Annotated in this window: 50 protein-coding genes and 1 pseudogene (1 of these 51 only partly in view); 20 read left to right on the forward strand and 31 right to left on the reverse strand. The window is 73.1% G+C overall.

What is annotated here, in order from left to right; genetic code table 11:
- Nucleotides 1–120: 120 nt before the first annotated feature.
- The 3 genes from ACFY9S_RS18895 to ACFY9S_RS18905 form a co-directional block, all read right to left on the reverse strand.
- On the reverse strand, nt 121–912 hold the full coding sequence (locus tag ACFY9S_RS18895; RefSeq protein WP_391129643.1) for a trypsin-like serine protease: 792 nt from the start codon (nt 910–912) through the stop codon (nt 121–123).
- A gap of 205 nt (nt 913–1,117) precedes the next feature.
- On the reverse strand, nt 1,118–3,970 hold the full coding sequence (locus ACFY9S_RS18900) for an AAA family ATPase (protein ID WP_391129646.1): 2,853 nt from the start codon (nt 3,968–3,970) through the stop codon (nt 1,118–1,120).
- Nucleotides 3,971–4,183: 213 nt separating this feature from the next.
- Nucleotides 4,184–4,999 (reverse strand): LuxR C-terminal-related transcriptional regulator, encoded by an 816-nt coding sequence (locus ACFY9S_RS18905; RefSeq protein ID WP_391129649.1) that lies wholly within the window; start codon nt 4,997–4,999, stop codon nt 4,184–4,186.
- Between the two features lie 125 nt (nt 5,000–5,124).
- On the opposite strand from ACFY9S_RS18905, the gene ACFY9S_RS18910 reads away from it, so the two are divergent.
- Together ACFY9S_RS18910 and ACFY9S_RS18915 are read left to right on the forward strand one after the other, a co-directional pair.
- Nucleotides 5,125–6,804: an AMP-binding protein gene (locus ACFY9S_RS18910; RefSeq protein ID WP_391129652.1), complete on the forward strand. Its 1,680-nt coding sequence runs from the start codon at nt 5,125–5,127 to the stop codon at nt 6,802–6,804.
- Nucleotides 6,801–8,387 (forward strand): AMP-binding protein, encoded by a 1,587-nt coding sequence (locus ACFY9S_RS18915; RefSeq protein WP_391129655.1) that lies wholly within the window; start codon nt 6,801–6,803, stop codon nt 8,385–8,387. Before ACFY9S_RS18910 ends, ACFY9S_RS18915 begins: the two co-directional genes overlap by 4 nt.
- An 18-nt stretch (nt 8,388–8,405) precedes the next feature.
- On the opposite strand, the gene ACFY9S_RS18920 is transcribed toward ACFY9S_RS18915, so the two are convergent.
- Nucleotides 8,406–8,912: a GNAT family N-acetyltransferase gene (locus ACFY9S_RS18920; protein WP_391129658.1), complete on the reverse strand. Its 507-nt coding sequence runs from the start codon at nt 8,910–8,912 to the stop codon at nt 8,406–8,408.
- 33 nt (nt 8,913–8,945) lie between these two features.
- On the reverse strand, nt 8,946–9,851 hold the full coding sequence (locus ACFY9S_RS18925) for a hypothetical protein (protein WP_391130396.1): 906 nt from the start codon (nt 9,849–9,851) through the stop codon (nt 8,946–8,948).
- Between the two features lie 368 nt (nt 9,852–10,219).
- Between ACFY9S_RS18925 and gcl the strand changes: the two genes are divergently transcribed.
- A complete protein-coding gene (gcl, locus tag ACFY9S_RS18930; RefSeq protein WP_391129661.1) occupies nt 10,220–12,004 on the forward strand; it encodes a glyoxylate carboligase in 1,785 nt (594 codons plus the stop codon).
- A 342-nt stretch (nt 12,005–12,346) separates the two neighbouring features.
- Here the strand turns inward: gcl and ACFY9S_RS18935 are convergent, their stop codons facing one another.
- The 3 genes from ACFY9S_RS18935 to ACFY9S_RS18945 form a co-directional block, all read right to left on the reverse strand.
- Nucleotides 12,347–12,583, reverse strand: coding sequence for a hypothetical protein (locus ACFY9S_RS18935; protein WP_062929894.1), 237 nt, complete (start codon nt 12,581–12,583; stop codon nt 12,347–12,349).
- 583 nt (nt 12,584–13,166) lie between these two features.
- Entirely contained in the window at nt 13,167–14,057 is an 891-nt protein-coding gene (locus tag ACFY9S_RS18940; RefSeq protein WP_391129665.1) for a 2-hydroxy-3-oxopropionate reductase, read from the reverse strand.
- A gap of 25 nt (nt 14,058–14,082) precedes the next feature.
- A complete protein-coding gene (locus ACFY9S_RS18945) occupies nt 14,083–14,904 on the reverse strand; it encodes a TIM barrel protein (RefSeq protein ID WP_391130399.1) in 822 nt (273 codons plus the stop codon).
- Between the two features lie 161 nt (nt 14,905–15,065).
- Between ACFY9S_RS18945 and ACFY9S_RS18950 the strand changes: the two genes are divergently transcribed.
- From ACFY9S_RS18950 to ACFY9S_RS18980, 7 genes are all read left to right on the forward strand, one after another.
- Complete coding sequence (locus ACFY9S_RS18950) at nt 15,066–15,317, forward strand: hypothetical protein (RefSeq protein WP_391129668.1); 252 nt, start codon at nt 15,066–15,068, stop codon at nt 15,315–15,317.
- Nucleotides 15,314–15,682 (forward strand): helix-turn-helix domain-containing protein, encoded by a 369-nt coding sequence (locus tag ACFY9S_RS18955; protein WP_391129671.1) that lies wholly within the window; start codon nt 15,314–15,316, stop codon nt 15,680–15,682. The genes ACFY9S_RS18950 and ACFY9S_RS18955 overlap by 4 nt, the downstream gene beginning before the upstream one ends.
- Nucleotides 15,683–15,816: 134 nt before the next feature.
- Nucleotides 15,817–16,326, forward strand: coding sequence for a 2-oxo-4-hydroxy-4-carboxy-5-ureidoimidazoline decarboxylase (gene uraD, locus ACFY9S_RS18960; protein ID WP_391129674.1), 510 nt, complete (start codon nt 15,817–15,819; stop codon nt 16,324–16,326).
- Between the two features lie 7 nt (nt 16,327–16,333).
- Entirely contained in the window at nt 16,334–16,732 is a 399-nt protein-coding gene (gene uraH / locus ACFY9S_RS18965; protein ID WP_391129677.1) for a hydroxyisourate hydrolase, read from the forward strand.
- 7 nt (nt 16,733–16,739) lie between these two features.
- Nucleotides 16,740–17,672, forward strand: coding sequence for a factor-independent urate hydroxylase (gene pucL, locus ACFY9S_RS18970; protein ID WP_391129680.1), 933 nt, complete (start codon nt 16,740–16,742; stop codon nt 17,670–17,672).
- 117 nt (nt 17,673–17,789) lie between these two features.
- Complete coding sequence (locus ACFY9S_RS18975; protein ID WP_391129683.1) at nt 17,790–19,169, forward strand: 8-oxoguanine deaminase; 1,380 nt, start codon at nt 17,790–17,792, stop codon at nt 19,167–19,169.
- Nucleotides 19,170–19,431: 262 nt separating this feature from the next.
- Complete coding sequence (locus ACFY9S_RS18980) at nt 19,432–20,820, forward strand: solute carrier family 23 protein (RefSeq protein WP_391129686.1); 1,389 nt, start codon at nt 19,432–19,434, stop codon at nt 20,818–20,820.
- Nucleotides 20,821–20,889: 69 nt separating this feature from the next.
- On the opposite strand, the gene ACFY9S_RS18985 is transcribed toward ACFY9S_RS18980, so the two are convergent.
- Nucleotides 20,890–22,284, reverse strand: coding sequence for a hypothetical protein (locus tag ACFY9S_RS18985; protein WP_391129689.1), 1,395 nt, complete (start codon nt 22,282–22,284; stop codon nt 20,890–20,892).
- A 203-nt stretch (nt 22,285–22,487) separates the two neighbouring features.
- Between ACFY9S_RS18985 and ACFY9S_RS18990 the strand changes: the two genes are divergently transcribed.
- Nucleotides 22,488–25,472 (forward strand): BTAD domain-containing putative transcriptional regulator, encoded by a 2,985-nt coding sequence (locus tag ACFY9S_RS18990; RefSeq protein WP_391129692.1) that lies wholly within the window; start codon nt 22,488–22,490, stop codon nt 25,470–25,472.
- A gap of 118 nt (nt 25,473–25,590) precedes the next feature.
- Here the strand turns inward: ACFY9S_RS18990 and ACFY9S_RS18995 are convergent, their stop codons facing one another.
- Nucleotides 25,591–27,192 carry a glycosyl hydrolase gene (locus tag ACFY9S_RS18995; protein ID WP_391129695.1) on the reverse strand — a complete coding sequence of 534 codons (1,602 nt, stop codon included), beginning with the start codon at nt 27,190–27,192 and terminating at the stop codon, nt 25,591–25,593.
- A gap of 96 nt (nt 27,193–27,288) precedes the next feature.
- Complete coding sequence (locus ACFY9S_RS19000; protein ID WP_391129698.1) at nt 27,289–27,732, reverse strand: DUF4913 domain-containing protein; 444 nt, start codon at nt 27,730–27,732, stop codon at nt 27,289–27,291.
- Between the two features lie 168 nt (nt 27,733–27,900).
- On the opposite strand from ACFY9S_RS19000, the gene ACFY9S_RS19005 reads away from it, so the two are divergent.
- Complete coding sequence (locus tag ACFY9S_RS19005) at nt 27,901–28,767, forward strand: hypothetical protein (RefSeq protein WP_391129701.1); 867 nt, start codon at nt 27,901–27,903, stop codon at nt 28,765–28,767.
- A 54-nt stretch (nt 28,768–28,821) separates the two neighbouring features.
- Here ACFY9S_RS19005 and ACFY9S_RS19010 read toward each other — a convergent pair whose 3' ends face one another.
- The gene (locus ACFY9S_RS19010) at nt 28,822–29,856 is read right to left on the reverse strand and encodes an NlpC/P60 family protein (protein WP_391129704.1); all 1,035 of its coding nucleotides are present in this window, start codon (nt 29,854–29,856) and stop codon (nt 28,822–28,824) included.
- Between the two features lie 146 nt (nt 29,857–30,002).
- Here ACFY9S_RS19010 and ACFY9S_RS19015 point away from each other — a divergent pair, with 146 nt between their 5' ends.
- Together ACFY9S_RS19015 and ACFY9S_RS19020 are read left to right on the forward strand one after the other, a co-directional pair.
- Entirely contained in the window at nt 30,003–30,395 is a 393-nt protein-coding gene (locus ACFY9S_RS19015; protein WP_391129707.1) for a hypothetical protein, read from the forward strand.
- The gene (locus ACFY9S_RS19020; RefSeq protein WP_391129710.1) at nt 30,392–31,669 is read left to right on the forward strand and encodes a DUF418 domain-containing protein; all 1,278 of its coding nucleotides are present in this window, start codon (nt 30,392–30,394) and stop codon (nt 31,667–31,669) included. Before ACFY9S_RS19015 ends, ACFY9S_RS19020 begins: the two co-directional genes overlap by 4 nt.
- Here ACFY9S_RS19020 and ACFY9S_RS19025 read toward each other — a convergent pair.
- The 8 genes from ACFY9S_RS19025 to ACFY9S_RS19060 form a co-directional block, all read right to left on the reverse strand.
- Entirely contained in the window at nt 31,572–33,380 is a 1,809-nt protein-coding gene (locus ACFY9S_RS19025) for a TraM recognition domain-containing protein (RefSeq protein WP_391129713.1), read from the reverse strand. The genes ACFY9S_RS19020 and ACFY9S_RS19025 overlap by 98 nt on opposite strands.
- Nucleotides 33,377–35,164, reverse strand: a complete 1,788-nt coding sequence (locus ACFY9S_RS19030) for an ATP/GTP-binding protein (protein ID WP_391129716.1) — start codon at nt 35,162–35,164, stop codon at nt 33,377–33,379. The genes ACFY9S_RS19025 and ACFY9S_RS19030 overlap by 4 nt, the downstream gene beginning before the upstream one ends.
- Nucleotides 35,161–36,654, reverse strand: a complete 1,494-nt coding sequence (locus ACFY9S_RS19035) for an SCO6880 family protein (RefSeq protein WP_391129719.1) — start codon at nt 36,652–36,654, stop codon at nt 35,161–35,163. The genes ACFY9S_RS19030 and ACFY9S_RS19035 overlap by 4 nt, the downstream gene beginning before the upstream one ends.
- Before the next feature lie 160 nt (nt 36,655–36,814).
- Nucleotides 36,815–38,035, reverse strand: a complete 1,221-nt coding sequence (locus ACFY9S_RS19040) for a hypothetical protein (RefSeq protein WP_391129722.1) — start codon at nt 38,033–38,035, stop codon at nt 36,815–36,817.
- A gap of 1 nt (nt 38,036) precedes the next feature.
- Entirely contained in the window at nt 38,037–38,849 is an 813-nt protein-coding gene (locus ACFY9S_RS19045) for a hypothetical protein (protein ID WP_391129725.1), read from the reverse strand.
- Between the two features lie 21 nt (nt 38,850–38,870).
- Nucleotides 38,871–39,155 carry a hypothetical protein gene (locus tag ACFY9S_RS19050; RefSeq protein ID WP_031134229.1) on the reverse strand — a complete coding sequence of 95 codons (285 nt, stop codon included), beginning with the start codon at nt 39,153–39,155 and terminating at the stop codon, nt 38,871–38,873.
- 76 nt (nt 39,156–39,231) lie between these two features.
- A complete protein-coding gene (locus ACFY9S_RS19055) occupies nt 39,232–39,522 on the reverse strand; it encodes a hypothetical protein (protein WP_391129728.1) in 291 nt (96 codons plus the stop codon).
- A complete protein-coding gene (locus tag ACFY9S_RS19060) occupies nt 39,519–40,304 on the reverse strand; it encodes a hypothetical protein (RefSeq protein WP_391129731.1) in 786 nt (261 codons plus the stop codon). Before ACFY9S_RS19060 ends, ACFY9S_RS19055 begins: the two co-directional genes overlap by 4 nt.
- 171 nt (nt 40,305–40,475) lie before the next feature.
- Here ACFY9S_RS19060 and ACFY9S_RS19065 point away from each other — a divergent pair, with 171 nt between their 5' ends.
- The 3 genes from ACFY9S_RS19065 to ACFY9S_RS19075 all read left to right on the forward strand — a co-directional run bounded on the left by ACFY9S_RS19065 (nt 40,476) and on the right by ACFY9S_RS19075 (nt 42,920).
- Nucleotides 40,476–41,315, forward strand: coding sequence for a transglycosylase SLT domain-containing protein (locus tag ACFY9S_RS19065; protein WP_391129734.1), 840 nt, complete (start codon nt 40,476–40,478; stop codon nt 41,313–41,315).
- A gap of 21 nt (nt 41,316–41,336) precedes the next feature.
- The gene (locus ACFY9S_RS19070) at nt 41,337–42,218 is read left to right on the forward strand and encodes a hypothetical protein (protein WP_391129737.1); all 882 of its coding nucleotides are present in this window, start codon (nt 41,337–41,339) and stop codon (nt 42,216–42,218) included.
- A 156-nt stretch (nt 42,219–42,374) separates the two neighbouring features.
- Nucleotides 42,375–42,920 carry a sigma-70 family RNA polymerase sigma factor gene (locus ACFY9S_RS19075; RefSeq protein WP_391129740.1) on the forward strand — a complete coding sequence of 182 codons (546 nt, stop codon included), beginning with the start codon at nt 42,375–42,377 and terminating at the stop codon, nt 42,918–42,920.
- A 70-nt stretch (nt 42,921–42,990) separates the two neighbouring features.
- On the opposite strand, the gene ACFY9S_RS19080 is transcribed toward ACFY9S_RS19075, so the two are convergent.
- The 5 genes from ACFY9S_RS19080 to ACFY9S_RS19100 all read right to left on the reverse strand — a co-directional run bounded on the left by ACFY9S_RS19080 (nt 42,991) and on the right by ACFY9S_RS19100 (nt 46,933).
- A complete protein-coding gene (locus ACFY9S_RS19080; RefSeq protein WP_391129743.1) occupies nt 42,991–43,416 on the reverse strand; it encodes a thioesterase family protein in 426 nt (141 codons plus the stop codon).
- A 58-nt stretch (nt 43,417–43,474) separates the two neighbouring features.
- The gene (locus ACFY9S_RS19085) at nt 43,475–44,110 is read right to left on the reverse strand and encodes a hypothetical protein (protein ID WP_391129746.1); all 636 of its coding nucleotides are present in this window, start codon (nt 44,108–44,110) and stop codon (nt 43,475–43,477) included.
- A 60-nt stretch (nt 44,111–44,170) separates the two neighbouring features.
- Entirely contained in the window at nt 44,171–45,019 is an 849-nt protein-coding gene (locus ACFY9S_RS19090) for a cytochrome c oxidase assembly protein (protein ID WP_391129748.1), read from the reverse strand.
- On the reverse strand, nt 45,019–45,582 hold the full coding sequence (locus ACFY9S_RS19095; RefSeq protein WP_391129751.1) for a DUF2243 domain-containing protein: 564 nt from the start codon (nt 45,580–45,582) through the stop codon (nt 45,019–45,021). Before ACFY9S_RS19095 ends, ACFY9S_RS19090 begins: the two co-directional genes overlap by 1 nt.
- 142 nt (nt 45,583–45,724) lie before the next feature.
- Entirely contained in the window at nt 45,725–46,933 is a 1,209-nt protein-coding gene (locus ACFY9S_RS19100; RefSeq protein WP_391129754.1) for an aminotransferase class I/II-fold pyridoxal phosphate-dependent enzyme, read from the reverse strand.
- 87 nt (nt 46,934–47,020) lie between these two features.
- On the opposite strand from ACFY9S_RS19100, the gene ACFY9S_RS19105 reads away from it, so the two are divergent.
- Nucleotides 47,021–47,647 (forward strand): winged helix-turn-helix transcriptional regulator, encoded by a 627-nt coding sequence (locus tag ACFY9S_RS19105; protein ID WP_391129757.1) that lies wholly within the window; start codon nt 47,021–47,023, stop codon nt 47,645–47,647.
- Between the two features lie 160 nt (nt 47,648–47,807).
- Here ACFY9S_RS19105 and ACFY9S_RS19110 read toward each other — a convergent pair whose 3' ends face one another.
- Nucleotides 47,808–49,301, reverse strand: coding sequence for an IucA/IucC family protein (locus tag ACFY9S_RS19110; RefSeq protein WP_391129760.1), 1,494 nt, complete (start codon nt 49,299–49,301; stop codon nt 47,808–47,810).
- Between the two features lie 101 nt (nt 49,302–49,402).
- On the opposite strand from ACFY9S_RS19110, the gene ACFY9S_RS19115 reads away from it, so the two are divergent.
- A complete protein-coding gene (locus tag ACFY9S_RS19115; protein ID WP_391129763.1) occupies nt 49,403–50,968 on the forward strand; it encodes an IucA/IucC family protein in 1,566 nt (521 codons plus the stop codon).
- Nucleotides 50,969–51,000: 32 nt separating this feature from the next.
- A complete protein-coding gene (locus ACFY9S_RS19120) occupies nt 51,001–51,372 on the forward strand; it encodes a (2Fe-2S) ferredoxin domain-containing protein (RefSeq protein ID WP_391129766.1) in 372 nt (123 codons plus the stop codon).
- On the opposite strand, the gene ACFY9S_RS19125 is transcribed toward ACFY9S_RS19120, so the two are convergent.
- The 5 genes and pseudogenes from ACFY9S_RS19125 to ACFY9S_RS19145 all read right to left on the reverse strand — a co-directional run.
- Nucleotides 51,367–51,783 carry a universal stress protein gene (locus ACFY9S_RS19125; protein ID WP_062929930.1) on the reverse strand — a complete coding sequence of 139 codons (417 nt, stop codon included), beginning with the start codon at nt 51,781–51,783 and terminating at the stop codon, nt 51,367–51,369. The two genes, ACFY9S_RS19120 and ACFY9S_RS19125, sit on opposite strands and share 6 nt — an antisense overlap.
- Before the next feature lie 2 nt (nt 51,784–51,785).
- The gene (locus ACFY9S_RS19130; protein WP_391129769.1) at nt 51,786–53,285 is read right to left on the reverse strand and encodes an amino acid permease; all 1,500 of its coding nucleotides are present in this window, start codon (nt 53,283–53,285) and stop codon (nt 51,786–51,788) included.
- 80 nt (nt 53,286–53,365) lie between these two features.
- Nucleotides 53,366–55,439, reverse strand: a pseudogene (locus ACFY9S_RS19135) (iron ABC transporter permease).
- Between the two features lie 7 nt (nt 55,440–55,446).
- Nucleotides 55,447–56,430: an ABC transporter substrate-binding protein gene (locus ACFY9S_RS19140; RefSeq protein ID WP_391129772.1), complete on the reverse strand. Its 984-nt coding sequence runs from the start codon at nt 56,428–56,430 to the stop codon at nt 55,447–55,449.
- Nucleotides 56,427–56,736, reverse strand: the 3' end of a protein-coding gene (locus tag ACFY9S_RS19145; RefSeq protein WP_391129775.1) for an ATP-binding cassette domain-containing protein. 560 nt of this gene lie beyond the right edge of the window; 310 of the gene's 870 nt are visible here — the last part of the coding sequence; the start codon falls outside the window, past its right edge; it ends in the stop codon at nt 56,427–56,429. The genes ACFY9S_RS19140 and ACFY9S_RS19145 overlap by 4 nt, the downstream gene beginning before the upstream one ends.

Here is a 56,736-nt window from a genome sequence, read left to right on the forward strand (position 1 = left end):
CGCCGCGCCGCCGCCCCGCGCCGCGCCGGGGTTTGGGGGGGGGGGGGGGGGGGCGGGGGGGGCCCCCCCCCCCCGCCCCCTGGTCTTTCACCTGAGGGCTACTCAGGAGCTAGCGCGTGATCACGAGTTGACCTGAGTCGTGACCAGGTTGGAGAAGGTGGTCAGCCGGGTGTAGATGCCCGGGTAACCGGCCTGGGCGCAGCCTTGGCCCCAGGAAGTGATGCCTGCCAGGACGCCCCCGATGAGCAGGGGGCCGCCGCTGTCGCCCTGGCAGGTGTCCACGCCGCCGGAGGTCTTTCCGGCGCACACCATGTCGCTCTTCACGAAGTCGGAGCCGTAGGAGCTCGCGCAGCTGGAGTCGGACACGGTCGGTACGGTCGCGGTGCGCAGCTGGTTGGAGGCGCTGCCGTTCTCGGAGGTGTCACCCCAGCCGAGGATGCGGGCGGAGGCACCGGCCGCGTACACCGAGGTCTGGGAGGATGAGACGTACTTCGCCGGGGTGTACGGCATCGACGTCGACAGCGTCAGCACGGCCACGTCGTCGCCGTTGGAGACGGAGGTGTAGCTCGGGTGCATCCATATCTTGCTGACTCTGGCCACCGTGCCGTTGGTGCCGTTGAGGTAGGTGCGGCCACCGACGACACGCACGCTGCCGGTGGTCTCGCCGACCATGCAGTGCGCGGCGGTGACGACCTTCGTGGGCGAGACGAGCGTGCCGCCGCAGAACTGGTTCTGCGAGGCGTCAGTGATCTGCATGACGAACGGGTACGCGGACGTCGTGGTCGTGGTGCCGCCGACGATCGGCTGGGGCGCGGCGACGGCCGTGGGGGCGGCGAGCAGCGCGGTCGTGGCGGCGGCGGCGGTCGCCGCGGCGACGGCGGCGGCCTTCCTGGCAGCGTTGAGCCCGAACATGGGTCTCCTTGGGGAGTTGCCGGTGGGGGGTCGCGCGGGTGGTCGTGATGCACGGGGACCCTGACGCCGTTGTTCGGATCTCCGTGTGCCCGGCGAGCGGCACGCCCCAAAGCTAGAGCCCAGCGGACCGGGGCCCAATGAGGGAACCCCCTAAGGGAGTTGGGCAGGGATAACCCTCGGTCCGGCGCCGTAAACCCAGGTGGGGTCAGGTCGTGCGGCGGCCCGCGGCCAGCCGGACGATGTCCACCCGGGAGCGGATCCCGAGCTTGCGGTAGACCCGGGTGAGCGTCGCCTCGACGGTCTTGACGCTGATGAACAGGCGTGCCGCGATCTCCCTGTTGGTCGCTCCCTCCATCACCAGCGAGGCGACTTGACGCTCCATCGCGGCCAGGCCCGCCAGCGCGTCCAGGGCGACGGCCGGCGCGGCGGCGGGCGGTTCCACCGCCGCGGGACCGGCCGTGGCGGCGGCGTCGACCTGCCGCAGCCACGGCAGCGCGCGGCAGCGCCGGAACAGCCGGGCGGCCTCGTCGTACGACGCCGGTCCCGGCAGGGGCCTCGCGCCGCTGCGGGGGAAGCCGGCGGCCTGGGTGCGCAGGCGGGCCAGCGCGAAGGCGGCCCGGGCCTCCTCGAGCCCGTACCCGAGCCGGCCGAGCCGGTCCTGCACGGACGTCAACCGGGCGGCGGCGGCCTCGTGTTCGCCACGTGCCGCCCGCACCAGCGCCTCCGCCCGGTCGAGGACGGCCAGGACGCTCTGCCGGCCCAGCCGCAGCGCGTGCGCCCGGGTCGTGTCGATGACGTCCTGGGCCTCCCCCGGCTCGCCGATGCGGACCAGCGCCTCGGCGAGGTCGCCGTGCCAGCGGCCCCGCCCCGGGTCGTTGATGCCGAGGCCCTGCTCCAGCTCCCGTACCCGGCGCAGCGAACGGACGGTGGCGGCCGGGTCGCCGGCCACCAACTGGGCGTAGCCCAGCGCCGCGAGAGCCCGGGACAGGTACATCTGGTCGCCGTCGACCTCGGCGTGGTCCGCCGCCTCCCGGGCGAGGGCCAGGGCCCGGTCGACGTCCCCGGCGGAGGCCTCGGCGAGGGAGGCGAGCATGGCCGAGGCGCCTTCGCCGATCCCGGAGTCCCGGGCCAGCCGCAGACTCTCGCGGGCCAGGTCGAGAGCCCGGCCGCAGTGCCCGGAGCGCAGTTCCGTGTCGGCGAGGAAGCGCAGGAAGTGCACCTCGCTCTCGACCATCCCGCGCCGGCGCACCTCACGCAGCAGCGCGGTGATCGTCGCCCGCGCCTCGGGCAGCTGGTCGCTCATGATCAGCCAGCGGAACCGGGCCGACCCGGCGCCGTTGTGGTGGCAGGCCACATAGGGGTCCTGGGGTTCCTTCAACGCCCGTTTGACGGTCGCGGGGGCGTCCGGGTGGCCCATCAGGGTCTCGGTGGAGGCCTGGAAGGACAGTGCCATCAGCTCGGTGCGCCGGTCCCCGCCCCGGGCGGCCAGCTCCGCCGCGTGCGCCGCCTCCTGGCGGGCCTCGGCGAAGTCGCCCTCGACGACCAGGCCGCGCCAGGCCAGCTGGTAGTAGACCTGGGCGAGCAGGCGCGGGTCGTCGCCCGCGTCGGCCAGGACCTGCGGGAAGACGGCGTCGACCTCGCCGAGGGCCTGCCCGGCCGCCTCGATGACCACCATCCACGCCCGCACCCGCTCCGCGGGCACGCTGGCACGCGTCAGTACGTCGCGGGCGATGTCCCGGGCGAGATCGGCCTCGCCGGCGGTGATGGCGTCCTCAGCGGCCTGCAGGCGCCGCTCGTCGGGGCCGGGGGTGCTGTCCGCCGGGGTGTGCCGGGCGGACAGCAGCCCGAGCGAGGCGGCCACGGAGGGCGCGCCGCGGTCCCGGGCCAGCGCACCGGCCTCGGCGAGCCGGGCCGCCACGTCCGGGTCGGTGCCGGTGCTGGCCAGAGCCAGGTGCCGGGCCCGCTCGATCGGGTCGGAGGCCGCCGTGGACAGCGCGGCGTGCACGGCCCGCCGCTCCTGCGCCGGAGCCTCCGCGTAGAGCGCTGCCGAGATCAGCGGGTGCGCGAACCGCAGGGCCGGTGCCTCGGGGTCCGTGGCGAGCAGCCCCAGGGCCGCCGCCTGGGCCGTCTCGGCCTCGGCCTGCTCCCGGCCGGCCGCGTGCAGCAGCGCCAGTGTGGGACGGGCACCGGCGCTGGCCACCAGGAGGGTGCGGCGCGCCTCGTCCGACAGCATCTCCAGCCGGCTCAGCACCAGCGCCCGCAGCGAGGTGGGCACCGGCAGCGGCTCACCCGGCCGCGGCCGGGCCGGACTCTCGGCCAGGGCCCGGCCCAGCTCCAGCGCGAAGAGCGGGTTGCCGCCGCTGGTGCGGTGGATGTCGCGGATCGTGGAGCGGGACAGGGGCGTGTAGCCGCGGTGGTCGAGCAGCGCCGAGACCTGCGTACGGTTCAGCGGGCCCAGCCGGACGGCGAGCGTGTCGGGCGGGGAGGCGGGCAGATGCCGGTCGTACTCCTCGCCCTCGGTCCGCACCGCGCACAGCATCTGCACGGGCGTGTCACCCAGCCGGCGGGCCGCGAAGCCGAGCAGTTCCGCACTGGCGGCATCCAGCCACTGGAGGTCGTCGGCGACCACCAGCACCGGGCCCCTCGCGGCGAGGACGCGCAGCGCCGACAGCACCGCCAGACGCAGCGCGAGCCCGTCCCGCTGGAGCGTGGACTCGCCGCGGCCGGTCAGCGCCGACTCCAGGGCGGTGCGCTGGGCGCCGGGCAGCGCACCCGACACGTCCTCCAGGACCAGCCCGAACAGGTCGGCCAGTGCCAGGAAGGGCAGGTGGGATTCCGACTCGGTCGCCGAGCAGCGCAACACCGTCCGCGCCGCACCGCCGTAATCCGCGGCCAGCGCCCGCAGGGCCGTCGACTTTCCAATTCCGGCCGGACCGTGGAGCAGCACACTGCCGCCCCGGCCGAGCTGCTCACGGGCCGAGGTGAACAGTTCCTCCCGACCGATGACCAGGTCGGGGCGGCTCCTGGGAGGCTCCTGGAAGTCCCGTCGCACGGTCACCGCTCCCCTCCCTGTGTCGTGTCCTGGCCAATATTAGGCAACAGTTCTTTGAATTTCGGAGGGACGGCGTCGTGAGGGAAATAACAACGGGTGCCGGCGGGCGAATTCATCGGTCTCCCGAATGCGGCGGAACAGGGGGCCGGTGTCCCGTCGGGGACCCTCCGGCAGCCTCGGCAGCCCGAACGAGCGGGCACGACAGAAAACACCACAAAGCTATGGCAACCACCCCGCCCGGCGCGCGGCGACCACGGCCTCGCCACGGGTGCGGGCCCGCAGCTTCCGCATGGCCGACCGCAGGTACCCCTTGACGGTCTCCGGCGTCACACCCAGCCGGTCGGCGGTGACGGCGTTCGTCGCACCCGCCGCGACACACGCCAGTACGTCCACCTCGCGCGGCGCGAGCCGGACCCGGGGCGACCCGGCCGACCCGGCCGTCAGCAGAGCGCACGCGCCGAGCACCTCCGCACGCAGTCCCGGGTCCGTGATCCGCCCGGCCAGCGCCCGCAGCGCCGCGTGCGCCTCCCGCACCTGCTCCCACCCCGGTCCCGCACCGGCCCCCGCCCCGGCGACGAGCGTGCGGGCCTCGTCCCGGACGGCCAGCGCCCGCTCCACGTCCCGCGCCGCCTCGACCGCCGCGTCCAGCATCCGGCCGCCCAGCGGCAGAGCCGTCCGCAGCGCCCCGTACAGCACCCCGCGCACCCGGTGCCGCACCACCACCGGCACGGCCAGCACCGAGCGCAGCCCCTCCGCGGCCACCGGGGCGTCGTACTCGTGGCTGATCTGCCGCGAAGCCGAGTAGTCCGTCACCACGCACGGCCGGGACAGCGCCACCGTCTTGCCGCCGAGACCGGTTCCGGACGTCACCACCAGCGACCGCAGGGCGTGCGTCGCCGTGCCGCTCAGTTCGCTGATGCGCATCTGCTGCCCGGCCTCCAGCAGGCCGCCGAAGGCGACCGGAAGGCCGGTGCCCCGCCGCAGACGCAGCAGCGCGCTGCGCATCTCGACCGCGTCGGACGCGTCTGTCGTCACCTGATCGCCCCTTCGCTACGGCCCTTGCGCGGGCGCACCCCCCGTTCGGGGGTAGTGAGACCTGCATCACGGATTACACGATGGCTCGGAGCCGCCCGGCAATGGTCCGGCACCCAGGAGGACAGATGACATCGGCGACGGCACTGTTCCGCGACGCGCGGGATTTCCTGCTGGAGCACCGCGAGGACTACCCGACGGCGTACGAGGGCTTCCGCTGGCCACGCCCCGAGTACTTCAACTGGGCGCTCGACTGGTTCGACGAGATCGCCGACGGCAACGCCCGCACCGCCCTGCACCTCGTCGAGGAGGACGGCCGTGAGACCCGGCTGTCCTTCGGGGAGATGTCCGTGCGGTCGGCCCGGTTCGCCACCTGGCTGCGGGCCCGGGGCGTACGCGCCGAGGACCGGATCCTCGTCATGCTCGGCAACCAGGCCGAACTGTGGATCACCGCCCTCGCCGCGATGAAACTGCGCGCGGTGGTCATCCCGGCCACCCCGCTGCTCGGCCCCGCCGACCTGCGCGACCGCGTCGAGCGCGGCCGGGTCCGGCACGTCATCGCGCGCACCGCGGACACCGGCAAGTTCGCGGAGGTCCCGGGCGACTACACGCGCATCGCCGCGGGCGCCGCCGGTGCCGTGCCGGACGGCTGGCTGCCGCTGGACGATGCCTACGGCGCCTCCGCCGACTTCACCCCCGACGGCCCCACCCGGGCCGACGACCCGCTGATGCTCTACTTCACCTCGGGCACCACCGCCCGGCCCAAACTCGTCGAGCACACCCACACGTCGTACCCGATCGGCCATCTGTCGACCATGTACTGGATCGGCCTGCGCCCCGGCGACGTACATCTGAACATCTCCTCACCCGGCTGGGCCAAGCACGCCTGGTCCAACCTGTTCGCCCCGTGGAACGCCGAGGCGACCGTCTTCCTGCACAACTACACGCGTTTCGACGCCGTCCGTCTCATGACCGAGATGGACCGGGCGGGCGTCACCACCTTCTGCGCCCCGCCGACCGTGTGGCGCATGCTCATCCAGGCCGACCTGACACAGCTGCGCACCCCGCCCCGCGAGGTCGTCGCGGCCGGCGAGCCGCTCAACCCGGAGGTCATCGAGCAGGTCCGCCGCGCCTGGAACCTCACCGTCCGGGACGGCTTCGGCCAGACCGAGACGGCCGTGCAGGTCGCCAACAGTCCCGGCCAGCCGCTCAAGACCGGCTCGATGGGCCGGCCGAGCCCCGGCTACCGCGTCGAACTCCTCGACCCGGTGTCCGGCGCGCCGGGCGCCATGGAGGGCGAGATCGCACTCGACCTGTCGGACCGCCCCGTCGGCCTGATGACCGGCTACCACGGCGACGCGGACCGCACGGCGGAGGCGATGGCCGGCGGCTACTACCGCACGGGGGACGTCGCCGCCCGGGACGACGAGGGGTATCTGACCTACATCGGGCGCAGCGACGACGTCTTCAAGGCCTCCGACTACAAGATCAGCCCGTTCGAGCTGGAGAGCGCGCTGCTGGAGCACGACGCGGTCGCCGAGGCGGCGGTCGTCCCCGCGCCGGACGAGCTGCGGCTCGCCGTCCCCAAGGCGTACGTCGTCCTGGCCGCCGGCTGGGAGCCCGGCGCCGACACCGCGAAGGTCCTGTTCGAGCACTCCCGCGAGGTGCTGGCCCCCTACAAGCGCATCCGCCGCCTGGAGTTCGCCGACCTGCCCAAGACCGTCTCCGGCAAGATCCGCCGGATCGAGCTGCGGGAGGCCACGGCGGCCGGGTCGGACGCCGAGTACCGCGAGGAGGACTTCCGGTGAGCTCCTACAGTCATGGCACCGGAGGGACGGCGCTGCTCGGCGACACGATCGGGGCCGGCCTGGACCGGGCGGTGGCCACCTGGCCGGACCGCGAGGCGCTGGTCGACGTGCCGTCCGGCCGACGCTGGACGTACGCGCAGTTCGGCGCGGCGGTCGACGAGCTCGCCTCCGCCCTGCACGCCTCCGGGGTCGCCAAGGGCGACCGGGTGGGCATCTGGGCGGTCAACTGCCCCGAGTGGGTGCTCGTCCAGTACGCCACCGCCCGCATCGGCGCGATCCTGGTGAACATCAACCCGGCATACCGCACCCACGAGGTGGCGTACGTCCTGAAGCAGGCCGGCGTGTCCCTGCTGTTCGCCTCCCTCGCTCACAAGACGAGCGACTACCGGGCGATGGTCGAGCAAGTACGCGGCGGTGTGCCGGAGTTGAGGGAGGTGGTCTACTTCGGCGACCCGGGCTGGGAGGCGCTGCTCGGGCGGGCGACCCCCGACGCGACATACGACGAACTCTCCTGCGACGACCCGATCAACATCCAGTACACGTCGGGCACGACGGGCTTCCCGAAGGGCGCGACCCTCTCCCACCACAACATCCTCAACAACGGCTACTTCGTGGGTGAGCTGATCGCCTACTCCGAGCAGGACCGCGTCTGCATCCCGGTGCCCTTCTACCACTGCTTCGGCATGGTCATGGGCAATCTCGCCGCCACCTCGCACGGCGCCTGCATGGTCATCCCCGCCCCGTCCTTCGACCCGAAGGCCACCCTGGACGCGGTCCAGCAGGAGCGCTGTACCTCGCTCTACGGCGTCCCGACCATGTTCATCGCCGAGCTGAACCTCCCCGACTTCGCCTCCTACGACCTCTCCTCCCTGCGCACCGGCATCATGGCGGGCTCGCCCTGCCCGGTGGAGGTGATGAAGCGGGTGGTCACCGAGATGCACATGGCGGAGGTCTCCATCTGCTACGGCATGACCGAGACGTCCCCGGTGTCCCTCCAGACCCGGCGGGACGACGACCTGGAGCACCGCACCGGCACGGTCGGCCGGGTCCTGCCGCACATCGAGGTCAAGGTCGTCGACCCGGCCACGGGCGTCACCCGGCCGCGCGGCACGGCGGGCGAGTTGTGCACCCGCGGCTACAGCGTGATGCTCGGCTACTGGAACGAGCCGGAGAAGACCGCCGAGTCCGTCGACGCGGGCCGCTGGATGCACACGGGCGATCTCGCCGTGATGCGCGAGGACGGCTACGTCGAGATCGTCGGCCGCATCAAGGACATGATCATCCGGGGCGGGGAGAACATCTACCCCCGCGAGATCGAGGAGTTCCTCTACGGCCACCCGAAGATCCAGGACGTCCAGGTCGTCGGCGTCCCGCACGAGCGCTACGGCGAGGAGGTCCTGGCCTGCGTCATCGCCCGCGACCCGGACGACCCGCCGACACTGGAGGAGCTCCGGGCCTTCTGCGAGGGGCGGTTGGCGCACTACAAGGTCCCGGCCCGGGTGCGGATCCTCGACTCCTTCCCGATGACGGTGTCCGGGAAGGTTCGCAAGGTGGAGCTGCGGGAGAGGTTCGCGGACGGTTGAGGTGCGCCGGCCCGCCCGTCACAACAGGGCGCGCATGCACACCCGTGGCCAGCGGTCCAGGCCGAGTCCGGCCTCCGTCGCGCGGATCGCGCGCAGGCCGGGCGTGAGGTCCGCCTCGGGGAGCGCGCGGAAGCCGAGGCGCTCGTAGTAGGGGGCGTTCCACGGGACCTCCGTGAAGGTGGTCAGCGTCAGGGAGGTCAGCCCCTCGTCGCGAGCCCGCTCGGCGGCGTGGGCCAGGAGTGCGCGGCCCACGCCCCGGCGGGCGGCGCGCGGGTGGACCGAGACCTGCTCGATGTGCAGGGCTCCGTCGACGGGTTCGGCGAGGAGGTAGGCGACCGGCCGGTCCTGCGGGCCGCAGGCGACCCAGCAGCGGCCCGCCCGGCGGTAGTGCTCCAGCACGTCGAGGGCGGGTGGCTCGTCGTCGGCGATCTCCGGCATGCCGAGGTCGCGGAAGGGGGCGCCGGCGGCCCGCTCGATGTCCTGGAGGGCGGGGAGTTCGGCCGGGGCAGCGGGGCGGATGCGCATGTGGTGAGTATGCGGTGCGGTGCGGTGGCATGGTCAGGAGGTCCGCTGTTCGGTACCGGTCGCGGCCAGCGTCTCGGCCGGGGCGTTCACCGGCCTCGGTATGCCGGTGAGGTCCAGGACGAACAGGGGGACCCCCAGGGCGTCGGCGCGGGCCAGGGCTTCGTCCGTGTACCCGGCGAGGGAGAAGTAGAGGCAGTCGGCGGACTCGGTCATGGCCGTCAGCCACAGGCACTCCACGTCCCGCAGGCCCGCCGGGCGCACGGCCGGGTCCACCTGCGCGACGACACCGCGGGCGGCCAGTCCGATACCGGACGGGGGCCGCTGGTCCGCCCGCCGGACACCCCGGTATCCGAGCCGGCGCAGATACAGCGCGGTGGCCGTGACGGCGTCGAGGGCGGTACGGATGGTGACGGAACTGAACGGAGGCCGGGCGGAGCCGGCGTCGCGCGTGACGGTGGCATCGGTGGATGCGGCGTCCGAGGCGGCGGACGCGTCGGCGGTGGCGGCGGAGGAGTCGGGGGTGTCGCGCGGGCCGGCCGGGGGGCGCAGGCGCGGTGCGGCGTCCCGGCCGTCTGTGCCGTCCTGGCCGTCCGTGTCGTCCTGGCTGCTCGTGCCTTCCGTGCCGTCCCGGCTGCCCCTGCCGTCCTGGCCGTCCACGCGGTCCACGTTTTCCCTGCCGTCCCGGTTGCTCGTGCCGTCTCGGGCGGACGTCGTCTCCCGGGCGGACCTCCCGTCCTGGCCCGCCGTGTCCTGGCCCACCGTGTCCCGGCCGGTCATCGCACACTCGGCGGGCGACGTCCCACCGGTCGCCGGGTCCTGCTCCCCGATGCCGCCCGGGCCCTCCACCACCGCCACCCGCAGCACCACCCCGCACGGGCACCCCACCTCCGGACGCGGCCACTCGCCACGCCGCCCGCAGGAGCCGCACCGCACCGTCAGCCAGTCGTCCTGCCAGACCCGGTGGGCGACGGGCGTCGGTGAGCCGGCGCGGTCCAGTCGCGGAGCCACCGGCGCGCCGCAGGCGCAGGGGTACCCGGGAGCCGTGTACCGGTGCTCGCGGCGGCAGGCCGGGCAGCGCACCGCAACCGTCTCGGGCATGGCCACTCCAGAACCGTGTCGCGTCGGGACAGCGTGCCCATCGTGCTCCCTCGGGCCCTGCCCTGTCCGGCGCTTGGCGTCTCTTGACGCGCTTCACCCACCCCGCATACATTCATTCCAGATAGCAGAAAATAAATTCCACAATACGGAAGAGCTCACCGCGGGGCGCGACGGGAGTGCGAATCCGACAGCCGAAGCAGGAGTACTCGATGGCTCGAATGACCGCTGCCCGCGCGGCAGTTGAGATCCTCAAGCGGGAGGGCGTCGCCGACGCGTTCGGTGTCCCCGGCGCGGCGATCAACCCCTTCTACGCGGCGCTCAAAGCCTCCGGCGGCATCACCCACACCCTCGCCCGGCACGTCGAGGGCGCCTCGCACATGGCGGAGGGCTACACCCGCGCCCACCCGGGCAACATCGGCGTCTGCATCGGCACCTCGGGTCCGGCCGGCACCGACATGATCACGGGCCTGTACTCCGCGACCGGCGACTCCATCCCGATCCTGTGCATCACGGGCCAGGCCCCGACCGCCGTGATCCACAAGGAGGACTTCCAGGCCGTCGACATCGCCTCCATCGCCAAGCCGGTCACGAAGATGGCCGTCACGGTGCTGGAGGCCGCGCAGGTCCCGGGCGTCTTCCAGCAGGCCTTCCACCTGATGCGCTCCGGCCGCCCCGGCCCGGTCCTCATCGACCTGCCGATCGACGTGCAGCTGACGGAGATCGAGTTCGATCCGGAGACCTACGAGCCGCTCCGCGTCTACAAGCCCGCCGCGACCCGCGCCCAGATCGAGAAGGCGATTCGGATGCTCAACGCGTCCGAGCGGCCCCTGATCGTCGCGGGCGGCGGCATCATCAACGCCGACGCCGCCGGACTCCTCGTCGAGTTCGCCGAGCTGACCGGCACCCCGGTCGTCCCGACCCTGATGGGCTGGGGCCTGCTGCCCGACGACCACGAGCTGAACGCCGGCATGGTGGGCCTTCAGACCTCGCACCGCTACGGCAACGCGACGTTCCTGGAGTCCGACTTCGTCCTCGGCATCGGCAACCGCTGGGCCAACCGCCACACCGGCAGGCTCGACGTCTACACGGCCGGGCGGACGTTCGTCCACGTCGACATCGAGCCCACCCAGATCGGCAGGATCTTCGCCCCCGACTACGGCATCGCCTCCGACGCCCGCGCCGCCCTGGAACTGTTCGTCGAGGTCGCCCGCGAGCTGAAGGCCACCGGCGCGCTGCCCGACCGCTCCGCATGGGCCGGGGCCGCGCAGGAGCGCAAGGCGACCCTCCAGCGGCGGACGCACTTCGACGACATCCCGATCAAGCCGCAGCGCGTCTACGAGGAGATGAACAAGGCCTTCGGCCCGGAGACCCGGTACGTCTCCACGATCGGCCTCTCGCAGATCGCCGGCGCGCAGATGCTGCACGTCTACCGGCCCCGCCACTGGATCAACTGCGGCCAGGCCGGCCCGCTCGGCTGGACCGTCCCGGCCGCGCTCGGCGTCGCCAAGGCCGACCCGGAGGCGTCCGTCGTCGCGCTCTCCGGCGACTACGACTTCCAGTTCATGCTGGAGGAACTCGCCGTGGGCGCGCAGCACAGGATCCCGTACGTGCACGTCCTGGTGAACAACTCCTACCTGGGGCTGATCCGGCAGGCGCAGCGGGCGTTCGAGATCGACTTCCAGGTCAACCTGGAGTTCGAGAACCTCAACTCGCCCGAGCTCGGCGTCTACGGTGTCGACCACGTCAAGGTCGCCGAGGGCCTCGGCTGCAAGGCCATCCGCGTCACCGACCCGGCGGAGCTGGCTGACGCCTTCGAGCAGGCCAAGAAGCTGGCCGCGGAGCACCGGGTCCCGGTCGTCGTCGAGGCGATCCTGGAGCGCGTCACCAACATCTCCATGTCGACGACCAACGACATCGGCAACGTCGTGGAGTTCGAGGAGATCGCCACCGAGCCCGGCCACGCGCCGACCTCGATCAGGACGCTGAAGATCTGACGCGCAGGGAAGCAGAGGGGCGGTCCGTCCGTGGGGACGGGCCGCCCCTCTGGCAGCAGGTCCGCCTCCACCAGGCCACGCAGATGCAGATCCACCACAGCGACGGTTGCGGGAAGGCCCGCGGGCCTTCCCGCAGCGGCGCGATCTCTTACGGCTCCAGCCGGACCGCCGTACCGTCACTCATGGCCTCACCCCCGTACCGAGGCCCGCCGCCCCCGTGCCGGCGGGCCCCGTACGACGAGAATGTGCCCGGCCCCGGGGGCGGTTGAAGCCCCCGGGGCCGGGTTCAGAGCTTGATTTGAGGCTTCCGTACAAGGCGTACGACCGATGCCGTAGGCGCGATCACGCTTCGTGGTGCTCCGACAGTCCCGGCCAGTCGTCCGGCCCGCCGCCCTGCCACTCGACGAGGTCGCTCTCCGCGACGTCCGTGACGTACAGATCGGCCAGGCGCAGGATCTCGGCGACGTCGTCGGCGTGGGTCGCGACGCCCAGCGGCTCCTCGCCCAGGGTGACCCGGCGCGAGCCGTCCAGGGCGGGGGCGTGGACCACGACATGCGGGTGCTCGGTGGGAGGTGCCATGCCTTCAGGCTGCTGCGAACGGGACCGGTCCGCACCCTGGGAACGGCTGGCCGTCCGGCGGCGCGAGGCTGGGCGCGACAGGACGTTCGCGCCGCCGGACGGGGTCGGGGGGAGAGGGGTGGGCGGTGCCGGGACCGCGGCGGGTGCGACGGGCTCCGGGGCCGGCTTCCCTCAGGCCGAGAAGCCGGCCCGGGCCCTTCACCACCGCACTGGCTCACACGCCGCCGCGGTCCGTGCCCCTGGCCTTGTCCATGCCTGGAGGACCACCCCTCATCCGGGTCGCCCCGGGCGGTCGGACACGGCCAGGGAGTTCAGTCCTCGCGCAGGTCGCGGACCGCCTCCTCCACGAGCCGCCCGTACGCGGGGTCGGCGGCGTGGAAGTGCGCGAGGTTCTTCTCGATCTCGTCGTACCGGGAGACCTGGGACAGGGCCGCCGACGATCAGCAAGGCGTCAACAATATGTTGAAGCGATGGGCATGGCTGGTTCCGGGCGGCGCAGCCGCCTTGGGCGCGACAGGACTGGTGTCAGCGGCGACGCCGCCCGGGGATGGAGGGCCCGGGGCCAGGGCCCGGGGCGGAGACGTCAGACCTGGGCGCCGGAGAGCCGCTCCACGGCCCGCAGCAGCGCCGAGTGGTCCAGGCCACCGTCGCCCTGCGCACGCAGGGACGCGACCAGCTGGGCGACCACGGCACCGACGGGCAGGGCCGCGCCGACGGTGCGGGCGGCGTCCGTGACGATACCCATGTCCTTGTGGTGCAGGTCGATCCGGAAGCCCGGCTTGAAGTCCCGGGCCAGGAAGTTGTCCTTCTTGCGGGTCAGCACGGTCGAGCCGGCCAGGCCGCCGTTCAGGACGTCCAGGGCGGCCTTGAGATCCACGCCCGACTTCTCCAGGAAGACCACGGCCTCGGCGCACGCCTGGATGTTCACGGCGACGATCAGCTGGTTGGCGGCCTTCACGGTCTGGCCCGAGCCGTGCGGACCGCACAGCACGATGGTCTTGCCGAGCGCCTCGAGGATCGGCTTCGCGGTGTCGAAGTCGGCCTGCTCGCCGCCCACCATGATGGACAGCACGGCCTCGACAGCTCCCGCCTCACCGCCGGACACCGGGGCGTCCAGCACGCGGATGCCCTTGTCCCTCGCGGCCTTCGCCAGGTCGACCGAGGTCTGCGGAGTGATCGAGGACATGTCGATCAGCAGTGCGCCGGACCGCGCGTTCTCCAGGATGCCGTCGGGACCGTAGGCGATGGCCTCGACCTGCGGGGAGGCCGGGACCATCGTGATGACGACGTCGGCGTCCCGCACGGCCTCGGCGATCGAACCGGCGGCGGTCCCGCCGGCGGCGGCCAGGCGGTCCAGCTTGTCCTGCTCCAGCGTGTAGCCGGTGACCTGGTAGCCCGCCTTGATCAGGTTCTCGGACATGGGGGAGCCCATGATGCCGAGTCCGATCCACGCGACCTTGGGGAGTGTGCTCATGATGGGGTGCCTTTCGGATACGGGGTCAGCGGGACAGCCAGTCGAAGGCCTCGGCGCTCGGGCGGTCGCCCGGCTTGTACTCGAGGCCGACCCAGCCGTCGTAGCCCGCCTTCGTCAGCTGATCGAGGAGGTCTTCGAGGGGGAGCGCGCCCGTGCCCGGCGCGCCACGGCCCGGGTTGTCGGCGATCTGGACGTGGCCGGTCTTCGGGGCGAACCGCTCGATCACCGACGGGAGATCCTCGCCGTTCATGGACAGGTGGTAGAGGTCCATCAGGAAGCGGGCGTTGCCCAGTCCCGTCGCCTCGTTGACCTGGTCGACGACCTCCACTGCCGCCGGGGCCGACACCAGCGGGTACCGGGGTGACTCCGGCCGGTTCAGTGCCTCGATCAGCAGCACCGCGCCGATCCGGTCGGCGGCCCGGGCCGCGAGGGTCAGGTTCTCCACGGCGAGCGCGTCCTGCTCGGCCGGGTCCACGCCTTCGACGCGGTTGCCGTACAGGGCGTTGAGGGCCGTGCAGCCGAGGGAGGCGGCGAAACCGGCGGCCACGTCGATGTTGGCGCGGAACCGCTCCGACTCCTCGCCGGGAACGGACAGGGCGCCGCGGTCGGGGCCCGGGAGCTGTCCGGCGTAGAAGTTCAGGCCGGTGAGCCGGACGCCGGCGTCCTCGACGGCGCGCTTGAGGGCGTCGAGCTCGGACTGCTCGGGAACCGGCGAGTCGACCCAGGGCCACCACAGCTCGACCGCGGTGAAGCCCGCCGCGGCGGCCGCCGCGGGGCGCTCCAGGAGGGGCAGCTCCGTGAAGAGGATCGACAGGTTGACGTTGAAGCGCTGGTCTGCGAATCCCATCGGGGCGGCGCTCCCTTCCGTGTCTTCCATGGTGCGAGCGTCCATGGCGCTTATTCCGCATTATGGAATCTTGTTTCTGCTTAACGGAAGATTGCCTGCGAGGTGCGAGGGCTGTCAAGAGGGGCTGCCGGAAAGTCCGCCCCGCGCGTTAGGTTGAGCGCGTGCGACTGAGAGTGGAGTTCACGACCGAGCCGTTCGACCTGGACGAGGCGCCCGCGCACGCGGTGGTGGCCCGCCAGGTCGTGGAGGCCGCCGAACTGGACGCCGTGGACGTGGGGCCGTTCGGCAATACCGCGCAGGGTGGTGCCGACGCGGTGCTCGCCGCCGTGGACGCCCTGCTCCGCAAGACCCTGGAGGCCGGTGCCACCCGGGTCACGCTCCAGGTCAACGTGGTCGAGGAGGGCGAGGCGTGAGCGGCGTGGGGGACGAGCCGTTCATCGCGGCCGTGAAACCCCTGGTCGACGCCATGGGTGGCGAGATGATCCCGCCCGACGAGGCCGGTCCCGACGATGTCGTCCTGGCCTGGGAGGGCCGGAACGCCGTCGCGGTCCGGCTGCCGCAGCTCGCCGACTCCCTCGATCACATCCTGGCCGCCATGGAGCGCCGCAAGGGCGTGCCGCTGGCCGATCTGGACCGCAGGGCCAAGCAGGAGGTCGTACGCATACTCGAGGCGCGTGGCGCCTTCTCCGTACGGCACGGGGTGGAGACCGTGGCGAGCGCCCTCGGCGTCAGCCGCTTCACCGTCTACAACTACCTCAACCGCGAAAAAGGGGCCTGACCGGGCCGGTCCCGCGGTGGTCCGGTTTCACGCCACCGAATTTTCAACAAACTGTTGACGTGCTGTCGCGGGAGGGCGTTAGCTATCGGCACGCCCGTTCAACACGAAGGCCGACACCGGCCACGGAGGCTCCCGTGACGTCCACTTCCACGCCGCCGGGCCTGACCCGGTTCAACACCCTCGAGGAGCACGCGGCGTACACCGCACTCCGCGAGGCGTGCACCTCCACGGTGTGGGCGAAGCGCCTGCTCGCCGCCCGCCCCTACGCCACCTGCGAGGACCTGTACGCCGCGAGCGACGCCGCCATGGCGGAGCTGACGGCCGAGGACCTCGACGAGGCGATGGCAGGCCATCCGCCCATCGGCCGACCCAAGCCCGGCGACCCCGCCTCGGCCCGGGAGCAGAGCGGCATGGCCGGCGCCTCCGACGCGCTCAAGGCGGAGATGCTGGAACTGAACCTCGCCTACCAGGAGAGGTTCGGCCATGTCTTCCTGATCTGCGCCACCGGCCGGACCGGCGAGCAGATGCGCGACGCGCTGCGGGAACGGATCGGCAACCCGCAGGAGCGGGAGCGGGAGATCGTCCGCACCGAACTGGGGAAGATCAACCGCATCCGTCTGGCCCGTCTCGTCGAAGAGGACTGACAGCAGCATGAGCACCTCCGCCACCGCGTCCGTGTCCACGCACATCCTGGACACCAGCGTCGGCCGCCCCGCCGAGGGCGTCGCCGTCCACCTCTCCGCCCGCCCGGGCCGCGCGGCCGACTGGCAGGCGCTCGGCGGCTCGGCGACCGACGCGGACGGGCGGTGCAAGGACCTGCCGGCGCTGCCGGAGGGCACCACCCACGTACGGCTCGACTTCGCGGTGGAGCCGTACCTCGAAGAATCCGCGAAGAAGCAAGCCGATGCGCAGCAGGACGCCCCCGCGAATCGGGACAGCGGTGCGTTCTTTCCCGAGGTGGCGATCACCTTCGCCGTGAAGCCCGGTGAGCACTACCACGTACCGCTGCTGCTCAACCCGTTCGGCTACTCCGTTTACCGAGGGAGCTAGCAGACAGATGCCCACGATCCTGGGACAGAACCAGTACGGCAAGGCCGAGAACCGAGTCGTCAAGATCACGCGGGACGGCGCCACCCACCACATCAAGGACCTCAACGTCTCCGTCGCCCTCTCCGGCGACATGGACGAGGTCCACTACTCCGGCTCGAACGCCAACGTGCTGCCGACCGACACCACCAAGAACACGGTGTACGCGTTCGCCAAGGAGCACGGCATCGAGTCCGCCGAGCAGTTCGGCATCCACCTCGCCCGGCACTTCGTCACCAGCCAGGAACCGATCCACCGGGCCCGGATCCGCATCGAGGAGTACTCCTGGGAGCGGATCGAGGCCTCCGACGCCAACTCGCGGGCCATCGGCGCAGACGAGGCCAAGCACTCCTTCGTCCGCAAGGGCCAGGAGGTCCGGCTGACCCAGATCACCTACGACGGCTCGTCGTGGGAGGTCGTCTCCGGTCTCAAGGACCTGGTCGTGATGAACTCGACCGACTCCGAGTTCTGGGGCTACGCCAAGGACAAGTACACGACGCTGAAGGAGGCCTACGACCGCATCCTGGCCACCGAGGTCTCCGGCCGCTGGCGGTTCAACTGGACCGACGACGAGCAGCGCATGCCGCACTGGGAGGAGTCCTACGAGCAGGTGCGGAAGCACATGCTCCAGGCCTTCGCCGACACCTACTCGCTCTCGCTCCAGCAGACCCTGTACCAAATGGGCTCGCGGATCATCGACAACCGCGGTGAGATCGACGAGGTCCGCTTCTCCCTCCCGAACAAGCACCACTTCCTGGTGGACCTGGAGCCGTTCGGGCTGAAGAACGACACCGCCGACGGAGCCGTGTACTACGCCGCCGACCGCCCCTACGGCCTGATCGAGGCGACGATCCTGCGGGACGGCTGCGAGGCGCGGATCCCCGAGGACCTCACCAACCTCTGACGTTCCCCCTTCGGCACCCGTGGCCGGGGAACCCGTCTCCCGGCCACGGCACTCAAAACTCCCAGGGTCCTGCCGTGCCCTCTCCAATTCAGCACACTTCGTGAAAAGGGACGAACCATGGCAGCAGAGCGGCGCATCGTCATCGAGAACTGCGCGATCGCGACCGTCGACGCGAACGACACGGAGTACGCCTCCGGGCACGTCGTGCTCGCCGGCAACCGCATCGAGTCACTCGGCGCGGGCGCGGCCCCCGAGGGCCTGGAGAACGTCGCACGCCGTATCGACGCCTCCGGGCACCTCGTGACCCCCGGCCTGATCAACACCCACCACCACTTCTACCAGTGGATCACCCGGGGCCTGGCCACGGACCACAACCTGTTCGACTGGCTCGTCGCGCTGTACCCCACGTGGGCGCGCATCGACGAGCCGATGGTCCGCGCCGCCGCCCGGGGCTCGCTGGCGATGATGGCCCGCGGCGGCGTCACCACCGCCATGGACCACCACTACGTCTTCCCGCAGGGCTCCGGCGACCTCTCCGGCGCGATCATCGGCGCCGCCCGCGACATGGGCGTCCGCTTCACCCTCGCCCGCGGCTCCATGGACCGCAGCGAGAAGGACGGCGGCCTGCCCCCCGACTTCGCCGTCGAGACGCTCGACGGTGCGCTGGCCGCGACCGAGGAGACCGTACGGCAGCACCACGACTCCTCCTTCGACGCCATGACGCAGGTCGCCGTCGCGCCCTGCTCACCCTTCTCCGTCTCCACCGAACTGATGCGGGACGGCGCCCAGTTGGCCCGTCGGCTCGGGGTCCGGCTGCACACCCACGGTTCGGAGACCGTGGAGGAGGAGAAGTTCTGCCACGAACTGTTCGGCATGGGCCCCACCGACTACTTCGAGTCCACCGGCTGGCTCGGCGAGGACGTGTGGATGGCGCACTGCGTCCACATGAACGACTCCGACATCGCCGCCTTCGCCCGGTCCGGGACCGGCGTCGCGCACTGCCCGTCCTCCAACGCCCGCCTCGCCGCCGGTATCGCCCGCGTCCCCGACATGCTCGCGGCCGGCGTCCCCGTCGGCCTCGGCGTCGACGGCACCGCCTCCAACGAGTCCGGCGAACTCCACACCGAGCTGCGCAACGCCCTCCTCATCAACCGCCTCGGCGCTCACCGGGAAGCCGCCCTGAACGCCCGTCAGGCCCTGCGCCTGGGCACCTACGGCGGCGCCCAGGTCCTGGGCAGGGCCGCGGAGACCGGCTCCCTGGAGCCCGGCAAGCTCGCCGACCTCGTGCTGTGGAAGCTGGACACGCTCGCCCACGCCTCCATCGCCGACCCGGTGACCGCCCTGGTCTTCGGCGCGGCCGCCCCGGTCACCGCGTCCTTCGTGGACGGCCGGCAGATCGTCGAGGACGGACGGCTGCTCACGGCCGACGAGGACGCCATCGCCCGCGCCACGCGGAACGAGGCCCAGCGCCTGGCGAGGATCGCCGCCGAGGCCTGAACACCCGGATGACTCCGGCCGGGAGGGACGGCTCCCGGCCGGTGGCCGTGGACCCGAGCGGGGACCACGGCGGTCGTCTCCGGGGTGCGCGCGAACGCGCGCACCCCGGAACGGCCACCCCGTCACCTGCATGTCCGGTCCCTCCCCCAAGCTCTCGGCTTCGCTCGAGCAGGGAGGTGCCCCCAGCCCACCCGCACCACCTCCCTGACACCCACGGGCGCCCCTTCGGAGCGGCCGTGTAACCGACCGGAGGGACGCCGCCGTGGCCGACCACCCCGTTGACGAAAAACTCCCCGCGCTCAAGATGGCGACGACCGGCCTGCAGCACGTGGCCGCCATGTACGCGGGCGTCGTCGCCCCGCCCCTGATCGTCGGCGCGGCCATCGGCCTCACCGCCACCGACCTGACCTTCCTCACCGGCGCCTGCCTGTTCACCGCGGGCCTCGCCACCTTCCTGCAGACCCTCGGGATCTGGAAGATCGGCGCCCGGCTGCCGTTCGTCAACGGCGTCACCTTCGCAGGTGTCGCCCCGATGACCGCGATCGTCGCTTCCACCGAGGACAAGTCCGACGCCCTGCCCGTCATCTTCGGCGCGGTCATCGTCGCCGGACTCCTGGGCTTCCTGGCGGCCCCCGTCTTCTGCAAGGCGATCCGCTTCTTCCCGCCGGTGGTGACCGGCACGGTCATCACCCTGATCGGCATATCGCTGCTCCCGGTCGCCTTCGGCTGGGCGCAGGGATCCGACCCGGCGGCGCACGACTACGGCTCGGCGACCAACCTGGGCCTGGCGGCCGTCACCCTGCTGATCGTGCTGCTGCTGCGGCGCTTCACCACGGGCTTCGTCAAGCAGATCGCCGTGCTGCTCGGCCTGGTGATCGGCACGCTGATCGCGATCCCGTTCGGTGCCACGGACTTCGGCCCCGTCGCGGACGCGGCCGTCATCGGCTTCCCCACCCCGTTCCACTTCGGCGCCCCGCAGTTCCAGCTCGCCGCGATCATCTCGATGTGCGTGGTGATGGTGGTGTCGATGACCGAATCGACCGCCGACATGCTCGCGTTGGGCGAGATCGTCGAGCGCCCGGCCGACGAGAAGACCATCGCGGCCGGCCTGCGCGCCGACACCCTCGGCTCGGCGATCAGCCCCCTCTTCAACGGATTCATGTGCAGCGCCTTCGCGCAGAACATCGGCCTGGTCGCCATGACGAAGATCCGCAGCCGGTACGTCGTCGCCGCGGGCGGCGGCTTCCTGGTGCTGATGGGCCTGTGCCCGATGGCGGCCTCGCTGATCGCCGTCGTACCGCGCCCGGTGCTCGGCGGGGCGGGCGTGGTGCTGTTCGGCTCGGTCGCGGCCAGCGGCATCCAGACCCTGGTCCGGGCCGCCCTGGACAAGGACAACAACGTCCTGATCGTCGCGGTCTCCCTGGCCGTCGGCATCATCCCCATCACGGCCCCGGAGTTCTACCACGCCTTCCCGGAGACGGCCCGGATCGTCCTGGACTCCGGAATCTCCACGGGCTGTGTGGCGGCCGTGCTGCTCAACCTGGTCTTCAACCACCTGGGCCGGGGCAGCCGCGACGCCCACGACGTGACCGACCCGATGGAGACGGGCGAGGAGCTCACGAGCGCGCCCAAGGCCCCGGCCGCGTCCTGAGCCTCCGGGACTCCGCTCAGGCCTCTGCCCCCGGTCAGCCGATGGTTGACCGGGGGCCGTCGCGCTGTGTCACACCGTGAGCTTCACGGCCTCCAGCCAGACGTCGTTGTCCAGGGTGCCCCCGAAGGTGAAGTCGGGGCGGGGCTTGCTGCACACCCGTCCGCCCCAGTCGTGCCCACGCAGGCGGACGGTGTTGCAGATCTCGCCGCTGCCGACGTTCATGGCGAAGCCCAGCATGTTCGGGGCGTTCCGCTTCGCGCCGCCGATGGTGAAGTTCTCGCCGTCGCCGGTGACGGCCGTCCAGCTCGGCTGCCACGTGCCGCGGCCGTCGACCGGCTTCGCCGCGTGCCGGAAGGCGTTGGCGGCCGACCCGCCGACGCCGTGCACCGCGATGTTGAGGGCTTTGATCGGCCGGTTCTGCCCCGAGCTGCCGGCGATCGTGCCGTCGCACACCGGCTTCTGCCAGCCCTGCCCGGAGACGTACGCGCGGTAGCAGATGTGCCGTCCGGAGGGGTCGCTCGCGGCGAGCCGCTTCACGGCACTGGCCGCGGTGTCCTGCGGGGGCTTCGCGGTGACGGTGGTGGTGGCCGCGGGAGGCCTGGCCGTGACGGTGACGGTGACCCGGCCCGCGCCCTTCGCCCCCGAAGTGTCCGCCGGCTTCGGCTTCTTCTTGCTCCCGTCCTTGCCCTTGTCCTTGTCCGGTGCCGACGGAGAGGCGTACGCCGAGGCGGACGGGGGCGGGATCGGGAGCGAGGACGGCCTCAGGGGCGGTGAGGTCCCGGCCGAGGGCGAGCCGCCCGCACGCGCGGCGGTCTCCTCCCGGTTCCCGCCGTCGCCGGACCCGCTGCCCAGGATCACCAGCGGTACGACGACCAGGGCAGCCACACCGAGTGCCACCGGCCCGATCACCAGGGGCCTGCCGAGCAGTCCGGGGCCTTCGAACTCGTCGTCCGACTGGCGCGAGCCGGGTCGGCGGGCGGGCGCGGCCGGCGGCACGGGGCGTGCGGCCGGCGTTCCCTCCGGCTCGGGCAACGCGTACGCCGCCTCGTCGATGTCGACGGGGCCGCCTCCATTGCCCGCGGCCGGCGCGGGATCCGTGCCGTCGGCCTCCCCTTCGGCGGCGTCCTCGGCGAGGGACGGTTCCGGAGTCTCACGCCGCTGTTCCCGCAGCGAGCTGGAGCCGTCCGGGAAGACCTCGACGTGCGCCACGTACCCCGCGGCGGGGTCGGAGATCGCCGCCGTGACGGCGGTGCCCCGCTCGCTCGCCCGGGCGTGCAGCAGGTCGAGGATCGCGGCGTCGACCGTCGCCCCTTCCACCACCGGCACCGGTTCACCGTCGACGGCGGCGGATCCGTCACCGGAGATGACCACCGTGACGGGCGGGGACGGCTCGAACGGCCCCTCGTGCGCGAGCGGTTCGCCTCCGGTGACCGGCTCGTCCGCTTCCTCGTGTCCCGGGCTCATCGGCGTTCCTCTCTGACGTGCCCGGCCGATCGTGCGGCCGGGGCGGTATCGGCGTTGCCCGCGTACCGCAACGGACCCCGGCCGCAAAGGGTTCAACGCGCGGGCGACAAGGGGATGACAGGCACTTCAGCGGTGCCATGTGACGGAACGGCATGTTCCGTTGAAGTGGCCGTGCCGGAGGGGGTGCGCACTAGAGTCCGAACGTGGACTACGTGAATACCCTCCGTTTCGCTCTGCTGGGACCGGTCCGGGCATGGCGCGGGGAACGGGAACTGGACCTCGGCTCACCGCAGCAGAGAGTGGTGCTGGCGGCACTGCTCTTACGCCGCGGGCGCCCCCTGTCGCTCGACGAACTCGTCGACGCCGTCTGGGGGGAGGAGCCGCCCGCCGCCGCCGTGTCCGTCCTGCGGACCTATGTGTCGCGCCTGCGCAAGGTGCTGGAGCCCGGCCGCGGCCCGGCGCAGCAGCCCCGGGTGCTCGTCTCCGTCGGTGACGGTTACCTGCTGCGCGTGCCGGACGACGGCCTCGACCTCGCCGTGTTCCAGCGCCGGGTCGGGGAGGCGAAGAAGGCGCGCGCCGCGGGCGACGTCTCCAGCGCCGCGGACCTGCTGCGCGCCGCGCTCGACGGCTGGCGCGGCGCCGCCCTGACCGGACTCCCGGGCCCGCTGGCCGAGACGGTGTGCTCCTGGCTGGACGAGGAGTGGCTCACCGCGCTGGAGGCGCGGCTGGACGCCGACCTCGCCCTCGGACGCCACCACGAGGTGATCGCCGAACTGCTCCCGCTCACCGCCGGTCACCCCCTGCGGGAGGAGCTGTGCCGACTGCTCATGCTCGCCCTCTACCGGTCGGGACGGCAGGCCGAGGCACTGGCCGCGTACCGCGGGACACGTGACGCCCTGGTGACGGAACTGGGCGTCGAGCCCGGGGTGTCGCTCCAGGAGCTGCACGACCGCATCCTGGCCGCCGACCCGGCCCTCATGCCGCACCGGACGAGGAATCCGGCCCCGGCGGCGCCCGAGGGGGCCCGGCCGTCCGTACCGGCCGCGGCCACCGGCGCCGCGGCGCCGGACAGTGCGGACCGGCCCGGCCCGGCCGACCCGCACGAACCCCGGTTCCAGCCGGCCTGCCCCGCACAACTGCCCGCGGACCTGCCCACGTTCGCCGGACGCAGCAACGAACTCGACCGCATCGGAGACCTGTTGCCCTCGGACGGCAGCCCCCCGTCGGCCGTGGTGATCAGCGCGATCGGCGGCATGGGCGGCATCGGCAAGTCGACCCTGGCCGTGCACTGGGCCCACCGGATCGCCGACCGCTTCCCCGGCGGGCAGCTCTACATCAATCTGCGCGGCTTCGACCCGACCGGCTCCGCGGTGACCCCCGAGGAAGCCGTGCGCGGCTTCCTCGACGCGTTCGGGGTCCCGCCGATGCGCATACCTGCCGGTCTCGACGCGCAGGTCGCGCTGTACCGCAGCCTGCTCGCGCGCCGCAGGGTGCTGATCCTGCTCGACAACGCCCTCGACGCCGAACAGGTGCGTCCGCTGCTGCCCGGCTCCCCGGGCTGCCTGGTCATCGTCACCAGCCGCAACCGGCTCACCGGCCTGGTCGCCGGCGAGGGGGCGCACCCCCTGACGCTTGACCAGCTGACCCCGGCCGAGGCGCACGACCTGCTGGCCCTGCGCCTGGGCACCGACCGGCTGGCCGCGGAGCCGCAGGCCGCGGACGAGATCATCACGCGGTGCGGCCGCCTGCCGCTGGCCCTCGCCATCGTCGCCGCGCACGCCCGCGCCCACCCCGGATTCCCGCTCAGCGCCATCGCCGACGAGGTGAACGACAGCCACGGCAGCCTGGACGCCTTCGCCGGTGGCGACGACATCACCACCGACGTACGGGCCGTCTTCTCCTGGTCCTACAAGGCGGTGTCCGCCCCGGCCGCGCGCCTGTTCCGGCTGTTGGGCCTGCACGCGGGGCCGGACATCTCCGCGCCCGCGGCGGCCGCTCTCGCCGGTCTTCCCCCGCGTGAGGCGCGCAGGCCCCTCGCCGAACTGACCCGTGCCCACCTGCTCACCGAGCACTTCCCGGGGCGCTACACCCTGCACGACCTGCTGCGCGTGTACGCCGCCGAACGCGTCCGCGCCGAGGAGACCCGGCAGGAACGGGACCTGGCCCTTGGGCGGTTGCTGACCTGGTACCTGCACACCGCCGACGCGGCCTACCCGCACATCACCCCCAACCGCCGCCGCATCCCGCTGGAGCCGCCGCCGCAGGACTGCCGGCCGCTGGAGTTCACGACGCACGAACGGGCCCTGGACTGGTGCGAGACCGAACGGTCCAACCTGATCGTCGCGGTGCACCAGGCCGCCCAGGCCGGGCAGACGGGCATCGCGTGGCGCCTGCCCGCCGTCCTGTGGGGGTTCTTCTACCTCCGCAGCCACGTGCACGACTGGCTGGACGCGGCGCGCACGGGGCTGGCCGCCGCCCGCGACGCCGGGGACCGGGAGGGAGAGACCCAGGGCCTGTGCGACGCGGCCGCCGCGCTGCGCAACGGGGGCCGGTTCGATGAGGCCGTCGAGCACCTCCGGCAGGCGCTGGTGCTGAGCCGGGAACTCGGGGACAGGGCGACCTGGGCATCGGTGATCGCGAATCTCGGCGACGCCTACCTGCACGCGGGACGGCTCCGCGAGGCCGTCGAGTACGCCCGCCGCGGACTGGCCCTCGACCGCATCGTGGGCAGCGTCTGGGGCGAGGGCATCGCCCTGTGCAATCTGGGCGACGCCTACCAGCGGATGGGGCGCTACGACGAGGCCCTCGACTGCCTGCAGCAGGCGCTGGTCGTCCTGCGGGCGGGCGGCAACCGCTGGGTCGAGGGCGTCACCCTCGACATCCTCGGCACGATCCACCACCGGCTCGGCCGCCACGGTGAGTCCGTCGACCACTACCGTCGGGCGCTCGCGACGCACCGGGACATCGGCAACCGCTGGGGCGAGGGCCACACTCTGGGGCACCTCGGGGACGTCCACCTCGATGGCGGAGAGACCGAGGCGGCCCGCGAGAGCTGGCGGCACGCCCTCGCGATCTTCGCGGAGTTCGACCATCCGGACGCCGAGCAGGTCCGTGAGCGGCTCGACCGCCTGCCGGTCGCTCCGGCCGGCGCGCGTACCCGGGAGACTGGGCCGAGACGGATCGCCTGACATGGCTCTCCTTCGTTCGTGAGGCCCGCCGGCGATGCGCCGGCGGGCACCCGCACAACGCGTGCGGGGGTGAGGGCGGTTCAACGCCCGCGAGCCGCCCTCACCGGCAGGCGGCGCCTCAGCGCACCTCGCGGTAGAGCCGCCCGCTCGCGTTGGGCACCGCCCCGTCGTAGAGACCCGTCGGACTGGTCTCCTTCGACAGCGCGAACCACGCGTACCGCTCGACGAAGTCCAGCCCGTTCAGCATCTCGGTGGAGGACCGGACGAAGTCGGTCTGCTCCTGCTCGCTCGGGTAGCGCGGGGCGCCCCGGGAGAAGTCGGTCAGGGCGTACTCCGTGAGCCAGACCGGCTTCTCGTAGCGGTCGTGGACGGCCTGCAGATAGCCGCGCAGCTGGTCGGTGGCGCCGGGGCCGAAGTCGGCGCCGTACCAGTGCAGGGGGATGAAGTCGACCCGCAGGCCACGCTGTTCGGCCCCGCTCATGAACCGGTCCAGCCAGCCGCCCGCCACGTCCGCGCCGGAGGCGACCGCGGGTGCGCCCAGACGCAGACCGGTGGACTCCAGCCGGGGCCACAGGTCGAGGGCCTGTTCGGGGGACATGCCGGCCTGGTCCGGATGGTCCGGCTCGTTGAAGCCCAGGAGCGCTTTCCCCTCGCGGGCGGCCTGCCCCAGTTCGGCGTCGGTGACCGAGCCCGGCCCCCAGATCATCGGAACGTACTCGGCGCCCGCGGTGCCCGTGACGCCGTCGGCCGACGAGGCCCAGTTGTAGTACCAGGAGGAACCCGAGTCGGCCAGGGCCTGTGAGGCGCCCGCCACGGGGTTCAGGGCGACGCCCTTGCCGGAGGCCTTTGGGGCGCCGTCGCTGCCGGGCCGCCCGGTGGCAGCGGGGCCGGGTGCGGCGGCGTCGTCGCCGCTGCCGTGGAAGGTGACGGTCAGGCCCGTGCACGCGCGGCACTGGTACACGACCTGGTTGCCCTGCTCGGTGTCGTGCTTGGACCAGCTGTACGCGGTCGGGCACTTCGCGGCCAGCGCGTCACTGTAGGGCGTCTTCGCGTCCCGGTTCGGGTTGACGCACACCAGCGGACGGCCGGTGGCCTCGTCCTCGACCAGGTTGTCCGTCGGGCAGACGGCGAGCAGATCCGTGGCACACCCGGCCGGCGCGCACTCGCCCGACTCGGGCGGCGTCACGCCGTCCGGCGTGATGGTGATCGGCCCGGCCACGGCGTTGACGTAGCTGACGTTGTACCAGGGCGCCTGGCCGTCCTTCGGGTCGAAGTTGAACTCCGCCAGTCCGGTGGGCTGTTCACCGGTCGAGCACCGGTCGGCGTAAGGGCCGCAGTCGCCGACGGCGCAGTGGAACGTGCTCCCCTCCTCGCCGGTGCATCCCTCGCGGGCGAAGAACTTGCCGCGCCAGTGCCCGGCGCCGGACTGCTCGGGGATCGTGACGGTGGCCGACTGGCCCGGGTCCAGCGTGGGCAGCCCGGTGAGCGCGGCCGACCCGTCGGCGTTGACCGTGCTGCCGATCCAGATGCGGTGGTCCGTCGTGTTGCGGAAGGTGACGGTGTGCTCGGGGGAGCCGGCACCGGCGGCCGGTGTGCCCGCGATGCTCACACCGTCCGGGCGCTGGCTCTGGATCAGCAGCGCGGTGCCGGTGACACCGGCGACGACCAGGAGCAGCGCGAGCAGGAACGAGACGCGGCTGCGGATGGGCGGTCTACGCATGGGCCGCGCCTCCCGCGGGGGCGAGGTACGTCATGTCCGTCCTCTCTTCTGAGGGGTGGTGGGGGCGGTGGGCCTGTGGACGGGCGCCGGACGGTGTCACGCCGCGGCCGGCGGCGGGCCGAACGGGTCGAGGAGATCGACAGGGGGAGTCTCCTTCCCCCGATGGGCGCCGGGCTTGCAACCGGCGAAGGGGCCCGAGGGGTCCCGAAGGGACGCCATCACCGGCAGCAGGTAGTCACGGTGCCAGTTGGCGGGCCCGCTCGGGCCGGACCCGGGGCCGGTCAGCTCCATCCACGCCAGCCACAGTCCGTGGAGCTGCGCGACCGCCTCGGGGTGCTCCCACCAGCGCGAGCACCAGGGCGCGGAGGAGGTGACCTCCCGGCCGTAGACGGGCAGCAGCACGTTGTGGGCCCACAGGGTCAGCTGCCGCAGTGCGTCGACGTACTGGGGGCCCTGGAAATAGAGGATGAACGACGGTGCGGGGAGCGGGGGCGGTCCCGGCGGGGCGGGCTCCCGGGAGTCGGACTCGGGACTGCTCATGAAAACGTTCCTCGGTGCGGGGTCTGGTCTCGTCCTGGCACGGGACCACAACGCACGCGCGGCACGCGGGGTTCATCCGCTCTGAACCCCTGCCGTCCCGCTTCCGTTGTGCCAGCGACTCCGCGACGGAGTCGCACGTGACGATCTCGCAGGAAGTGAGCGCCTCACATGTCAGGAAACCACTCGGACGACAGCTTCCGGACGGCACGAAGTCGGCAGAGCGGCGGTTCCGCCGAACGGGAGCGCACCACCAGCCCGGAAAGCGACGGCTCCGGGCCCTACCCGCCCAGCACCTCGAGCAGTTCGCGCCAGTCCCAGTCGCAATACTCCCAGTCCCAGTACTCCCAGTACTCCCAGTCCTCTCAGTACTCGTACGCGCCGTCCTCGCAGGCGCCGACTGCCTCGCAGACGGGGGACAACGGCTGGACGCGTGCCGCCAACGCCACCCTCGCGGCGGCTCCCCTGGCGGGGCAGGGCGCCGCCATGCTCGGGACGCAATACGGGTCCGACCCCAATGCCTCCTTGCAGGGCTACGGTGGCGCGGTCGGTGCGACGGCGGCCGCCAACGCGGCCGAGGTCGCCCGGCAGCTCTACTACGCGCGCAACGTCGCGACCAACCCCACGACGCCCCAGCCCGCCCCCTCCTACACCAGGATCGCGGGGTCCACGGTCGCGACCGTCGGAGGTGCCGTCTACGGTGCCGGGGCCGGCATGAACCACCCGGGCATGCAGGGCTTCGGCGCCATGGCACAGGCCGTCGGGACGGCGGTGACCGTGGCGGCTCCCCAGCCCATGCACGACCCGTCCCGGCAGCCCGGGCCGCAGCAGATGCCCACGGACGCCTACGGTCCGACGCTGCCGCAATACAACCAGCAGGTCGGGTCGTACCTCGCGCAGCAGCAGCAGTACCAGCAGCCCGGCCAGTCGCGTGGCGGCTCGGCGCCCCAGCGGCCCTCCGCGCCGTCGCACTCCTCGTCGCACAGCCACGGGCAGGGGGGCCGCCGCAGGGCCGGCGGTGGAGGTGGAGCCCGATAGCAACACCGTGTGAAGCGGGGCGGGTCCTTGTCGCGGGCCCGCCCCGCCGCACGCTCAGGCGTCGGGCCGCACCACCCCGAGGATCTCCATCGACCCGGCCGGCGCCACCGTCACCTGGCGCCCCGGGCGAGGGGCGTGGATCATCCGGCCGTCGCCGATGTAGAGGGAGACGTGACTGGCGTCGGCGTTGTAGATGATCAGGTCACCGGGGCGCATCTTCGTCACCGGGACGCGGTGCAGCAGGCGCCACTGCTCCTGGGAGGTGCGCGGGATGACCACGCCCGCCGCCAGCCAGGCCTGTGAAGTGAGACCGGAGCAGTCGTAGGAGTCGGGGCCCTCGGCGCCCCAGACGTACGGCTTGCCGAGCTCCCTGGTGGCGAAGGCCACGGCCTCGCGGCCCGCGGTGCTGCCCTCGGTGCCCGCGCTGTCGAGGACGCCCGACCGCACCCACTCCGCCTGGGCCTCGTCGGCCGTCCTGCGTTCGAGGGCGGCCAGTTCGCGGCGCTGCCTCTGTTCCAGCCGCGACTCCACGCGCCGCGCCGCGTCGATCCGGGTCCGGATCGTCCTGCGGTGGGAGCCCAGGGAACCGCGGTTCTCGCGCAACCGCTTCAGCTCGTCGGCCGCTTCGTCGCCGCGGGTGCGCAGCTCCTCCTCCGCCAGGGCCAGGGCCTTGATCCTCCGATTCGTGGCCAGCTGCGCCTGACGGGCCAACGACGCGTTGTCCAGGGCGCGCTCGGGGTCGCCGGCGAGGGCGAACTGCACCTCGGCGGGGACAGCGCCACCGCGGTACTGGGAGCGGGCCGCAGCCCCGGCCAGTCCGGTCAGACGGCTCAACTTACGCTCGGCCGAGGTCACTTGGGTCCGGAGCGTGCCGAGGCGCTTCTCCTGCCGGGTGACCTTGCCTTCCAGCGCGTTGTACTTCTCGGTGGCGACCTCGGCCTGGTGATAGAGGCGGTCGAGTTCGGCGCGCACTTCCGGGAGGGACTGCGGTTCGGCACCGGCGGGCTGGTGGAGCGTCGCCGTCAGGGCCAGGGCCAGCGTGACGACGGCCGCCGTCCGGCGGCCGTGCGCGCCCGGGATCTGTCTCATGCGGTTCGTGGCTCCTCCATGGCTCCTTCGTGGTCATCTGGGCACCGGCACAACGGACCCGCGCCCTGCGGAGGTTCAAGGACGGGGTGAACCGGGGCGGCCCCGCCGCCCGTTGTGCCCTCGGGGCGTCGGGCGAAGGGGTTGATGTGAACGCACAGGTGGTGCTGCTCGCGCTGTGTACGGGGCTCGGCCTCGGATGCCTGCTGGCCGCGGTCCGGGCGCTGGCGACAGCCGCCGCCCTGTGGGCGCGCGGCCGGCGGGTGACGGGGCGGGTGACGGCACGCGCGGCGACCGACGGGCGGCGCGGCGGGCTGGTCGTGTTCTCCGACCACCTGGGAAGGGAACTCGTTCTCGATCCGGGACCGTTCGGGCCGTTCTGCGGAGTGCCCCCGGTCGGCGGCAGCGTGCCGGTCGTGTACGCGCGCGAGCACCCCACCAAGGCCAGAGTGTGGACGTCCCGACACCTGCTGGCGCCGTCGTTCGGCTGGTTCCTGTCCGCCACCGTGGCGTTCGGCACCGGGGTCGTGACGGCCGGGTGAGCCCGGCGGGTGCTCCGCGGGTCGGCGAACTGGACGTGCTGCGCGGGTTCGCCCTGTTCGGCGTCCTCGTGGTCAACGCCCTGCTCGTGGCGGGCCCGTACACGGTCTTCGGGGGCGGGCCGGGGGCGCCGGCCCCGGACCGGGTCGCCGCGTGGCTGGTGACCGCGCTGGTCACCGCCAAGTTCTACGTCCTGCTCTCCTTCCTCTTCGGCTACAGCTTCGTCCTCCAGACCCGGTCCGCGCGCCGGGCCGGTACCGCCTTCGCACCCCGCCATCTGCGGCGCACGGCAGGCCTGTTCGTCCTGGGCGCGGCACACGCGGTCCTGCTGTACCCCGGGGACGTCCTGACGACGTACGCCGTCCTCGCCCTGGTGCTGTACGGGCTGCGCGGGCTCTCCGTCCGGGCCGCGCTGCGGGTCGCCGCCGCCCTGCTGCTGCTCCTCTCGGCGCTGCTGCTCGGGTACGGGCTGCTGACCGTCGCCCTCACCGAGCCGGTCACCGCCACCGCGGACGCGCCCGGGGCCGCCGAGCGGGTCGCCGCCTACCGGGGCGACGCCGCCTCGGTGCTCGGCACCCACCTGGGCGACCTGCCGACCGCGATCGGCACCGATCTGCTGTACGCGCCCGCCATGCTTGCCGCGTTCCTGGGCGGGCTGGCGGCGGCGAAGTCCCGGCTGGCCGAGCGGCGCGGCCGGGACCGTGAGTGGCTGCGGCGGACCGCCCTGCGATGGCTGCCGCCGGGCCTCGCCGGTGGCGTGGCCGCCGCCTGCTGTGCGTGCGGGCCGCTCGACAGCCGCTGGTTCCTGGTCGGGCAGGCGGCAACCGTCCTGACCGCCCCGGCGCTCGCCGCGTCGTACACCTGCGGTCTGCTCCTGCTGCTGCGGTGGGCCGGGAACCGCGCCCCGGGGGCGGCCGGTGTGCTCGCCGCCGCCGGGCGCATGGCGCTCAGCCACTACCTCACCCAGTCACTCGTCCTCGCCTGGGTGTTCTCCGGATACGGGCTGGGCCTGCACGACCGGGCCGGTACGGTCGCGGTCCTGGCCGGGTGCGTCCTGCTCTACGCCGTCCAGCTGGTGCTCGGCGCCCGGCTGTCGGCGCTGGTGCGCCATGGGCCGGCCGAGTACCTCCTGCGTGCCGTCACACGGGGACTGCGCCCCGGGGCCTTCCGGCGGAGGGTCACGGCACCTGCTTGGACAGCGGCACCGCCTGCGGCCCGGGCAGACCGCGAACAGTGCGCGGTCCCGCCGGAAGACGGCGCGCGGCGCGCTCCGTGATGGCCGCCGTCTCCGCCTTCGCCGCCGCCGAGATCGCCGCCGCGCCGGGCTCCTTGTACCAGGGCCGCAGCCGGATCAGCGCGGGCTTGACGCCGGTGGCCAGCAGCAGCGCCGTGCCCTTGGGCAGGGCACGGATGCGGTCCGGCGGCAGGACGGCCTCCTGGCGGTAGGAGTACGACCGTGACGTGCCCTCCTTGCCGCGCGAGACGGTGGGGGTGCGGACGTCGTGCTGGCCGACGAGCGTGGACACCTTCTGCACGAAGTCGGCGTCGTCCAGACCCGCGCCGAGGAGCTTGACCGTCGCCGCGCTCCACAGCGCGTCCATGCCGACCTCGCCCCACACCCGGGCGCCCTGGCGGTAACTCTGCAGCAGGGTGACGACGTTGATGCCGCGGGAGCCGAAGTGCGAGTACAGGTCGGGCAGATCGGAGATGCGGCAGACGTTGGCGGCCTCGTCGAGGACCGCGGTCAGCGGCGGATCGAGCCGGCCGCCCATGCGTTCGGCGGCCACCACACCGGCCCGCATCGTGGCGTCGGCGAGCCCGGCGATGACACCGGCCGCGGAACCACCGCCGTCCTTCGACAGCAGGTAGAGCGTGTCCCGGCCGAGGACGTGCCGGTCGGGGCGGAACTCCGGGAGCCGGGGATCGGGCGAGACCCAGGCGAGGATCTCCGGGTCCAGCAGACAGGACACCGTCTGGCGGGCGGTCTCGTAGATGCCGTCCCGGGTCTCGACGGCACCGCGGACGGTCCCCTGCAACTGCTCGGCCATCGCGACGAGTCCGGCGTCGCGCAGCAGGTCGACCGGGGTGCGATCGGCGGGGTCGGCGAGCCAGCCGAGCAGTTCGGGCAGGGGGGTGCCGCTGCGGGCCGCGGCCAGGAAGAGAGCCGTCAAGGTGTTCTGGGCGGCCGAGATCCAGAAGTCCTTCTTCGCCGTGTCGTCGTTGACGGACGCCACGAAGTGACCGGCCATGCGGCGGGATCCCTCGATGGTGTGGCACTCGCCGAGCAGGTTCCACCACATGGCCCGTGGGGTGTGGGCGATGCCCTGCGGGTCGAACGTCCAGACCGTTCCGGCCCTCTCGCGTTCGGCGCGGGTGACGGCGTACACGTCGGACTTGTTGGAGGTGAGCAGGACCGCGCCCTGGGCACGCAGTACCCGGGGTACTGCGATGCCGGTGGACTTGCCGGCCCGGGGCGCCATCAGGTCCAGCTCCACGTCCTCGTAACTGCTGCGCAGCTCGGGCCCGTTCGGCATGAGGTCGCCCAGCAGGTTGCCCGTCTCGTCCGGGTGCAGCCGGTCGCGGCCCTCCAGGGTGGGGCGCAGGTCGCGGGCGCGGGCCTCGATGCCCTTGGGGCACATCGCGGCGAGTTCGCGCCGCCCGGCCAGGCCCTCGGTGCGGCCGGCCCGGCCCAGCAGGAAGCGCACCAGGAGGGCGACGGGCAGGGTGACGAGCGCCAGCAGACCGAGCATGCACCCGTAGAGTGCCGCGGCCGGGGTCCCGGGCCACAGGCCGCCGGGTCCGGCGTAGACCAGCCGCTCAACGGTGGACAGGGCGAACGGGGGGCCCTCCCAGCCGTTGCCGGTCAGTCCGGACCCGAGGGTCCCGCCGGACCAGGCGACGGTGAACATGACCAGCCCGGTGCCGGCGAGCGCCACGATCGCCCACGGCAGCTGCTCGTGCGCGGAACCGGTGCCCGGGGCTTTCACGCGGTCCACCTCCCCACGTCGCTCCCGGCCACCGGGCCGCCGGGCACGCCCGGCATGGCGTACGCCCCTTCCTGAGCGGCCCGTGCCACCCGCGCGGCGGTATGGGCGAGTTCCTGCTCGACCGCCCGCTCGACGGCGTTCTCGTTCGGTGTCCACCGGGTGTTGGTGTTGTGCAGCCGGCGTTCGGCGTCGGTGATGGCGACCTTGATCGGGATGCCGGGGCGCCCGCCGACCTTGATCAGGAACCGGCCCCGGCCGGGTGGCTCCTCGTGCTCCCCGGTGACTCCCCAGCCGGGCGGCGAGGACCACGACGACACGAGTTCGATCTCGCGCCGGGACAGACCCACCACCTTGCCGAGGTCCTCCATCTCCGCCTTCGGCAGCCCCGCGCACACCACCATCCCCGCCCGCTCGACGAACCCGCGGGCCTTGGCCCGGTCGGCGTCGGTGCCGAGGGCCTCGGCGTCCTTGAGCGTGTGCGTGATCTTGGCGTCGCCCAGGCCGAGGGAACGGTTCAGCCGCGTCAGCGCGTCGATGCGGTCGACGATGCCGGAGGCGGCGCGCAGCGGGCGCCACAACTCGTCGAGCACCGTGAAGAACCACCGCCGCGGCTCCAGTCCGGCGTCCGCGAGCGCGTGCGAGGCGGCCACCGTGCCGAGCCCGTCGGACCAGGCGGCGAGCATCGCGGCGGCGGTCAGCTGGGTGTCGGCCTCACCGATGCCGGAGATGTCGATGCACACCGCGGGGGCGGCCGGGTCGATGCGCGTGGAGGTCTCGGACGCGAAGGTGTCGCCCAGCGGACCGTCGAGGATGCCCAACAGGGAGCGGTGCAGCGGGTCGACGGCGTCCCGGTAGCGGGCGTCGTCCCCGCGGTCCAGGGTGACCGCGCGCACCCGGTCGGGGCCCTCGGCGAGCACCCTGAGCACGTCCGGCAGCAGGACGGTACGGCCCGGTGGGGTGCGTTCGCGCAGGTGGTGCAGAACGGCGGAGAGCACCGACTGCTCGTGGTCGTCCATCGGCCGGCCGCGCACGATGGTGATCAGCGCGGCCACCATGTTCAGCACCCGGCCGTGCGTCTCGGCCTTCAGCACCTCGCCCGCCTCGCCGCCGATCCGCGCCGCCGCCGCGCCCATGGCGCCCGGGTCGAGGACGTTGATGCCGCCCCGGCCGCGGCCGATGGAGATCACCTGGCCGCCGAGGGCACGGACCGTGTCGGCGTAGTCGGGCTTGAGGTCGCCGAGGACCAGCGGGACGACCCCGGTCGCGGACAGTCCGATCAGCATGCGGTTGACCAGCGTGGACTTGCCCAGACCCGGCATGCCGAGCATGAACAGCGACGGATTGGAGATGTAGCGGGCCCGGGTGAACCAGTTCAGCGGGTCGCCGCAGACCGTGGCACCGGTGAACAGGTGCTGTCCCAGCGGCACGCCCGTCATGGGAGAGCCGGAACCGGCCGCGAACGGCCACATGCCGCACGCCTGCACGGTCGTGGCCCGCCACATGGTCGGCGGGTCCAGATAGCCGACCCGCCCGCCCCCGGGCCCGTACCAGCCACGCGGCGGCACGAAGAGCTCGCGCGGCCGGGAACCGCTCTCCTTCCGGTCTTTCCGGCCCTTCCGGCCACCGCTCCGCCCGCCGCCGTCCTCGCCTGACCCCTTGGCCCGCCCGGACTTTCCCGGCCGCGCTGCACCCGCTCCGGCACGCAGCACCCCCAGTTCCTCGCGCGCCCGCAACTCGGCCAGCCGGTCAGCCTGTTCGGCCCGTTTCTCCGCCCGGCGGCTCACAGCGCCTCCTGCAGTTCGTGCGGGATCAGGGTCTGCTCCCACGGGAGGATCCCGGCGGGCAGCGTGCAGCTGAACGCCGCCGCCTGCATCCGGTCCGCCGGCCGCATCAGCACCCGCGAAGCGGCGGTCAGGTTGCGCACGGTGACACTCGCGTCGGCCAGTTGCTCCATGGTGTCGGCGGTGACCGTCAGCATCAGCGAGAACTCCACGAGCCCCGCGCCCGACGCCTCCTCGGCCGCGGTCTGCTCCGCTGCCCGCATCTCCGAGGCCGCCCGGGCCTGCACCATGCCCCGGCCCGACGTCGCCATGAACTGGGCGCTGCGCCGGTCCGCCTCGACGATCCTGGCGGAGGTGGCCGGGTCGATCGGCCGGTACACCAGCGCGACGCGCTTGCGCCGCGTGCCGGGCGCCGCCTCCAGCATGCCCCGGAGCACCGAGGACCGGACGGTGCCGCGCGGCGCCAGCGTCATCAGCCAGGTCCGGGACACCCCCGAGTCGTGCTGGTAGCTGCCCACGGTCTCGACGGCGGCGGCGGGACCGGCGTCGTCCCACTCCAGACCCGTGCCGCCGTGCCGGGCCCGGGCGTCGAGGACATCGGCGGCGACCGCCGGGTCGTAGGCCACCCGCACGACCTCCGCGATCCGTTCCGCCGACAGCGGGTAGGCCGCTCCGCCGCCGGCCGCCACCAGACCGCTGAGCAGGCCGGGAATGCGGATGGCGAGGTCGGTGATCACGTCTTCCTTCTTCCGCCGCTGGTTCGCGGGGACGCCGTAGGTGAGGCTGACGTACGTGTGCATCTCGGAGGACGCGGTGGGGTAGCGCTCGACGACCTCCTCCATCACGGCCCGGGCCGCGGCCGGCGCGTCGTCCCGGATACGGGGCAGCACTTCGTGGGCCAGCCGGGTGCCGGGGTCGGGGGCGGTCTCCACGATCACCGACGCGCCGCGCAGGCCGGGCTCGTGGGCCAGCCGGGCCAGCCACTCGCCCCACAGCGCGACCCAGACGTCGACCTGGTCGGGGTCGACGAGCGCACCGCCGTCGGGGTCGCAGCCCAGCACGATCGTGTAGAGGTTGCGGTTGGGGTGGTGCAGCACGCCGAAGGGACGGTCGTAGGCGTCCCGGCCCTCGGTCGCGGTGACCTTGTTGAGCAGGCCCGGCGGGCGGAACCGGCCGCCGGGCCGGGCGGAGAGCGGCCCGGAGACGTACAGGTGCGCCCCCTTGGCCCGGCGCCGCCGCCAGCCGACGCGCAGGGCCATCAGCTGGTAGACGTTGCGGCCGTCCTGGGTGCGGATGGCGAGCGGGACCAGGAGCACCGCGATGGGGGTGAACACGGCCACCGCCGCGTACAGCGAGATCAGTGACGCGAGCAGCGTGAGAACGAGCCCGCCGAAGACACCGAAGGTGCCGACGAGCCCGAGCGGGCCGAGCCCGGGACGCCGGGGGCGGCGCCAGTTCCCGTAGGTCGGGTGGGTGGCGGCTTCCGTGGACATGGGGGTCCGTTTTCCCTTCGTGGGGTGGTGGGGTGACCGGGCGGGAGGCGGAGGGCGGAGACCGCCGGGCTCCGCGGGGGGATCGGGAGCCCGGCGGCCGTTCGGGGTGCGGCGGGAGGGGCGCCCGGCGAGAACGCCGGGCCCGTCCGGGCCGCGGGGGTCAGGTGTTGTGCCCCTTGTCGGGATCGGCGCCCTCCAGGGAGCCGGAGGCGGTGCGGCCGACGATCTGAGCCGCGGTCACCGCCGCCCCGACGGCGACACCGACCGGGCCGCCCGCCGCCGCGGCGGCCCGGCCCGCGCCGGCGGCCGCCCCGCCCCCGCCGGCGCCGCCGCCCGCTCCGGCGCCCGAGGCACCGGGCTGTCCCGCGCCGCCGGTAGCGGACGGGCCGGACATGCCGCCGGTACCGGACGTGCCCTGTGAGCCGCCCGCACCGGACGCCCCCGACGCGCCTCGCGGACCGCTCTGCCCGCCGCCCCCGCCGCCGGCGCTGCCGAGCGAACGGGCGCCGGAGGCGAGGGACCCGCCGACCGTGGACATCGCACCGGACATCGCGGACGCCCCGCCGAGAGCGGCGGTGGCGGGCACGACGAGCTTCAGCAGGGCGGGCAGGGCGACGGCGGACAGCAGCATCACGCCGATACCGGCGATGCGTTCGTTGATGTCGCTGCCGCCGTTCTGCCCCGAGCTGATCATGGCCGAGCCCGCGTACAGCACCAGACCGGCCGCCGGTTTGTACAACAGCCAGGCGATCATCCAGCCGAGGTGCTTGCGCCACCAGCCGCCGCCCCAGTCCGTCATGGAGGCGGCGGCGGCCAGCGGAAGGGTGCCCAGCAGAAGGATCATGACGCCGAGGCGGATGTAGAGCAGGATCGTGTGGATGATCCCGGCGATCAGCAGCAGGAACGCCAGGACCAGCAGCAGGAAGGCCTCGATGCCGTTGCCGTCGGAGCAGGCCCCCACGGCGCTCAGCTGCTTCTCGGCGCCCGCGTTGAACAGGTAGGTGGAGTAGTCGTCCGAGAGGGCGGCGGCGGCCGTGACCACGGTGGTCGCGGCACCCGAGACGAGCACGACCCGCAGGATGCCCTTCAGGGCGGTCGTACCGGCCGCGCCGCGCCGCTCGATCGCCATCCGGGCGGAAGCGAACAGCAGCGAGCCGACCGCCAGGTAGACCACGATCCACTGGGTCTGGCTGTTGATGTCCTGCGCGGTGGTGGTCCCCGAGAGGGTCGGAATGCCGGTGGTCAGCGCCCCGAACACCGCGATGGCGCCCGCGAGTACGGCGTTGGCCACCCCCTCGACGATGGTCCCGATGGGGTCGCCGAGGAAGCTGAAGAATCCGACCGCGATGTCGACGATGGGATTACCGGTCGGGCACGCCATGTCAAACCCCCCAGAGCAGATGGCCGTTCGTGCCCTGGACCGCCTTCACCGGCGTGTGCAGGGCGCCGTTGTCGGAGGGCTGGACCTTCCAGTCGCCGCCGCTCCAGCGCAGGGAGACCGAGGTGGTGGCGTATCCCTGAGCGGTCTTGAGCAGCAGCTCCACGGTCGCCGCCCCGCCGGAGTACGCGGGCACCGAGAAGCCGGCGTAGGAAGCGACGGACGAGCTGCCGGACCCGGCGTCCGGGCGGGAGCCGGAGCCGGTGCCCCGCCCGCCGCCCGGGGCGTCGTCCCGGACCGTGGAGCGCTTGAACACGAACAGGTCCCGGCCCCGGCCGGGAACGACCTGCTCCTGCGCGACGGTCCGCCAGTCGGCCCCGCTCATGTGCGAGGGAATGATGTGGGCGGCCAGCACGGCCCCGGCCGGCGTGTGCGCGAAGCACCACCACACGGGCCCCTGGGTCAGGGTCGGGCCGGCCGACGCCGAGACGGGCACACGCGTGACGCCGAGGGGGCGCCAGTCGACGTCGCCGGGCGGGGCCGTGGGCATGACGTCGCCGCGGCCGTCGTCGGTGCGGCACCCGTCTGGCCGGCCGTCCCGCATGGCCGGGGAGCCGGACAGCGGCCCCTTCGAGGGCGGGGCGCCCGTGCGGTCGTCGGCGCTGCCCCGGCCGGCCGTCAGGGCGACGATCCCGCTCAGCAGGACGACGACGCCGAGGAACGCCGCCGACACCTGCCAGCCGCGTTGCCTCCAGTACGGCTCCGACGGATCGGACCGGCGTCGGCGTGGCTCCCGGTACTCCCTGCGCGTGAACATCTCGATCGTCCCGTCGCCGGCTCAGTTGAAGACGAAGCCGACCAGCGGACCCGCGGTGGCGACCAGGACACAGCCGCCGAGCACCATGCCCAGACGGCTCATGTGCTCGGAACTCTCACCGCGCTTGAGCGAGATGGCCATCATCGTGCCGGTGATCAGCACCCCGGCGACACCGGCGGCGGTGCCGGCCCAGGCGGCTATGCCGAGCACGGTGTTGACCTTGCTGGTGAGTTCGCCGGGGGCGTTGCTCTGCGGCTGGGGCACACCGGCGGCGAGCAGGTGGGTGGCTTCGTGGAGCAGGGACATGGGATCTCCGGGTGGTCGGCGCCCGGCGGGCGCGGGGAGCGGGTGAGGTGCGTGGTGCCGAGGAAGTGCGTGGTCCTCAGTGGAGGGACAGATCGCCGAGGAACGCGACGATCGGGCCGGCCGTCGTGGCGAGCAGGCAGGCCAGGGTGACGAAGAAGAAGCCGCGGAAGTACGCGCCGCCCTCGCCCGGTTCGCCGCGGCGCAGCTGGATCGCCATCTGCATGCCGACGATGAGCAGGCCGGCGACTCCCGCGGCCGAGGCGCACCAGGCGAGAACACCGAGGATGGCGGCCGCGTCGGGGGTCGGGTTGTAGGCGGCGAGCGGTCCGCCCGGGGGGAGGGCGAGGCTCAGGAGGGGGAAGGTCATGATGCGGTTCTTTCGCCGTCGGCGCCCACCAGGTCGGCCAGCGCGCTGAGTTGCCGGGGGAGGTGCGTGGGCTGCCCGCCCACGCGCCAGGCCGGGATCCACGGCACCCGCCGCACGGGGGCGACCGAGCGGACGACCCGGATGCGGCGCAGCAGGCCGAGCGGGAGCCGCCCGGGGGCGTCGGCGACGAGGACGACGGCCAGCAGCTCGAGCCCCTGCGGAGCCTTGCCGTCCTCCAGCGCGCCCAACGCCCGGGACACGGCGCGCAGTCCGCGGGCACTCGTCCGGCCGACCAGCACGATCCGGCGCGGTTCGCCCCGCGCGGGCTCCGGCCAGCGGGCCCCCACGTCGGCCCCGCCGAGCGCCTCGGCGAGCGAGGTGGCGCCGGCCCCGCCGTGGGCCTTGACCCACCCGATCCCGTCCCGCGACGTCCCGCGCACCGGCGTACGCCGCCCCGGCTCGTCCCAGGGAGCCTCGCCGCCGGCGGGCGGGGAGGCCTTGCGGGGGACGGCCGAGCCCCGGCGGGCCGCCGGAGCGGGGCCGGGGCCGGACGCGGGGCCCGGGCGGGGCGTCCCCGGGGGGCCGGGTGTGCGCGCGGGGCCCGGGGGCGTCGCGGGGGCACGGTTCGTCGCCGGGGCCGGGTCCTTCCCCGCGCTCGGTGGGGTGCCCCTACCGCGGGTACCGCCACCGGGGGTGCCACCGCCGGGGGCCGCCGGCCGTCCGGTCTTCGGCCCTCGGACCCATGAGTGCGGGTTCGACGGCGTCGTCTCAGGAGTGCCCATGTGCGGTCAGCCCTCCTTCTCCGCTCGCGATGCGGCTGCTCTGGCTCATCTGATGTCCACGGGTTTGAACTGAATTGCGCCGGGGCCCGTTTCGATCTCCCGAGCCCGTCGACAGCACAACGGGCCGTCCAGCCGTCGCGGTTCAAGGGAAGAGGAAGAAGGCGGGCACGCATGAGCGCGGGCACGGGAGAGAGCGGGGAGGGCGGAACCTCCACCGCCGTCCGGAACACCATCGCCGCCGGCACCGGCTGCGGCTGTCTGCTGTCGCCGCTCGCGCTGCTCGGCGCCCTGGTCGTGATCATCATCATCGGAGGGTTCGGGGTCCTGCTGGCCCCGCTCATCGCGCTGATCCTGCTGTTCTCGGGCGGAGGCGGAGACGGTTCCGCCGGTGCGGACGACGCGGACGAGGTGATCGCCGTCTTCAACGGCGACGGCAAGGGCGAGCTGGACACCTCGACGGTGCCGGAGGATGTGGCGGACCCGATCGAGGAGGCCGGTGGCCTGTGTGAGGAGATCGGCCCGGTCGTCATCGCCTCGCAGATCGAGCGGGAGTCCGGCTTCAACGCGGAACTGGTCGGCGAGAACGGCGAGACCGGCATCTCCCAGCTGCCGCCGGCGGTCTTCGAGAAGCACGGCGAGGACGACGACGGCAACGACGAGACGTCGGCGCTCGACGCCGAGGACTCGATCATGGCGCAGGGCCGCTACCTGTGCGACCTCGCCGAGGAGGCCCGGCGGATGATCGAGGCGAACGAGGCCACCGGCAGCGTCCTGGACCTCGCCCTGGCCGGCTACCACGTGGGGATGGACGCCGTACGCGCGGCCAGGGGGGTGCCGCAGACGAACGAGGCGCAGGGCTACGTCCTCGCCATCCGCGCCCAGTTCGCCAAGTACGCGGGTGTGGCGGCGCCGCCCCCCGGTGCCACCCCGGGCGTCACCCCGGGCGTCACCCTCGGAACGGGCCCCGGCCCCACGGACTCCCCGTCCGCGTCCGCCACTTCCGGCGCTTGAGTATCAGGAGGACTCGCAGTCATGACCCACTTCGCCGTGCGCATCCCGGGTGAGGGACTCGCCGAGATCAACGGAGAGCTCCTGGCCGTCGGGCAGGGCCGGTCCGTGCACGAGGCCGTGCTGGACCGTCTGCAGCAGTACGCGCAGGAGCGCGCCGCCGCGGTCGAGGCCACGGTCGACGAGGGCCCCGGAGGGGCGCATTTCGTCCTCCAGGTGGCACCCGACGGCTCCAGCCGCCTCGTCGACCCGACGGAGCGGGCAGAGTCGGCCGACCACGCCCAAGAACCGCCCCCGCCGGGTCCTGCCGCGTCGGCCGTCGCTCCCGTGTCGGCCGCTCCTGCACCCGCACCCGCGTCGGCCGTCGCCACGGCCGTCGCGCGGGCCCGCGCCGCCGCGACCGCACCGCCCGCACCCGTCCCGTCGGCGGCCCCCGCCCCGCCCCCGCCGCCCTCCCGGCCCCTCCCGCGGGAACTCGCGGACCGGGTGGCGCACATCAACGCACTGGCGAGGAGGGGCCGACTGGAGGAGGCGTCCGCCGAGGTGACCGCCCTGCGCGAGGAGCTGACGCGCACGGCGGGTACGGAGCACCCGGACGCCCTGGAGGCCCGGGCCATAGAGGCGTACCTGGCGTACCTGCGCGAGGACCACCGGGAGGCCACGGTGCTGGCCCTGTCGGTGGCCCGCATCCTGTGCGGCGCGGGCGCCCCACAGGCACCGGCGGCGGTGGCGCGGGCGGCGGCCGCGTGGCAACGGCTGGAGGACGACCGGGCGGCGGAGATCCACGGCCGGGAACTGCTGCACATGTGGGGCAGGCTGCGCGGTGGCGGCCGCCTCTCGCCGGCGGACGAACACCTGGCCCACCGGGTGCGTGCCCACGTGGAGGCGCTGTCGTCCTGCGTGTGACCGGGGTGGGCGTCGTTCGGGCGGACAGGCGATGTACGAGCCGTCGATCGAGCGTCAAACGAACGTGGAACTGCCCTGACCACACTCCGTTCCACCGGAGGCCCCGGTTCCAGTCGGCACGGCTGGACGGGCCACGCCAAGGAGCAGGAGCACACCATGAACGTGACGGTGATCGGGTCGGCGAGCGCGGTGTCGCCCGAGGAACGGGCGCTGAGGAACCTCTACCTGGAGCACGGGCCGGCCCTCTACGCGTACGTGCTGCGCATGCTGGGCGGGGACACCCACCGCGCGGAGGACGTTCTCCAGGAGACGCTGCTGCGCTGCTGGAACAAGCAGACGCTGGCCGACGGCGAGGGAATGGCCGTGCGGCCCTGGATGTTCCGCATCGCCCGCAACATCGTGATCGACGCACACCGTACGAAGACGGCCCGCCCGCCGGAGATAGGCGGCGCGAGCTGGCTGACCGAACTGGGCAGCGACGCCGACGAGATCGAACGCATGCTGTCGTCCATCGTCCTGCACGACGCCCTCCGGGCACTGACCCCCGCACACCGCGCGGCCCTGGAGGCCACCTTCTTCGCCGACCGCACCACCCAGCAGGCGGCCATCGCCCTGGGCGTCCCGCAGGGCACGGTGAAGTCCCGCGTCTACTACGCCCTGCGCAGCCTCAGGACGGCGCTGGAGGAGCGCGGCATGCGCTGACCCACCCGCGCCGCGCCACCGCCCGCCGGGGACCCGGGCCACGGCACCGCCCGGGACCCGGCGCACAGCACTAGGGGAGCCCGAACATGCCCGGGTCCGACGCCAGCTTCCGGAACACCGCCGCGGGATCGGCGACCAGTTTGCGCCTTTCGAGGTCCAGGATCCCGCCGACCGCCGAGATCTCGGCGGCCACCGTCCCGTCGGCCTTCACCACGGTCTGCTCGATCCGGAACGTCTTGCCGTCGCCCCACTGGAAGGCGCACGTCACCTCCACCTCGTCGCCCGCGAGGAGCTCCCGCAGGTAGCGGATGGTCGTCTCCAGGGCGACCGGGCCCACGCCGCTGCCGATGAGGGCGGACTGGCTGATCCCGGCGGCGTGGAGCAGCGACCAGCGGGCGTGCTCCGCGTAGTTCAGGTAGACCGCCTGGTTGAGGTGTCCTTGGACGTCCGTCTCGTATCCGCGGACGGTCACAGGGACGGAAAACGGCTCGCTCACGGCTTCCCCTTCGGGCTCTCGTGCACTGCGCAACGACCCACCGATCTTGGCATGCTCATCACGCCCGGCGCGGTGAAGCCAGGAGATACCGGTTCCCGGTGCGCGGCTCACGGTGCTCGCTCACCTGCCAGCCCGCCCCTTCCAGGGTGGCCGCGCAGGCCCGCAGCGCCGCGCCGTCCGGCTCGTGCACGGCGACGGCCTCCGGCTGCGGGGTCTCCCGTACCCGATAGCCCCCGCCCTCCGGCCCCGCCGGAGCGTGCCCGGCCGCCTCCAGAGCCAGCGCGGCGGCCCGCACCAGATGCGTACGCTCCCAGCCGCACGGCCGGTCCGTGCCCCCGCCCGGGTTGGTCATCCGGCGCAGCTCCAGCAGCCCCTGCCAGGCACTGTGCACCTCACGGCGCCGGGCGGGCCCGGCATCCGCAGCGGCTTCCTCGCCGCCGACGCGTGCGGCGAAGACGCCCGTCGGCGCGGGAGCCTCTCCCGGCCCGGCGGGCTCGGGGACCGGTGTGATCCCCTGCCGTACCCGGTGGCCCTCCGGCGTCAGGAAGTGATCGTGCGGCGGCCGCGGGTGCCGGAAGGCCAGCCCCCGCTTCACCAGCGCCGTCAGCTGCGACTCCGTGCCCCTCAGCCGCCCGGTCACCGGGTCGGCGGCGTCGATGACACGCCGCTGCGCGGCGGTCGGCGGTCGGGTCACGGCGCACTCCTCTCCGGCTTCGGACAGCCCCCGGGGCACAACGCCCCACCTGCTCGAAGGCTACGACCCGCCACTGACACTCCGGGCCGGGACGACTCCCCGCCGGGCACCACGGCCCGTCGCGCACCGGGGCTCGGGCCGCCACGTGGCGACCAGCGCGGCGGCCAGCAGCAACTCGGCCAGGTCGCCGCCGTAGTACATGACCTCCGCGCCGCCCTGCACCTGGTCGACCGGCGCGTGGATGTCGACCCAGAAGCCGCCGTACATCACCTGGGAGATCACGGCGTGCGCCGCGATCGCGACGCCGAGGTAGACCAGCCTGGCCCGGGCCCCCGGCCTGCTGGGGGCCGGGTCGGGTCCGGCGATGGCATAGGCGAACAGGCATCCGGAGAGCAGGAAGTGCGCGTGCAGCAGCCAGTGCGCGGCCGGACTGGTCGTGGTCGCGTTGTACAGCGGGGTGAAGTACAGCACCACGAGGCTGCCCGTGGAGAGCACCAGCGCGGGCGCCGGGTGGGCGATCACGCGGGCGGGGAGACTGTGCAGCACCGCGGTCAGCCGTCGGCCACGGGGCGGGGGCAGGGTGCGCAGCAGGAGCGTGACGGGGGCGGCCAGGACCAGTGCGAGCGGCGCGTACATGCCGATGAGGAGGTGCTGGGCCATGTGCCCGCGGAAGTCCTCGTGGGCGAAGGGGGCCACGGGCGGCAGCAGCGCGACGCCGAGCAGGAGGATCCCGCCCAGGAAGAAGCCGGTCCGCCACCGGCTCCAGCCGAGGGCCGGATTGCGGTGGTGCGCCCGGCGGACGAGCAGCAGGTAGCCAACGGCGGCGGCGAGCAGCACGAGCGCCGGCGGCAGCCAGTCCGGGGCGCCGCTGCCCGCGTCGTGCCCGTGCTCGGGCAGGTGGTGGCCCATCAGCCCGGCCGGCCCGCACGGCGGTCGGCGGATGCACCGGGGGCGAAGGCCCGGCCGCTGAGCTGGAGCAGGTGGCCGCCGGCGACCAGCAGGGCGCCCAGGACGAGGAAGCCGATGTCCCACCACACCTGGCCCTCCCCGGCGTGGACGTGGTGGATGCCGAGGACGTGGTGGTCCACGACACCTTCCACGAGGTTGAACAGGCCCCAGCCGACGAGCATCCAGCCCCACAGCACGCGGGAGGTCCACACCCGCAGCCGGTCGTGGGTGACCCGCGAGTACAGCAGGGCCAGCCCCAGGAGGACCGAGAGCCAGCACACGGTGTGGAAGGCGCCGTCCCACAGGGTGTTCATCTCCAGGCCGGAGACGGTGTGGGGGTTGTAGTACTTCACCCCGATGCGGTCCTGGTTGGTGCTGGAGAGCATGTGGTGCCACTGCAGCAACTGGTGCAGCAGGATGCCGTCGACGAACCCGCCCATCCCCACGCCGAGCACGATGCCCGGCAACCGGATGTCCGCCGGTCGTGCGGTGTCGGCCCGGGCTTCACCCCGCGTGGTCGCCATCACTCGTCTCCGTCCTCGCCTGGAAAGGGACCGAAGACGACGTTCCCCTCCGCGCGGCGCTCACGCCCTGCGCTCTGCCTCCATCCGGCTCAAAGACCCTTTCCGGCCGTCCCCGTGCGATCCGGGAATCGCTCGGCGGGGCCTACTGGCGGTACCCGCCGAGGAACCGGCCGATCCGGCCGATCGCGGCCTCCAGGTCGTCCGCCTGCGGCAGGGTCAGGATGCGGAAGTGATCGGGGGCCGGCCAGTTGAAACCCGTGCCCTGGACCACCTGGATCTTCTCCCGCAGCAGCAGGTCCAGGACGAACTTCTCGTCGTCGTGGATCCTGTGCACCTTGGGGTCGAGACGCGGGAACGCGTACAGGGCGCCCTTGGGCTTCACACACGTCACGCCGGGGATGTCGTTGAGCTTCTCCCAGGCCACGTCCCGCTGCTCCAGCAGCCGGCCGCCCGGGGTGGTCAGCTCGCGGATGGACTGCCGGCCGCCGAGCGCGGCCTGGATGGCGTACTGGGCGGGCGCGTTGGCGCACAGCCGCATGGAGGCCAGCATGGTGAGGCCCTCCAGGTAGTCCTTCGCGTGCTGCCGCGGTCCGGTGACCACCAGCCAGCCGGATCGGAAACCCGCCACGCGGTAGGTCTTGGACAGGCCGCAGAAGGTGAGGACCACCAGGTCGGGGGCGAGGGCGGCGGCCGAGTGGTGCACGGCGTCGTCGTAGAGGATCTGGTCGTAGATCTCGTCGGCGAAGACCATGAGGCCGTGCCGCCGGGCGAGGTCGAGGATGCCCTCGACGATCTCCCTGGGGTAGACCGCGCCGGTGGGGTTGTTCGGGTTGATGATCACGACCGCCTTCGTCCGGTCGGTGATCTTCGACGCCATGTCGTCGAGGTCGGGGTACCAGTCGGCCTGCTCGTCGCACAGGTAGTGGACCGCCTTGCCGCCCGCGAGGGTCGTCACCGCCGTCCAGAGCGGGAAGTCCGGGGCCGGGATCAGGATCTCGTCGCCGTCCTCGATGAGCGCCTGGACGGCCATCGACACCAGTTCCGAGACGCCGTTGCCGAGGAAGACGTCGTCGACGCCGACCTCCAGACCGAGGGTCTGGTAGCGCTGGGCGACCGCGCGGCGGGCGGAGAGGATGCCGCGCGAGTCGGTGTAGCCGTGGGCCTGCGGCAGCATCCGGATCATGTCCTGGAGGATCTCCTCGGGAGCCTCGAACCCGAAGAGTGCCGGATTGCCGGTGTTCAGGCGCAGCACGCTGTGACCCGCCTCCTCCAGCGCGTTGGCCTGCTCGATGACCGGGCCGCGGATCTCGTAACAGACCTCGCTGAGTTTGCTCGACTGCCGGAACTCCATGCGCCGCTTCTCCTCTGTCGAACTGTGTTGCTTGGTTTTACCAAGTGCGCGCTTGGAAAGTCCAACAAGTTGTCTAGACTGCGTCGCATGCCACCTCGCCGAAGCTACGACCAGTACTGCTCCGCCGCCCGTGCGCTCGATGTCGTCGGCGACCGCTGGACCCTGCTGATCGTCCGGGAGCTCCTCGCCGGTCCCCGCCGCTACACCGACCTGCACGCGGACCTGCCCGGCGTCAGCACCGACGTCCTCGCCTCGCGGCTGAAGGACATGGAGCGCGACGGCCTCGCGACCCGGCGCCGGCTGCCGCCCCCAGGCGCGGCCTTCGTGTACGAACTCACCCCGCACGGGCAGGAGTTGCTGCCCGTGCTGCAGGCGCTGGGGGAGTGGGGGCGGTCCGGGCTCGGCGAGCGCCGGCCGACGGACGCGGTCCGGGCACACTGGTTCGCCCTGCCCCTGCTGCGCCTGCTGGACGGGGAAGGGCTCGTCGAAGTCCGCCTGGAAGAAGGCCTGTTCCATCTGCATGCCGGTGCCGAGGAGGGGCCCGTGTACGGCGACGGGCCCGCCCCCGGGGAGCCGGACGCCCGGCTGGCCCTGGACACGGCCACGTGCACGGCCGTCGCCCGCGGTGAGCTGAGCCTGACCCACGCCGTGCGCGCCGGGCGAGTCGAGGTGAGCGGCGAGGGCGCACTCGCCAAGGCGCTGCGCGAGGCTTGAGAGAGAAGGCCCGCGGGAAGCAGGCCTTCTGAGGATCGGTCAGGTGGGCCCCGGTCAGGCGGGGGGCCTTCCGGGCGTCCGCCCGCCGCCGCGCGTCGGCGCGTACCCGCAGGCCCCCGAAATCCTGATGATCAACCGGCTCCGCTTCCGAACGCCCCTCTCACCGAAGGGGATTGGGCAGTTCCGCCCACTGGTCCCCGGGTGTCAGCGGCGAGAGCCGCATCAGCGTCAGCGCCTTCGTGGGCAGGGGATCCGCGCACAGGGCCGCGAGGTCAGCGCTGCGCGGCAGGTCCCGTACGGCCGTCTCCAGCGCCGCTCCGAGCGCCGGGCCCGACCCGGCCGTGCCGGCCAGCGCACCCGCCACGAGCGAGCCGAACAGCTTGCGGCGGAGCGCGCGTTCGTCGTCCGTGACCATCCGGGCCGGCAGCCCGGGCGCCGTGATGCCGTGCCGGGCGAGGCGGGCCGGGCTGACGCGGATGTCGGCCAGGTCGCGGTAGACCAGCCGCAGTGGCTCGCCCGCCGCCGAGAGGACCACCAGGAGGTTCTGGCCGTGCGCCTCCAGGGCCACGCCCAGCTCCAGCAGCCGCAGCCCGACGGTGAGCGCGAGCCGGGCGAAACCGGCCAACCAGGCGGGGGAGCCGGGCAGGCCGGTGGTGGCGAGCGCCGCCACCGGCAGGACCCGCTCGCCGCTGCCCGCGTACGTCTGCGGCGACTCCCGCAGGACGGCCGCGAAATCGGGGGAGCCGGCCGCCGCCGCGCCCAGGGTGCGGGTGACGTGCAGCAGGCCGTCCGTGCGCGCCGCCGATGTCGCGGCGAAGTCCGACAGCATCGTGGACGCGGCCACCGAGGGCAGGGAGATGTCCCGCACCGAGGACGTCAGCCGGGCGCTCAGCGAGGTCTTCACATGCGGCCCGCCGGGCAGGGCCAGCGTCCGCAGGGACATCAGCGGATGCGCGGGGCGCCGCTCCTCGCACACCCGCTTCAGCACATGCGCCGCCTGCCACGGGTGCACCGGCAGCACCACCCGCTCCCCGTCCCGCAGCTCCCGCGGCCACACGCCCGTGACCAGGCACTCCTCGGACCGTACCGGCACCAGGCCCAGCTCCACGACCGGCCGGTGCTCGGGCCCGTAGGCCAGCTGCTCGGCCACCGAGAAGCCGGGCCGGGACCGGCACGTCGGATGGAAGGGATGCCCGTCGGCGATCCGCTGCTCCCACTCCCAGTCGTTCTCCGGCCAGTCGTCCCGGTCGCCCTCCTGCCCTGCTCGCGACAGCGCCAGCGAGGCGACGCTGTGCCCGAGTTCGGCGGCGAAGGAGGCGGAGTGCGGTACGGCGAGGTCCGTCATCAGCCGCGCCGGATCGGCGTAGGCCGTCCCGCCGAGCCGTACGACGGTGACGTACGCGCCGGTGGCGTACGGATCGGGCCGGGGGCCGTGCAGCCGGCGGCCGTCGGACAGGGACAGCGTCAGACCGTCCCCGTCCTGCTCGCCGCGGGTGACCCAGGGCAGCGGATCGTGGGCGAGACCGCGCCACAGCCGGGACAGTACGGCCGCCCGGGCGCCGGGCAGTTCGGCCTCGTACCGCGGCAGGAGCCCGGGCCGTACGACGGACAGCTCGTCGGCGACCTCGGTCTCGGCGGAGGGGGGACGGTGCACGGGCGGGCTCCTCGGGTACGCATAGGGGCGTCGCAGCGGAATGGCGACGACCGACATACTGATCATCTCCGCCCGGAACGCTGGAAGGACCGTAGGGACGAGTGGAACGCGTGGACCTCATGCCCCCGCCCGCCGACGACGACTCGGCCCACGGTCGCGACCCGGCCACCGGGGCCCTCGCCGACGCATATGCCGCCGTGCCCCTGCTGAACTGCCTGCTGCGGGAGGTCGCCCGGCCGGTGCGCCGGGAGGGCGGCCATCGCGTCTACCGGCTGCCCGGCGGGGACCGCCTGCTACGGGTGCGCGGTACGCGGCGGCCCGCCGAACCGGAGGTCGGGATCGCGGGCGCCTGGCACCGCCTCGGCCACACCGAGCTGGTCAAGCTCGTCGCCGAGGAACTGCGCCGGCACACCGGGCTGTCCAACCACGAGCTGCCCGCCGAGATGCTCGACAGCCGGGAAGCCGTGGCCGCCCTGCTCGCCGCCCGTGCCGGGGCCACCCCGCCCGGCGACCTCTACCTGCGCTCCGAGCAGTCCCTCCTCACCGGCCACACCCACCACCCCGCCCCCAAGGCGCGCGGGGGCGGCCCCGCCGCCGCCTGGCTGCCGTACGCGCCCGAGGCGTACGCCCGCTTCCCGCTGGTCCTGCTCGGGCTGCGCGAGGACTGCGTGGTCGAGGAGGGCGACACCTCCGCCCTCGACGCGCTCGGCACGGTCCCGCCCGGCTACCGGCTGCTCCCCGCCCACCCCTGGCAGCTGGACCTGGCCGGTGGGGAGCTCGCCGCCGCCTTCGCGGACGGCAGGCTGATCCGGCTCGGCACGAGCGCCTTCGACACCTGGCCCACGGCCGCGATCCGCACGCTCTACGCGCCGGAACAGGACCTCTTCCTCAAGTTCAGCCTGGACGTGCGCATCACCAACGACATCCGCCGGCTCTGGCGCCACGACCTGCTCGCCCTGCGCGGGACGGACGCGGCCGTGTGCGCCGCCCTCGCGACGTTCGACGGGCCCCCGGCCTGGCTCGCCGACCGCGGGTACCGCACCGCCGGCTTCGCCTTCGAGGCACTGGCCGTCCTCGTGCGCGACGGCTTCGGCGACCGTCTCCTGCCCGGCGCGACCCCGCTGCTCGCCGCCGGTCTGGTCGAGGGCTTCGACGGCAGCCCGCTCGACCGCGCCGCCGACCCGGGGGCCTGGTGGTCGGCCTACCTGGCCCGGGTCGTGCCCCCGGCGCTGACGGCGTTCGCCGAACACGGCGTCGTCATCGAGGCCCACCTGCAGAACACCCTGGTCGCCGTGGACGCCGGCGGCATGCCCGTGCAGGCGCTGTACCGGGACGCCGAGGGCGTGAGACTGCTGCCGGAGGTGTCGCGGCAGGCCGGCTGGGAGCGGCTCGTGTACTGCCTGGTCGTCAACCACCTGACCGAGATCGCCGGCGCCCTCACCGAACGGCACCCCGGGTTCGACCCCTGGCCCGCCGCCCGCCGCGAACTCGCCCGCCACGACCTGCCCGAGATCCACGCCCTGCTCGGCTCGCCGACCCTCCCCGCGAAGACCAACCTGCTGCTGCGGTGGACGGGCGCGGACGGCGCCGACGCCCGCTACCGGCCCCTGCCCAACCCGCTCCGGGAAGGGACCCGGCCCTCCGGGCCCGACACCCGCCTGACATGATCATCGCCACGCGCAGAGAGGGAGGGAGCGGCATGTCCGCGACGCCGGAAGCAGGGGTTCCCTGCCGCATCGTCGTCTGCCGGGACTGCTGCTGCGGGACCCGCAAGATCAGAGGCGTCGATCACGCCGCCCAGACCGAGCGTCTGCGCGCGGCGGGTCCGGTGCGGATCTCCGACTGCCTCGACGTCTGCGACCAGGCCAACGTCGTCGTCGTCCAGCCGTCGGCGGCGGGCCGGGCAGCCGGTGCCCGGCCGGTGTGGCTCGGGCTGGTCAACGACCCGGCCGCCACCGAGGACGTCGTCTCCTGGGTGCGCGAGGGCGGCCCCGGCGTCGCGCCCCTGCCCGACATTCTCGGTCTGTACGTGTTCACACCGCACGCGCGACGCCGCCCGGGCGGCTCATGACCGGGCCGGCACGCACAGCACGGGCACCGTCGACAGGTGCAGCAGCTTGTGCGGTGTGGAGCCCAGCAGCGCGCCCCGCACCGGGCTCTCGCCCCACGTGCCCACCACGATGACCCGGGCGCCGTGGCGGGCCGCAGCCTCGATCAGCGCCTGCGCGGGCCGCTCGTCGATGAGCTCCACGGACGTCCGCACACCGGCCTCGTCGGCCACCCGGACCGCGTGCGAGAGCGCGGTGCTGCCGGCCTCGCGGACGGCCTCGTGATGAGCGCCGTACTCCTCGCCCGTGACGCCGGGGGCGGCGACGCCGTGGACGATCACCAGGGGTTCGTCGTACGCGGTCGCCACCTCGATGGCGACGCGCAGCGCACTCAGGGCGCCCGGGGACTCGTCGTAGCCGAGGACCACCGACATGTTCAGGACTCCTTGCCGTCGACGAGGTCCGGATCGACCACGCTCGGGTGTTCCGACCAGAAGGCCGGCGCCGTCAGCCGCCACACGACCATGAGGACCACGCCCACGAGGGCGATGCCGATGCCGATGACCAGCGGCGGCCCCAGCCCGAACCACGAGACGCCGCTGTAGCTGTTCTCGGGGTCGGACATGTCCGCCACGGATTCCACCAGCAGCCACGCCAGCAGCCCCGCGCCGACCAGCGGGCCGAGGCCGATCAGGAAGAAGTTGCGGGCGCTGCGGGTCAGCTGGCGGCGGTAGTAGACCGCGCAGGCGAGGCCCGTGAGCGCGTAGTAGAAGGCGATCAGCAGGGACAGGGCGGTCAGGGAGTCGAAGAGGGCGTTCTCACTGACGTGGTAGAGGACGAGGTACCAGGCGATGGCGATGCCCGCGACCCACCACGTGCTCACGTCGGGGGTGCGGAACCGCGGGTGGATGCGGCCGAAGTGCGCGGGCAGCGCGTGCCGGCGGGCCATGGACAGACCCGTGCGCGACGCCGGGATGATCGTCGTCTGCGTGGAGGCGAGCGCCGACGTCGAGACGGCGATGAGGACGACCCAGTCCCAGCCGCCCATCGCCTCCTCGGCGAGCAGGGCGAAGATGAACTCCTCCTCCGCCGCGTTCTCGGCGAGGTAGTCCGTTCCGGCGTAGGCCACGACCGCGAAGGCGACCGCGAGGTAGGTCACCAGCAGCAGCACGGTCGACCACACGGCCGCCTTGCCGGGCGCGGTGGCCGAGTCCTCGACCTCCTCGGTGAGGTTGACCGCCGATTCCCACCCCCAGTAGATGAACACACCCAGCAGCAGGGACGCGGTCAGTGACGCTCCGCCGGCTCCGAACGGATCGAGCCAGCCGAACTCCGGATCGACGGCGTCGAGGGTGCCGGTGTCGGCGTAGACGCGGTACAGCGCCACCACGGCGAAGGCGAGCAGGCAGACGACCTGCGCCAGGATGAGGACGTTCTGCACCTTGGCCGACACCTCGGTGCCGATCACGCACACCGCCGTCATCACCAGGATGAGCAGCACCGTCAGCACCTGGCGCACCACGTCGTTGTCCGCCCAGCTGTCGAGGCCCACGGCGAGCAGGAAGAACGTCACGGCGACGTCCGCGAGCGACCCGACGACCAGGACGCCCGTCATCGCGATGGCCCAGCCGCCCAGCCAGCCCGCCCACGGCCCCATGGCCCGGGTGACCCAGGAGAACGTCGTGCCGCAGTCCTGGTCGACCTTGTTGAGGTAGTAGAACGCCGACGCGATCAGCAGCATGGGCACGAACGACGCGAGCATCACCCCGGGGGCGTAGATGCCCACCAGTGCCACGATCGGGCCGATGACCGCCGCCACGGAGTACGCGGGGGAGGTCGCGTTGAGCCCGATGACCAGGGCGTCGAGGAACCCGATCGCATTGGGTTTCAGGCTCGCCTCCGGGGGCGGGCCCGGGTCCGTGATGTCCTTGGCCATGCTCCCTCGCTCCTGTTGTGTGTGCATCCATACAACAGGCACTTTCGGGGTACTTTAACTATTGATGCCCCTTTCGGGCGTCATGTCGTTCTCCGGCCGCGGACCAGCAGGTGCAGGAAGTACGGAGTGCCGATCACCGCCGTCATCAGGCCGGCGCCCAGCTGGGCGGGGGCGATGACGGTACGGCCGATCAGGTCGGCCGTGCAGACCAGCGCCGCGCCGAGCAGCACGGCCACCGGCACGACCCGCCCGTGCCGCCGGCCCACGAGGGCACGCGCCGCGTGCGGCGCCACCAGGCCGACGAAGCCGATCGTGCCGGCCGAGGCGACGGCGGTCGCGGCGAGCAGCACGCCCGTCACCAGGAAGCCCAGCCTGGCCCGCGGCAGTCCGAGACCGAGCAGCAGCGGGGTGTCCTCGTCCAGGGAGACGAGGTCCAGCTCGGCGCGTCGGGCGACCGCGACGGCCAGGCCCAGCGCCAGCACGAGCGCGACGGGCAGCACGTCCGGCATGGTCCGCCCGTACGTCGAACCGGACAGCCAGGTCAGCGCCTTGACGGCGTTGAACGGGTCGGTGAGCACGATGAGCAGGCTGATCAGGGCCGTGGAACCGGCCGCCATGCCGATACCGACGAGGACCAGCCGGTTCTGCCGGTAACCGCCCCGGGCGGACAGCCCGAAGACGATGGCCGAGGCCAGCGCCGCGCCCCCGAAGGCCGCGCCCGCGACCCCCCCAGGAACCGGCCGCGGGCACGGTGGTGACGAGCAGGACGGCGCCCAGCGCGGCACCCCCGGAAACGCCCAGTACACCGGGCTCCGCCAGGGGGTTGCGGGTCACGGCCTGCACCAGCGTGCCCGCCAGGGCGAGCGCCGCGCACGCGCACAGCGCCGCGAGCACCCTCGGCACACGGGTGTCCAGGACGAACGAGACGGTCTGCCCGGCCCGCCCCTGCACCCAGTTGGCGACATCGCCGAGCAGGAGCTTGCTGTCGCCCAGCAGGACGCCGGCCAGCGTGACGCCGACGACCGCTGCGACGAGTGCGGCCACGGTGACGAGGAACGCCGTCCGGCTCGGGATGCGCAGCCGGTCCGGCGCGTCGGCCCCGGCGGTGTCCTTGAGGCGCAGGGCCGCCACCACCAGGAAGACGGCACCGACCAGGCTGGTGACGATGCCCGTCGGGACGGCGACCGCCGTGTCCGCCGGGATGAGGGCCCGCAGCAGCACGTCCGACCCGAGCACCAGCGCGGCACCGGCCAGACCGGCCACGGGCAGGACCGCCCGCACACGGACGAACCCCCGGAACCGGCGGGCGAGCGGACGGACCAGCGCGGGGGCGCACAGGCCGACGAAGCCGATGGGCCCGGCGAGCGTGACGGCCGCGGCGGACAGCAGCGCCGCCAGGACAACCACCGTGACCCGGGTGGCCCGCACGGGGACGCCCAGCCCGCGCGCCGCGTCGTCCCCGAGGGCGAGCGCGTCGACCCGGCGGGCGACCAGCAGCAGCCCGGCGAGCCCCACCAGGGCGACGGGCAGCATCTGCAGGACGCCGTCGAAGCCGTTCTGGCTGATGCTGCCCTGGTTCCACTGGTAGAGGCCCTCCGTCTGCTGCGGGAACAGCAGGAGCAGCCCCTCCGTCACGGAGTTCAGGCCGAGCGCGAGCGCGGTGCCGGCGAGGACCAGCCGTACGGTGCCCGTGCCGAGGCCGGACAGGGCGAGCACGACCGCGGCGGCCGTCAGCCCGCCCGCGAAGGCGACACCGGAGGAGGCGAGCAGCGGCAGGGAGACGCCGGTCGCGCCGACCAGCCCGAGGGCCAGGTACGAACCGGCGTTCACGGCGAGGGTGTCGGGGGAGGCGAGCACGTTGCGGCTGACGGCCTGCAGGACGGCGCCCGCGATGCCGAGGACGACGCCGACCAGGATGCCGGCGGTCATCCGCGGCAGCCGGGAGGCGATGACGACGGAGGCGTCGCCCGGGTCGGCCTGCCCGGTCAGGGCCTTGAACACCTGGGACGGCCCGACGGCGGCGGTGCCCTGGGTGATGTCGACGACGGCGAGGGCGGCGACCAGGAGGACGAGAGCGGCCGTCACCGCGGCCGCACCCGTCCGGGACGCGGCCGCGGGCGGACGGGTGACGGGGGGCGCTTCGGTGACGGCCATGGCCCCGCTACTTCGTCAGCGCGTCGACGAGGGCGTCGATGTACGCCTCCATCGACTCGGGACCGCCGAACATCCAGATGCCGTCGGGCAGCCGGTGCACGTCACCCGACTTCACGAACGGCAGGGAGGTCCACACGGCGTTCTTCTTCAGCTGGCCGGAGAACGGGTTGCTGGACTTGTCGTCGTCGTTGCCGATGTAGGCGAACCGCACGTCCTTCGGCAGGGCGGTGAGACCTTCGACGTCGGTGGTGCCGAGGCCGTAGGCCGGGTCGCCCTTGACCTTCCAGGCGTTCTTCAGGCCGAGCTGCTCGTTGACCGCGCCGATGAGGGAGCCGCTGGTGTACGGGCGCAGGGAGACCTGGTTGGACGTCACGTAGCCGTCGGCGAAGGCGATGTCGGCGCCCTCCAGCTTGGCGTCGGCGAGGCTCTTCTTGCCCTCGGCGACCTTGGCCTCGAAGTTCTCGCGGGCCGTCTCGGCCTTGTCGGTGGTGCCGGTGGCCTTCGCGATGAGGTCGAGGTTGGTGAACATCTGCCCGATCTGGTCGGAGGCGTCCGCCGACTTGATCTCGAGGACCGGGGCGATCTTCCGCATCTGCTTCACGGCGGCGTCCGGCAGGTCGGAGCTGGCCACGATGAGGTCGGGGGCGAGCGAGGCGATGGTGTCCATGCTCGGCTCGCCGCGCGTGCCGATGTCCTTCGGCTCGTTCTTCAGCGGGACGGCGGTGTCCCAGGTCTTGTAGCCCTTGACGTCGGCGACGCCGACCGGGTCGACGCCGAGGGTGATGAGGCTCTCGACCTCGTTCCACTCGGTGGCGACGACCTTCTTGGCCGGGCCGTCCAGCTTCACCGTCGCGCCGGTGGAGTCGGTGAGGCTGATGGCCTCGGTGGTCTTCTTCTTCGCGCTGTCGGCGGCCGGCTCGGTGGTGCCGCAGGCGGCGAGGGTGAGCGCCGCGGCGGTGGTGGTGGCAGCGGTGAGCAGGAGACGTCTCATGAGGTGGTGCCGAGCCTTTCGCTTCGGGTGGTGCGGGTGTGGTGCCGGCCGATCGGACGGGTCCGTATCCGGCCGGTGTGGGGGTCTGTGTCGACGTCGATCCGGATGCCGTAGACGGCGGTCAGCCGCTCCGGGGTCAGGACCTCCTCGGGCCGGCCGTCGGCGACGATCCGGCCCGCTTCGAGCAGCGTGATCCGGTCGGCGATGGCCGCCGCCTGGTCGAGGTCGTGCAGGACGACCCCGACGGCGATCCCGTGGTCGTCCGCCAGGTCGCGGACGAGGTCGAGGAGTTCGACCTGGTAGCGC

Source organism: Streptomyces sp. NPDC012474 (genome assembly GCF_042955185.1).
In the GTDB taxonomy this organism is placed as follows: domain Bacteria; phylum Actinomycetota; class Actinomycetes; order Streptomycetales; family Streptomycetaceae; genus Streptomyces; species Streptomyces cahuitamycinicus.

Excerpts from the sequence above, each read along its gene's own strand:
- ACFY9S_RS18985 (WP_391129689.1), bottom strand. The coding sequence starts at position 22,284 with ATGAGCCCGGGACACGAGGAAGCGGACGAGCCGGTCACCGGAGGCGAA.
- ACFY9S_RS18995 (WP_391129695.1), bottom strand. The coding sequence starts at position 27,192 with ATGCGTAGACCGCCCATCCGCAGCCGCGTCTCGTTCCTGCTCGCGCTG.
- ACFY9S_RS19120 (WP_391129766.1), top strand. The coding sequence starts at position 51,001 with ATGTCCGCGACGCCGGAAGCAGGGGTTCCCTGCCGCATCGTCGTCTGC.
- ACFY9S_RS19100 (WP_391129754.1), bottom strand. The coding sequence starts at position 46,933 with ATGGAGTTCCGGCAGTCGAGCAAACTCAGCGAGGTCTGTTACGAGATC.
- ACFY9S_RS19095 (WP_391129751.1), bottom strand. The coding sequence starts at position 45,582 with ATGGCGACCACGCGGGGTGAAGCCCGGGCCGACACCGCACGACCGGCG.
- ACFY9S_RS19045 (WP_391129725.1), bottom strand. The coding sequence starts at position 38,849 with ATGTTCACGCGCAGGGAGTACCGGGAGCCACGCCGACGCCGGTCCGAT.
- ACFY9S_RS18945 (WP_391130399.1), bottom strand. The coding sequence starts at position 14,904 with ATGGGATTCGCAGACCAGCGCTTCAACGTCAACCTGTCGATCCTCTTC.
- ACFY9S_RS19035 (WP_391129719.1), bottom strand. The coding sequence starts at position 36,654 with ATGTCCACGGAAGCCGCCACCCACCCGACCTACGGGAACTGGCGCCGC.
- ACFY9S_RS18910 (WP_391129652.1), top strand. The coding sequence starts at position 5,125 with ATGACATCGGCGACGGCACTGTTCCGCGACGCGCGGGATTTCCTGCTG.
- ACFY9S_RS19075 (WP_391129740.1), top strand. The coding sequence starts at position 42,375 with ATGAACGTGACGGTGATCGGGTCGGCGAGCGCGGTGTCGCCCGAGGAA.
- ACFY9S_RS18940 (WP_391129665.1), bottom strand. The coding sequence starts at position 14,057 with ATGAGCACACTCCCCAAGGTCGCGTGGATCGGACTCGGCATCATGGGC.
- ACFY9S_RS19070 (WP_391129737.1), top strand. The coding sequence starts at position 41,337 with ATGACCCACTTCGCCGTGCGCATCCCGGGTGAGGGACTCGCCGAGATC.
- ACFY9S_RS18935 (WP_062929894.1), bottom strand. The coding sequence starts at position 12,583 with ATGGCACCTCCCACCGAGCACCCGCATGTCGTGGTCCACGCCCCCGCC.
- ACFY9S_RS19050 (WP_031134229.1), bottom strand. The coding sequence starts at position 39,155 with ATGTCCCTGCTCCACGAAGCCACCCACCTGCTCGCCGCCGGTGTGCCC.
- ACFY9S_RS19125 (WP_062929930.1), bottom strand. The coding sequence starts at position 51,783 with ATGTCGGTGGTCCTCGGCTACGACGAGTCCCCGGGCGCCCTGAGTGCG.
- ACFY9S_RS18975 (WP_391129683.1), top strand. The coding sequence starts at position 17,790 with ATGGCAGCAGAGCGGCGCATCGTCATCGAGAACTGCGCGATCGCGACC.
- ACFY9S_RS19130 (WP_391129769.1), bottom strand. The coding sequence starts at position 53,285 with ATGGCCAAGGACATCACGGACCCGGGCCCGCCCCCGGAGGCGAGCCTG.
- ACFY9S_RS19010 (WP_391129704.1), bottom strand. The coding sequence starts at position 29,856 with ATGAGACAGATCCCGGGCGCGCACGGCCGCCGGACGGCGGCCGTCGTC.
- ACFY9S_RS18895 (WP_391129643.1), bottom strand. The coding sequence starts at position 912 with ATGTTCGGGCTCAACGCTGCCAGGAAGGCCGCCGCCGTCGCCGCGGCG.
- ACFY9S_RS19055 (WP_391129728.1), bottom strand. The coding sequence starts at position 39,522 with ATGACCTTCCCCCTCCTGAGCCTCGCCCTCCCCCCGGGCGGACCGCTC.
- pucL (WP_391129680.1), top strand. The coding sequence starts at position 16,740 with ATGCCCACGATCCTGGGACAGAACCAGTACGGCAAGGCCGAGAACCGA.
- uraH (WP_391129677.1), top strand. The coding sequence starts at position 16,334 with ATGAGCACCTCCGCCACCGCGTCCGTGTCCACGCACATCCTGGACACC.
- ACFY9S_RS19140 (WP_391129772.1), bottom strand. The coding sequence starts at position 56,430 with ATGAGACGTCTCCTGCTCACCGCTGCCACCACCACCGCCGCGGCGCTC.
- ACFY9S_RS19005 (WP_391129701.1), top strand. The coding sequence starts at position 27,901 with ATGTCAGGAAACCACTCGGACGACAGCTTCCGGACGGCACGAAGTCGG.
- ACFY9S_RS19040 (WP_391129722.1), bottom strand. The coding sequence starts at position 38,035 with ATGGCGTGCCCGACCGGTAATCCCATCGTCGACATCGCGGTCGGATTC.
- ACFY9S_RS19060 (WP_391129731.1), bottom strand. The coding sequence starts at position 40,304 with ATGGGCACTCCTGAGACGACGCCGTCGAACCCGCACTCATGGGTCCGA.
- ACFY9S_RS19105 (WP_391129757.1), top strand. The coding sequence starts at position 47,021 with ATGCCACCTCGCCGAAGCTACGACCAGTACTGCTCCGCCGCCCGTGCG.
- ACFY9S_RS19065 (WP_391129734.1), top strand. The coding sequence starts at position 40,476 with ATGAGCGCGGGCACGGGAGAGAGCGGGGAGGGCGGAACCTCCACCGCC.
- ACFY9S_RS19000 (WP_391129698.1), bottom strand. The coding sequence starts at position 27,732 with ATGAGCAGTCCCGAGTCCGACTCCCGGGAGCCCGCCCCGCCGGGACCG.
- ACFY9S_RS19090 (WP_391129748.1), bottom strand. The coding sequence starts at position 45,019 with ATGGGCCACCACCTGCCCGAGCACGGGCACGACGCGGGCAGCGGCGCC.
- ACFY9S_RS18920 (WP_391129658.1), bottom strand. The coding sequence starts at position 8,912 with ATGCGCATCCGCCCCGCTGCCCCGGCCGAACTCCCCGCCCTCCAGGAC.
- gcl (WP_391129661.1), top strand. The coding sequence starts at position 10,220 with ATGGCTCGAATGACCGCTGCCCGCGCGGCAGTTGAGATCCTCAAGCGG.